Source organism: Streptomyces sp. NPDC002156 (assembly GCF_053593675.1).
In genome coordinates this window covers 113,706-170,150 of record NZ_JBSFDA010000004.1, presented here as the reverse complement: position 1 = coordinate 170,150, position 56,445 = coordinate 113,706, and the positions used below count along the sequence as shown (strand labels likewise).

At 69.7% G+C, this 56,445-nt stretch carries 51 protein-coding genes, 1 tRNA gene and 1 pseudogene (2 of these 53 running past the window's edge); 17 read left to right on the top strand and 36 right to left on the bottom strand.

Translation table 11 applies throughout. From position 1 onward, the window contains the following. Window positions 1-123, bottom strand: the start of a protein-coding gene (locus tag ACWCRB_RS03835) for a hypothetical protein (RefSeq protein WP_235478307.1). Its footprint begins 234 nt before the window's first position; 123 of the gene's 357 nt are visible here — the first part of the coding sequence; it begins with the start codon at window positions 121-123; its stop codon lies beyond the left edge, outside the window. A gap of 121 nt (window positions 124-244) precedes the next feature. After that, on the bottom strand, window positions 245-2,590 hold the full coding sequence (locus ACWCRB_RS03830) for an immune inhibitor A domain-containing protein (RefSeq protein WP_450994469.1): 2,346 nt from the start codon (window positions 2,588-2,590) through the stop codon (window positions 245-247). 424 nt (window positions 2,591-3,014) lie between these two features. On the opposite strand from ACWCRB_RS03830, the gene ACWCRB_RS03825 reads away from it, so the two are divergent. Next, the gene (locus ACWCRB_RS03825; protein ID WP_450994468.1) at window positions 3,015-3,317 is read left to right on the top strand and encodes a hypothetical protein; all 303 of its coding nucleotides are present in this window, start codon (window positions 3,015-3,017) and stop codon (window positions 3,315-3,317) included. Window positions 3,318-3,398: 81 nt separating this feature from the next. Here the strand turns inward: ACWCRB_RS03825 and ACWCRB_RS03820 are convergent, their stop codons facing one another. Both ACWCRB_RS03820 and ACWCRB_RS03815 read right to left on the bottom strand, forming a co-directional pair. After that, the gene (locus tag ACWCRB_RS03820; RefSeq protein ID WP_450994467.1) at window positions 3,399-4,061 is read right to left on the bottom strand and encodes an RDD family protein; all 663 of its coding nucleotides are present in this window, start codon (window positions 4,059-4,061) and stop codon (window positions 3,399-3,401) included. 110 nt (window positions 4,062-4,171) lie between these two features. Beyond that, window positions 4,172-5,629, bottom strand: a complete 1,458-nt coding sequence (locus tag ACWCRB_RS03815) for an RDD family protein (protein WP_450994466.1) — start codon at window positions 5,627-5,629, stop codon at window positions 4,172-4,174. Between the two features lie 299 nt (window positions 5,630-5,928). On the opposite strand from ACWCRB_RS03815, the gene ACWCRB_RS03810 reads away from it, so the two are divergent. Beyond that, window positions 5,929-6,402 carry an SsgA family sporulation/cell division regulator gene (locus ACWCRB_RS03810; RefSeq protein WP_105974374.1) on the top strand — a complete coding sequence of 158 codons (474 nt, stop codon included), beginning with the start codon at window positions 5,929-5,931 and terminating at the stop codon, window positions 6,400-6,402. Between the two features lie 17 nt (window positions 6,403-6,419). Here ACWCRB_RS03810 and ACWCRB_RS03805 read toward each other — a convergent pair whose 3' ends face one another. After that, window positions 6,420-7,826, bottom strand: a complete 1,407-nt coding sequence (locus ACWCRB_RS03805; protein ID WP_450994465.1) for an FAD-binding oxidoreductase — start codon at window positions 7,824-7,826, stop codon at window positions 6,420-6,422. 92 nt (window positions 7,827-7,918) lie between these two features. Between ACWCRB_RS03805 and ACWCRB_RS03800 the strand changes: the two genes are divergently transcribed. Then, entirely contained in the window at window positions 7,919-9,316 is a 1,398-nt protein-coding gene (locus ACWCRB_RS03800) for a tetratricopeptide repeat protein (RefSeq protein ID WP_450994464.1), read from the top strand. A gap of 31 nt (window positions 9,317-9,347) precedes the next feature. On the opposite strand, the gene hppD is transcribed toward ACWCRB_RS03800, so the two are convergent. Continuing rightward, window positions 9,348-10,493, bottom strand: coding sequence for a 4-hydroxyphenylpyruvate dioxygenase (gene hppD / locus ACWCRB_RS03795; protein ID WP_450994463.1), 1,146 nt, complete (start codon window positions 10,491-10,493; stop codon window positions 9,348-9,350). A 137-nt stretch (window positions 10,494-10,630) separates the two neighbouring features. Between hppD and ACWCRB_RS03790 the strand changes: the two genes are divergently transcribed. From ACWCRB_RS03790 to ACWCRB_RS03760, 7 genes are all read left to right on the top strand, one after another. Continuing rightward, entirely contained in the window at window positions 10,631-11,107 is a 477-nt protein-coding gene (locus ACWCRB_RS03790) for an Lrp/AsnC family transcriptional regulator (RefSeq protein ID WP_450994462.1), read from the top strand. A gap of 27 nt (window positions 11,108-11,134) precedes the next feature. Further along, complete coding sequence (locus ACWCRB_RS03785; protein WP_450994461.1) at window positions 11,135-11,782, top strand: ABC transporter permease; 648 nt, start codon at window positions 11,135-11,137, stop codon at window positions 11,780-11,782. Beyond that, on the top strand, window positions 11,775-13,022 hold the full coding sequence (locus ACWCRB_RS03780; RefSeq protein WP_450994460.1) for a betaine/proline/choline family ABC transporter ATP-binding protein: 1,248 nt from the start codon (window positions 11,775-11,777) through the stop codon (window positions 13,020-13,022). Before ACWCRB_RS03785 ends, ACWCRB_RS03780 begins: the two co-directional genes overlap by 8 nt. Continuing rightward, entirely contained in the window at window positions 13,019-13,900 is an 882-nt protein-coding gene (locus tag ACWCRB_RS03775; protein WP_450994459.1) for an ABC transporter permease, read from the top strand. The genes ACWCRB_RS03780 and ACWCRB_RS03775 overlap by 4 nt, the downstream gene beginning before the upstream one ends. A gap of 89 nt (window positions 13,901-13,989) precedes the next feature. Continuing rightward, the gene (locus ACWCRB_RS03770; RefSeq protein WP_450994473.1) at window positions 13,990-14,871 is read left to right on the top strand and encodes a glycine betaine ABC transporter substrate-binding protein; all 882 of its coding nucleotides are present in this window, start codon (window positions 13,990-13,992) and stop codon (window positions 14,869-14,871) included. A gap of 105 nt (window positions 14,872-14,976) precedes the next feature. Further along, a complete protein-coding gene (locus ACWCRB_RS03765; protein WP_450994458.1) occupies window positions 14,977-15,588 on the top strand; it encodes an ArsR/SmtB family transcription factor in 612 nt (203 codons plus the stop codon). 13 nt (window positions 15,589-15,601) lie between these two features. Then, window positions 15,602-15,793, top strand: a complete 192-nt coding sequence (locus ACWCRB_RS03760; protein WP_450994457.1) for a hypothetical protein — start codon at window positions 15,602-15,604, stop codon at window positions 15,791-15,793. Window positions 15,794-16,102: 309 nt separating this feature from the next. Here the strand turns inward: ACWCRB_RS03760 and ACWCRB_RS03755 are convergent, their stop codons facing one another. Beyond that, window positions 16,103-17,146, bottom strand: coding sequence for a LacI family DNA-binding transcriptional regulator (locus ACWCRB_RS03755; RefSeq protein ID WP_450994456.1), 1,044 nt, complete (start codon window positions 17,144-17,146; stop codon window positions 16,103-16,105). Between the two features lie 258 nt (window positions 17,147-17,404). Here ACWCRB_RS03755 and ACWCRB_RS03750 point away from each other — a divergent pair, with 258 nt between their 5' ends. After that, on the top strand, window positions 17,405-19,144 hold the full coding sequence (locus tag ACWCRB_RS03750) for an RICIN domain-containing protein (RefSeq protein WP_450994455.1): 1,740 nt from the start codon (window positions 17,405-17,407) through the stop codon (window positions 19,142-19,144). Between the two features lie 123 nt (window positions 19,145-19,267). Here the strand turns inward: ACWCRB_RS03750 and ACWCRB_RS03745 are convergent, their stop codons facing one another. From ACWCRB_RS03745 to ACWCRB_RS03720, 6 genes are all read right to left on the bottom strand, one after another. Continuing rightward, entirely contained in the window at window positions 19,268-20,059 is a 792-nt protein-coding gene (locus tag ACWCRB_RS03745) for a S16 family serine protease (RefSeq protein WP_450994454.1), read from the bottom strand. 92 nt (window positions 20,060-20,151) lie between these two features. After that, entirely contained in the window at window positions 20,152-20,793 is a 642-nt protein-coding gene (locus ACWCRB_RS03740) for an IclR family transcriptional regulator (protein ID WP_105974336.1), read from the bottom strand. A gap of 327 nt (window positions 20,794-21,120) precedes the next feature. After that, on the bottom strand, window positions 21,121-22,932 hold the full coding sequence (locus ACWCRB_RS03735; RefSeq protein WP_450994453.1) for a DEAD/DEAH box helicase: 1,812 nt from the start codon (window positions 22,930-22,932) through the stop codon (window positions 21,121-21,123). 181 nt (window positions 22,933-23,113) lie between these two features. After that, entirely contained in the window at window positions 23,114-23,482 is a 369-nt protein-coding gene (locus ACWCRB_RS03730; protein ID WP_450994452.1) for a type II toxin-antitoxin system death-on-curing family toxin, read from the bottom strand. Continuing rightward, a complete protein-coding gene (locus ACWCRB_RS03725) occupies window positions 23,482-23,679 on the bottom strand; it encodes a hypothetical protein (RefSeq protein WP_450994451.1) in 198 nt (65 codons plus the stop codon). Before ACWCRB_RS03725 ends, ACWCRB_RS03730 begins: the two co-directional genes overlap by 1 nt. A gap of 32 nt (window positions 23,680-23,711) precedes the next feature. Next, window positions 23,712-25,178, bottom strand: a complete 1,467-nt coding sequence (locus ACWCRB_RS03720) for an MFS transporter (RefSeq protein WP_450994450.1) — start codon at window positions 25,176-25,178, stop codon at window positions 23,712-23,714. Between the two features lie 237 nt (window positions 25,179-25,415). Here ACWCRB_RS03720 and ACWCRB_RS03715 point away from each other — a divergent pair. The 3 genes from ACWCRB_RS03715 (at window position 25,416) to ACWCRB_RS03705 (ending at window position 27,693) form a co-directional block, all read left to right on the top strand. Beyond that, window positions 25,416-25,490: transfer RNA gene (locus tag ACWCRB_RS03715), tRNA-Cys, on the top strand. A gap of 257 nt (window positions 25,491-25,747) precedes the next feature. Next, a complete protein-coding gene (locus tag ACWCRB_RS03710) occupies window positions 25,748-26,392 on the top strand; it encodes a helix-turn-helix domain-containing protein (RefSeq protein WP_450994449.1) in 645 nt (214 codons plus the stop codon). Further along, the gene (locus ACWCRB_RS03705) at window positions 26,389-27,693 is read left to right on the top strand and encodes an MFS transporter (RefSeq protein ID WP_450994448.1); all 1,305 of its coding nucleotides are present in this window, start codon (window positions 26,389-26,391) and stop codon (window positions 27,691-27,693) included. The genes ACWCRB_RS03710 and ACWCRB_RS03705 overlap by 4 nt, the downstream gene beginning before the upstream one ends. A gap of 95 nt (window positions 27,694-27,788) precedes the next feature. Here ACWCRB_RS03705 and ACWCRB_RS03700 read toward each other — a convergent pair. Next, window positions 27,789-28,178: pseudogene (locus tag ACWCRB_RS03700) on the bottom strand (XRE family transcriptional regulator); the annotation flags it as partial. A 152-nt stretch (window positions 28,179-28,330) separates the two neighbouring features. Here ACWCRB_RS03700 and ACWCRB_RS03695 point away from each other — a divergent pair. Next, on the top strand, window positions 28,331-28,864 hold the full coding sequence (locus tag ACWCRB_RS03695; protein WP_450994447.1) for a VOC family protein: 534 nt from the start codon (window positions 28,331-28,333) through the stop codon (window positions 28,862-28,864). Between the two features lie 48 nt (window positions 28,865-28,912). Here ACWCRB_RS03695 and ACWCRB_RS03690 read toward each other — a convergent pair whose 3' ends face one another. The 11 genes from ACWCRB_RS03690 to ACWCRB_RS03640 form a co-directional block, all read right to left on the bottom strand. Beyond that, window positions 28,913-29,797: an SUKH-4 family immunity protein gene (locus ACWCRB_RS03690; RefSeq protein ID WP_450994446.1), complete on the bottom strand. Its 885-nt coding sequence runs from the start codon at window positions 29,795-29,797 to the stop codon at window positions 28,913-28,915. A 148-nt stretch (window positions 29,798-29,945) separates the two neighbouring features. After that, a complete protein-coding gene (locus ACWCRB_RS03685; RefSeq protein ID WP_450994445.1) occupies window positions 29,946-30,077 on the bottom strand; it encodes a hypothetical protein in 132 nt (43 codons plus the stop codon). Further along, window positions 30,074-32,383 (bottom strand): xanthine dehydrogenase family protein molybdopterin-binding subunit, encoded by a 2,310-nt coding sequence (locus ACWCRB_RS03680; protein ID WP_405537167.1) that lies wholly within the window; start codon window positions 32,381-32,383, stop codon window positions 30,074-30,076. Before ACWCRB_RS03680 ends, ACWCRB_RS03685 begins: the two co-directional genes overlap by 4 nt. After that, window positions 32,380-34,071, bottom strand: coding sequence for a 2Fe-2S iron-sulfur cluster-binding protein (locus ACWCRB_RS03675; protein ID WP_450994444.1), 1,692 nt, complete (start codon window positions 34,069-34,071; stop codon window positions 32,380-32,382). The genes ACWCRB_RS03680 and ACWCRB_RS03675 overlap by 4 nt, the downstream gene beginning before the upstream one ends. Further along, on the bottom strand, window positions 34,068-34,961 hold the full coding sequence (locus tag ACWCRB_RS03670) for an FAD binding domain-containing protein (protein WP_235478279.1): 894 nt from the start codon (window positions 34,959-34,961) through the stop codon (window positions 34,068-34,070). Before ACWCRB_RS03670 ends, ACWCRB_RS03675 begins: the two co-directional genes overlap by 4 nt. A 264-nt stretch (window positions 34,962-35,225) precedes the next feature. Then, window positions 35,226-36,836 carry a beta-N-acetylhexosaminidase gene (locus ACWCRB_RS03665; RefSeq protein ID WP_450994443.1) on the bottom strand — a complete coding sequence of 537 codons (1,611 nt, stop codon included), beginning with the start codon at window positions 36,834-36,836 and terminating at the stop codon, window positions 35,226-35,228. Between the two features lie 15 nt (window positions 36,837-36,851). Beyond that, window positions 36,852-37,730, bottom strand: coding sequence for a carbohydrate ABC transporter permease (locus ACWCRB_RS03660; RefSeq protein WP_450994442.1), 879 nt, complete (start codon window positions 37,728-37,730; stop codon window positions 36,852-36,854). Further along, complete coding sequence (locus tag ACWCRB_RS03655) at window positions 37,730-38,647, bottom strand: carbohydrate ABC transporter permease (RefSeq protein ID WP_450994441.1); 918 nt, start codon at window positions 38,645-38,647, stop codon at window positions 37,730-37,732. Before ACWCRB_RS03655 ends, ACWCRB_RS03660 begins: the two co-directional genes overlap by 1 nt. A gap of 38 nt (window positions 38,648-38,685) precedes the next feature. Continuing rightward, window positions 38,686-40,011, bottom strand: coding sequence for an extracellular solute-binding protein (locus ACWCRB_RS03650; RefSeq protein WP_450994440.1), 1,326 nt, complete (start codon window positions 40,009-40,011; stop codon window positions 38,686-38,688). Window positions 40,012-40,306: 295 nt separating this feature from the next. Then, window positions 40,307-40,603 (bottom strand): DUF3039 domain-containing protein, encoded by a 297-nt coding sequence (locus ACWCRB_RS03645; RefSeq protein WP_053741615.1) that lies wholly within the window; start codon window positions 40,601-40,603, stop codon window positions 40,307-40,309. A gap of 30 nt (window positions 40,604-40,633) precedes the next feature. After that, complete coding sequence (locus ACWCRB_RS03640; protein WP_369035592.1) at window positions 40,634-41,209, bottom strand: YqgE/AlgH family protein; 576 nt, start codon at window positions 41,207-41,209, stop codon at window positions 40,634-40,636. A gap of 302 nt (window positions 41,210-41,511) precedes the next feature. Here ACWCRB_RS03640 and murA point away from each other — a divergent pair, with 302 nt between their 5' ends. Then, window positions 41,512-42,858 carry a UDP-N-acetylglucosamine 1-carboxyvinyltransferase gene (gene murA, locus ACWCRB_RS03635; RefSeq protein WP_450994439.1) on the top strand — a complete coding sequence of 449 codons (1,347 nt, stop codon included), beginning with the start codon at window positions 41,512-41,514 and terminating at the stop codon, window positions 42,856-42,858. Between the two features lie 147 nt (window positions 42,859-43,005). On the opposite strand, the gene ACWCRB_RS03630 is transcribed toward murA, so the two are convergent. The 8 genes from ACWCRB_RS03630 to ACWCRB_RS03595 all read right to left on the bottom strand — a co-directional run bounded on the left by ACWCRB_RS03630 (window position 43,006) and on the right by ACWCRB_RS03595 (window position 53,152). After that, window positions 43,006-43,287 carry an HU family DNA-binding protein gene (locus tag ACWCRB_RS03630; protein WP_105974351.1) on the bottom strand — a complete coding sequence of 94 codons (282 nt, stop codon included), beginning with the start codon at window positions 43,285-43,287 and terminating at the stop codon, window positions 43,006-43,008. A 360-nt stretch (window positions 43,288-43,647) separates the two neighbouring features. Beyond that, a complete protein-coding gene (locus ACWCRB_RS03625) occupies window positions 43,648-45,063 on the bottom strand; it encodes a malic enzyme-like NAD(P)-binding protein (RefSeq protein ID WP_450994438.1) in 1,416 nt (471 codons plus the stop codon). Window positions 45,064-45,390: 327 nt separating this feature from the next. Beyond that, a complete protein-coding gene (locus ACWCRB_RS03620) occupies window positions 45,391-47,712 on the bottom strand; it encodes a HelD family protein (RefSeq protein WP_450994437.1) in 2,322 nt (773 codons plus the stop codon). A 148-nt stretch (window positions 47,713-47,860) separates the two neighbouring features. Continuing rightward, window positions 47,861-48,646: an anti-sigma factor family protein gene (locus tag ACWCRB_RS03615; RefSeq protein WP_450994436.1), complete on the bottom strand. Its 786-nt coding sequence runs from the start codon at window positions 48,644-48,646 to the stop codon at window positions 47,861-47,863. Window positions 48,647-48,693: 47 nt separating this feature from the next. Continuing rightward, complete coding sequence (locus tag ACWCRB_RS03610; protein ID WP_044471680.1) at window positions 48,694-49,215, bottom strand: sigma-70 family RNA polymerase sigma factor; 522 nt, start codon at window positions 49,213-49,215, stop codon at window positions 48,694-48,696. A gap of 370 nt (window positions 49,216-49,585) precedes the next feature. After that, window positions 49,586-50,161 carry a CGNR zinc finger domain-containing protein gene (locus tag ACWCRB_RS03605; RefSeq protein ID WP_450994435.1) on the bottom strand — a complete coding sequence of 192 codons (576 nt, stop codon included), beginning with the start codon at window positions 50,159-50,161 and terminating at the stop codon, window positions 49,586-49,588. 315 nt (window positions 50,162-50,476) lie between these two features. Continuing rightward, on the bottom strand, window positions 50,477-51,646 hold the full coding sequence (locus tag ACWCRB_RS03600; RefSeq protein WP_450994434.1) for a uroporphyrinogen-III synthase: 1,170 nt from the start codon (window positions 51,644-51,646) through the stop codon (window positions 50,477-50,479). A gap of 123 nt (window positions 51,647-51,769) precedes the next feature. Continuing rightward, window positions 51,770-53,152 carry a nitrate/nitrite transporter gene (locus ACWCRB_RS03595; protein WP_450994433.1) on the bottom strand — a complete coding sequence of 461 codons (1,383 nt, stop codon included), beginning with the start codon at window positions 53,150-53,152 and terminating at the stop codon, window positions 51,770-51,772. 256 nt (window positions 53,153-53,408) lie between these two features. On the opposite strand from ACWCRB_RS03595, the gene ACWCRB_RS03590 reads away from it, so the two are divergent. Continuing rightward, on the top strand, window positions 53,409-53,960 hold the full coding sequence (locus ACWCRB_RS03590; protein ID WP_450994432.1) for a hypothetical protein: 552 nt from the start codon (window positions 53,409-53,411) through the stop codon (window positions 53,958-53,960). Here the strand turns inward: ACWCRB_RS03590 and ACWCRB_RS03585 are convergent. The 3 genes in view from ACWCRB_RS03585 to ACWCRB_RS03575 are tightly spaced (at most 55 nt apart) and all read right to left on the bottom strand, a layout consistent with a single transcriptional unit that may run on beyond the window. Beyond that, window positions 53,943-54,716 (bottom strand): hypothetical protein, encoded by a 774-nt coding sequence (locus ACWCRB_RS03585; protein WP_450994431.1) that lies wholly within the window; start codon window positions 54,714-54,716, stop codon window positions 53,943-53,945. The genes ACWCRB_RS03590 and ACWCRB_RS03585 overlap by 18 nt on opposite strands. An 8-nt stretch (window positions 54,717-54,724) precedes the next feature. Next, window positions 54,725-55,357 carry a hypothetical protein gene (locus ACWCRB_RS03580; protein ID WP_450994430.1) on the bottom strand — a complete coding sequence of 211 codons (633 nt, stop codon included), beginning with the start codon at window positions 55,355-55,357 and terminating at the stop codon, window positions 54,725-54,727. Between the two features lie 55 nt (window positions 55,358-55,412). After that, window positions 55,413-56,445, bottom strand: the 3' portion of a protein-coding gene (locus ACWCRB_RS03575; RefSeq protein ID WP_450994429.1) for an acyltransferase family protein. The gene runs 209 nt beyond the window's last position; the window shows 1,033 of its 1,242 coding nt (coding positions 210-1,242); its start codon lies off the right edge, out of view; the stop codon is at window positions 55,413-55,415.

The window sequence follows — 56,445 nt, the reverse complement described above, 5'->3', positions numbered from 1 at the left end:
GGCCAGGACCAGGACGCGTACGCCGGGCGGGCCGACCGCCGTGGTCGGGGCGGTGGGGCTGGGCAGGTTCAGCGCCACCACCACGCTGCCACTGGGCAGCTTGCAGAAACCTCCTGCGGCCATGCGGTCAACCCCCCGTGGGACTCGGTGTCAATAAGAAAGCCACAGGAGGCACCTAAACACGATCGGCCGCGACCCGCCAGGGGGTCACGGCCGATCATGGTTTGACCTGCGGTTATGTGGATTACTTCACTGCGGGGCCCACCTGGACCGAGATCGTGGAGCCGTCGGAGGCCTCCTTGACGATCTTGATCTTGGTGTTGGTGTCAGTGACGTTCACACCCGCGAGCGGGGTCGCCGCGTCGTAGTACGTGGAGGTGTGGTCGTTGAAGGTCGACACGCCCTTCTGGGAGGCGACCTTCGTGAGCACGTCCGCCTTGTGGAGCTTGAGGGCGTCCGTGCGGGACAGGCTGAACGGGGAGTCGTAGGACTGGATGCGGCTGCGCATCAGCGTGCCGTCAGCCCACTTCAGCGGGGTCGGGTGCGCGTCCACCGGGAGGACCAGGCCGACACCCGGGTGCTGGGTGACGTTGTTGTCCTTCTGGGAGGTGTCCCACTTCCAGATCAGCAGACCGTTCTGGTACGGGAAGTGCTCGACCCACGACGGACGGGTCGTCGAGAAGCCGAAGTTGTACGGGCCGACCTTGAGGGTCTTGTCGTACGACACGTACTGGCGGTTCTCGGCGATGTAGTACTGCGGGTAGTCGTCCGTGATGCCCGCGCCGATGCGCGAGAAGCCCTTCGTCGTCCAGGCCGCGTCCGCGCTCTCCGCGTCGTCGGAGAAGACCGTCGCGCCGTCCGCGGTGACCGTGATCTCGTCGGCCGTGAAGCCCTTCTGGGAGACACCGCCGTCCGAGGTGTAGCGGAAGCGCAGGGTGAACTCCTGGCCCGCGTAGGCGTCCAGGGGGTACGACAGCTTCTTGTACGCGTCGACCGTGCCCGTGAGCGCCGGCTTGCCGCTGCCGTCGCGCGGGATGGCAGCGCCGTCGACCGTGCCGTCGAGGGGCGTGAAGGTGGCGCCGCCGTCGGTGGAGACCTCGGTGTAGAGGTAGTCGTAGTCGGCCTCGATGTCGTACCAGCCGTCCAGGGTCAGGGTGGCCGAGGACTTGCCGGTGAGGTCGACCGAACGGGTCAGCGTGTTGGAGAGGTTGTTGTCGCTGCCGCTCCACCACTGGGTCGCGCCCTGCGCCGGGGTGACGACCTCGGTGGTGACCGTCTTGTTCGGCAGCTCGACGATCAGCGCCTGCGCGTTCTTGGTGTTGTACTCGGCGACGCCCAGCTTGTGGCTGGACTTCGTCGCGGCCTTCGCCGTGTCGTAGTCGAGCCAGCCCAGCTGGAGCTTGTCCCAGGCGGTCATGTCACCGGGCAGGTTGCCGATGTTGTCGCCGCCGGTGCCGAGCCACGAACCGGACGACATCAGCGTCCAGAACCCGGTCGAGTTCTCACCGGTGTTGGTGGTGTCGTAGTGGTCCGGCAGACCGAGGTCGTGGCCGAACTCGTGGGCGAAGACGCCGAGTCCGCCGTTCTCCGGCTGGATCGTGTAGTCGCCGACCCAGATGCCGGTGTCGCCGATCTGCGCGCCGCCGAGCAGGTTGCCCGAGGGGCCGGTCGAACCGGCGTCGGTGCCGAACGCGTACCAGCGGTGCGCCCAGATGGCGTCCTCGCCCTGTGCGCCGCCGCCCGCGGACTCGTCCTCACCGGCGTGCACGATCTGGAAGTGGTCGATGTAGCCGTCGGACTCGTTGAAGTCGCCGTCACCGTCGAAGTCGTAACGGTCCCACTGGTCGTACTCGGCCAGCTGCGCCTTGATCTCCGCGTCGGTCGCGCCTGCCGCCTCCTGCGCCGCGACCCATGCGGTGACACCGTCCTGAACGGCGTACCAGGCACCGTCGTTGGCCAGGTTGGAGCCGTAACGGGCCTCGTTGTAGGGGACCTTGACCCAGTCCGAGACCGTGCCCTCGACCGAGTAGCGGCCCGAGGACTGCTTCTCGTAGTACTTCTTCATCGACTCGACGTTCTTGCCGGTGCCGAAGTAAAGCTCCTGGAAGTGCTCGGTGTTGTAGTCCGCCTGCCAGGCCGTGCTGTTGTCCTGCGTGCGGTCCGGCTCGGCTATCTCGTTGTGGAGCGGGCCGACCGTGCCGCCGTAGCGGCTGTCTATCTGGTCGCCGAACTCGACCAGGATGGTGAAGATCTTGTCGGTCTTCTCCCGGCCCAGTTCGACGTACTTGCCCTTGCCCTTGCCGCTCTTGAGCTGCACGACCTGCGAGCCGTCACGGTTCTTGGCCGTGGCCTCGCCGGAGATGACCTGGTTGAGGGCTTCCTCGCGCTGGGCCTCCTGGGTCTTGCTGAGCGGGCCGTCGAGGTCGTGCTCCTGCTCGGCGTGCTGCTGCTCCGCCGGGTCGTGCCGGTTGAGCGCCGCCGCGGCGCCCGAGTCCGCCTGCGCGATGGCGTAGGTGGAGAAGGTGGCGGCGGCTGTGGCGAGTGCCACGCCGACGGCCGCCGTTCTGAACGTCCAGGGTCTGCTGGTCACTTGAGGGTCCTCCCCCGCGTCCGTCCGCGCGGATGGGGGGTTCCCGGTTCGGAATCTGTCCGCGCGCGGTATACGCGTGTAGTCAAGTGACGCAATTTGACTAGAGGTTGAGGAGAAAAGACAGACCTTGACTTGAGCAGGTCAATTGCATTATGCGGAGATGACCTGCGCCTTGTGTTCGCTATACGGACATCAGGGGCACGTCCGATCTGTCGCCCAACCGGCGCGCGGGCGCGTCCAATTGATGGACGCCATGACTCCGTGCGCCCCCTGTGCTCCGGAGCCGTGGGTTAGGTCACGCTTACTGCGCGTTCCACTCGGGCATGCACGCGATTAGAGTCGGTCGGCGGAACGCCGGATGTCCGGTGGAAAACCAGGCCGACACGCTCCCCTCACCCCCGAATCCAACGAGGACTCGATTGCCATGCCTCGTCCGACTCGTCTGACTCGTCCGACCGCGCCGCGTCCGACCGCCGCACAACTCGCCTACGGTTCGTGCACCGTGATCCTCTCGACGCTCGCCATGCTGCTGCTGTCTCAGACGAGTTCGGGCCCGGGGGTCGTACTGATCGCCCTCGTGGGACTCGTCCTGGGGCTGCTCGTCGCCATGACCGTGCCCCGCCCCAAGCAGTCCCGGGCGACCTCACAGGTCGTCGCCTCGTCGGCCGCCCCGGCGGCTCCGCGCGAACGCGTCCCGGTGCAGGCCTCCTCGGTGCACCAGGACTGAACCACCCCGTACGGAAACGGCGGTTGGGCGAGCCTGCGTCATGCAGACCCGCCCAACCGCCGTTTCCGTCCCCGGGGTTGGTCAACCCGTGCTGACCACCACCGTCTTGGCCGCCTTGTCGTGCAGCCCCTGCTTGTACGGCTTGTCGAAGAAGCTCCAACCGCCCGCGATCGCCGTCCAGATGCAGGCGCAGCAGAACGCGAACGGGATCCACAGCACGAGCGACCGGATGAGCAGAGTCTGCACGGAGGGCGTGGAGCCGTTGTCGAGGTTGGCCACCCGGAGCCCGAGCCACTTCTTGCCGAGGGTCTGCCCGGTCCGGGACATCATGATCGTGTCGTACGCGATGTAGAGCACGGCGGCGATGAGCGACTGGCCGAGCGAGCGGCCGTACTCGATCTTGTCGCTGTCGACCTCGTACTCGTTGACGTTGAAGCCCCAGGTGAGCAGCCAGACGACGATCCCGACGAGGATCATGTCGATGATCCGCGCGAGCACGCGCCGCCCGCTGTCGGCGAGGGGCGGCATGCCCGCGAGGGGGTCACCGGCCCCGCCGTACGGATCACCGCCGCCGGCTCCGTACGGCGAACCGGCTCCGCCGCCGTACGGCGAGCCGCCGCCGGCCGGACCTGAGCTGCCGTACGGATCGCCTGCGCCGTACGACGGAGGCGGCTGCTGCTTCCTGAACGGGTCGTCGTCTTCCGGTGGCTGCTGACCGGCGCCGGGGGGCGGTTCGCTGCTCATGGCCCGAGTCGACCGCGAACCGCCGGGCTCCGCATCCGGCGAGCGGCCGTCCGGGGTACCGAATCCGGTGAGTCGTACGCCGTACCCGGCCGCCCTCTATCTGTACGGGCTCAGCCCGCGACGAACGTGTGCGCCGCCTTGTCGTGCCAGCACTGGCGCCACGGGCGGTCGAACAGGCACCACAGGACGCCCACGACGCCGATGCCGAGGAGTCCGGGGACGCCGTAGACGAGCCAGCGGCGCAGGGCCAGGCCGAACGACGGGGGCTCGTGACCCTCGATGTCCCGGACCTCAAGGCCGACCAGCTTCTTGCCGAGGGTGCGGCCCCACTTGGCGGTGGGCCACGCCTCGGACAGGATCCCGGCGAGCAGCAGTACGGCGATCACGATGCCCAGGTACAGCCCGGTCGTGCCGTCCAGCAGCCATACGGTCACGGTCTCACCGGAGAGCTTGGCCGCGTCGATCTTGCCGGTGATGTGGTCGACGGCCATGGTGCCCAGCGGTACGGCGGCCGTGGCGGTGAGGGCGCCGAGGACCAGCGTGTCCACGAGCCGTGCCACGAGCCGCTTGCCGAGGCCCGCCGGACGGGCCGACGCCTGTCTGCGGGCGGCGGCCTGGAACACGTCCTCGACGGGCGGCTTCCAGGGCGCGAGGCGCGGTTCTCCGCCCTCCTCGGGCGCGGCCAGGCGGCCCACCTGCTGGGCCCAGGAGGGCTGGCCGCCGCCGACGCCGGGGGCCATGGGCGCACCGGCGCCGGGACTGTTCTGCTGGGGGACGGCCGGGGTCGCGGGCAGCAGGGCGGGGTTGGCGCCCTGGGCCGCGGCGGCGCGGGCGGCCGCGGCCTTGCCGGCGCCGAAGCCACCGGAACCGGACGCGGGCGCGGGTGCCGTGACCGGGCCCTGCGCGCCCCCCGGCGAGCCCGTGCTCCCCGGCTGCGCGCCGTCGGCCCCGCCCTCGCGCTCCGTGCGCGGGGAGAGCGCACGGAAGGTCATGGTGCTCTCGGAGGGGACGGGGCCACGGGTGCCGGGAACGCCTCCCTCCGCGCCACCGCCTCCGACTGCGGCCGGTCCGGGGGTGGGCCGGCGGAACACGAACGTGCCCGACTCGGGCACGTCACCGGTGTCCGGCTCGGCGGGCGGGATGGTCGCCGTGCCGTCCGTACGGGCAGAGCGCCCGTCCGGCTGGGCCGGGGGCTCGTTCGTCACCCGGGGGTCGGCCGCCGGGGAGCCCCAGGAGACCTGGCGGTCCCGGTTTCCGCCGAAGCCGGACTGGTGGGAGCGGTCGGCGCCCCAGGCGGACGCCGGTTCGGGCCGGCTGCCGTGCTGGGCCTCCGCGGGGGTCGCCCGGCGCGGCTCGGCGGCCTGCGACTGCGGCTCCTCGTCGAAGAAGTGCGGCCCGGTCTCCTCGACCCGCGCCACGGCCGACGCACCGTCGGACGGCGCGGGACGGCTGGTGCCCGGCACCCAGGCGGTGCCGTTCCAGAACCGGACATATCCAGGAATGGAAGGGTCCGGGTAATACCCTTCGCGGGGCCTGTCGTCACCGGGGGCCGGGGTTGGGGCGCTCATGTCCGTCGTCCCGTATCTGCTCGGGGGTCATTTGGGGTGCCCCACATCTATCAGACGGGCGCACTCATCGATGCCCCTCGTGCCCTACCTACCTCGTTCGTGACAGCTTCTGCCATCTGTCGCGACGGGTCCGCCACCGTTGGACACCGTTCGACATCGTTCGCAAGAAACATCTCCGAAAAACTTCCCGGAAACTCGCGTAATGCTGACGCCTCTGCGCCCTCTCTCCTCTTGCGGGCCCGACACGGACCCCGCACGACAGGTTCGACGAGAGAGGAAGTACCGCCATGACGCACGCCATGAACACCGTGGTGGAACGGGAACTGGAGCTGAAACTCATCCTGTCGCCGGAGCGGAGCATCCCCGTCCCGGCGCGGCTGACCTACCGCACCAACGATCCATTCGCCGTCCACATCGCCTTCCACATCAGCTCCGAGAACCCCGTGAACTGGACGTTCGCCCGCGAACTCCTGGTCGAGGGGGTGTTCCGGCCGTGCGGGCACGGTGACGTGCGCGTGTGGCCGACGAAGGTCGACGGGCGCAGCGTCGTCCTGATGGCGCTGAGTTCACCCGACGGAGACGCCCTGTTGGAGGCGCCCGCCGCTCAGGTGTCCGCGTGGCTGGAGCGCACCCTCCGGGCGGTCCCCCCGGGCTCTGAGGCCGAGCAGCTCGGTATCGACGACGGCCTCGCCGAGCTGCTCGCGCCCACCCCGGCCGACGACCTGTGGCTGCGCGACCCGTGGCCGTCGGACGAATCCCAGGACGGCGAGTGACGCGTACCGCACAGGCCTCAGAACAGCTTGCCCGGGTTGAGGATGCCCAGCGGGTCGAAGGTCGCCTTGACCGCCCGCTGCATCTCCATGCCCACGGGGCCCAGTTCGCGTGCCAGCCACTCCTTCTTGAGGATGCCGACGCCGTGCTCCCCGGTGATCGTGCCGCCGAGTTCCAGGCCGAGGGCCATGATCTCGTCGAAGGACTCGCGGGCCCGCCGGGACTCGTCGGCATCCTGGGCGTCGAAGCAGACCGTGGGGTGCGTGTTGCCGTCGCCCGCGTGGGCGCAGACCCCGATGGTCAGCTTGTACTTCTCGGCAATGCGCTCGACGCCCTCCAGCAGCTCACCGAGGCGCGACCGGGGTACGCACACGTCGTCGATCATCGTCGTGCCCTTGACCGCTTCGAGCGCGACCAGGCACAACCGCCGCGCCTGGAGGAGCAGTTCGGACTCGGCGGCGTCGTCGGCGGGGACCACCTGGGTGGCCCCGGCCGCCTCGCAGAGCGCGCCGACGGCGGCCAGGTCGGCCGCGGGGTCGAGGGTGTCGAAGGCGCAGAGCAGCAGGGCCTCGGTGGTCTCCGGCAGTCCCATGTTCGCCAGGTCGTTGACGGCCTTGACGGTCGTACGGTCCATCAGTTCGAGGAGGGACGGAACGTGACCGCCCTCCATGATCCGGCACACGGCGTCGCAGGCGGCGGACGCCGACGCGAACTCGGCGGCGAGCACCAGCTGTTGGGGCGGCTGCGGCTTCAGGGCAAGGACCGCCCGTACGACGATGCCGAGCGAGCCCTCAGAGCCGACGAACAGCCGGGTGAGGTCGTACCCGGCGACACCCTTCGCGGTCCGCCGCCCGGTGGACATGAGCCGCCCGTCGGCCAACACCACGTCCAGCCCGAGGACGTACTCGGCCGTGACCCCGTACTTCACACAGCACAGTCCGCCCGACGCGGTGCCGATGTTGCCGCCGATCGTGCACATCTCCCAGCTGGAGGGATCCGGGGGGTAGTACAGGCCGTGTTCGTTGACGGCGCGGGAGAGCGTGGCGTTGATGACGCCGGGCTCGACGACGGCGATGCGGTCGACCGGGCTGATCTCCAGGATCCGGTCCATCTTCACCAGCGACAGCACGATGCAGCCCTCGGAGGCGTTGGCCGCGCCGGACAGTCCGGTACGGGCGCCCTGCGGGACGACCGGGACGCGCAGTTCGGTGGCGACGCGCATGACGTGCTGGACCTGTTCGACCGTGCGCGGCAGTACGACCACGGCCGGGGTCCCGGCCTCGCAGAAGCTCGCCATGTCGTTCGCGTAGGCGGACGTGACGTCCGGATCGGTGAGCACCGCCTCGGCCGGCAGCTCCGCGAGCAGCCGGTCCGTGAGGTTGCCCTGGGCTTCGTCGGGTGCGGCTTGGATACGGCTCATGATCACAGCGTCGCACCCGGGGCCATCGGTGTGAACCCCGTCTGCGAGGCGCTTTCGGTACGGGAATCCGGTCGTCGTACTGACGCAGAGTGAGCGCCATGGAGATGGAGAGAGCCCGCGTTCGTGTCCTCCCGCGCCCGCTGATCGCCGCACTCGCGGGGTGTGCGGTACTCGGCGGCGCCCTGATGCTGCTGCCCCTGGACCGGCCCGACTCACCACCGGCGCCGGGTCCGGCGGCCCGCGCTGAACGGGCGGTGACCGCCGGGGCGCCCGCCGCGCTGCCCGACCTGGCGGCGCTCATCGGCGACCGTGAGGCGTTCGTACGCACCCATCCGCGTGACGGACAGGCCTGGGCGCAGCTCGGCTCGGCGTACGTGGAGCGCGGTCGGCGGACGGCGGACGCCACCGACTTCCCCAGGGCGGAACGGGCGCTGCGTACGTCGGTCAAGGTGCGCCCGGGCGGGAACGCGGAGGCGTTCGGCGGGCTGGCCGCGCTCGCGAACACCCGCCGTGACTTCCCGGCCGCCCGGAAGTGGGGCGAGGCGGCGCTGCGCGAGGCGCCGGGGCGCTGGACGTCGTACCCACCGCTGCTCGACGCGTACACCGGCCTCGGCGACTACAAGGCGGTGCAGCGAACGCTGGAGCGGCTGCAGGGGCTGCGTTCCGGAGCGGCCGTGCCGGCGGTGATGGCGGAGGCGGCGGGCGTGTACCGGGACCAGGGGCGACGCGAGGACGCACAGGCGGCGCTCGCGGACGCGGCGGCACGGGCCACGACCCCGGCCGAGGAGGCCGAATGGCAGTACCGGGCGGGCGAGTTGGCCTGGGAGCGCGGCGAACCGACCGCCGCCCTGGACCACTTCGAGGCCGCCCTGCGCCTCGACCCCGGCCTGGGCTCCGCACGGGCGGGCGAGGGACGGGCGTTGGCGGCCCTGGGACGGCCGACGGAGGCGGTGACCGCCTACCGCACGGCCCTCGGCGAGCAGCCGTCTCCCCAATACGCGCTGGAGCTGGGCGAGTTGTACGAGTCCCTGGGGCAACAGGAAGAAGCACGTGCGCAGTACGGCGTACTGCGGGCCCGGGTCGCGAAGGAGCAAGCCGCCGGTGTGGACGGTGAGTTGCTGCTCGGGCGGTTCGAGGCGGACCACGGGGACGCGGAGTCGGCCGTACGGCGGCTGCGGGCGGAGTGGGCACGGCAGCCGGGCCTCGATGTCGCGGACGCGCTGGGCTGGGCGTTGCACCGGGCGGGGAAGGGCGAGTTGGCGCTCGGCTGGGCGAAGCGGGCCACCGACAAGGAGCACGGCGGCGAGGTGCGCAGCGCGCTGTACTCGTACCACCGGGGCATGATCGAGCGGGAGTTGGGGCTGGCGGGGCCCGCGCGCAGGCATCTGGAGGAGGCGCTGCGGATCAACCCGTACTTCTCGCCGGCGGGGGTGCCGGCGGCGAGGGAGGCGTTGGCGGCGCTGGGCGAGCCCGTGGCATCGGGCCCGCCCAACTGACCACCGGTATCCGCTGGTTGGAGGTTGCCGATTACAGGTTGCCGCGCTTGTCCTGCTCCCGTTCGATCGCCTCGAAGAGGGCCTTGAAGTTGCCCTTGCCGAAGCCCATCGAGCCGTGCCGTTCGATGATCTCGAAGAAGACCGTCGGGCGGTCCTGGACCGGCTTGGTGAAGATCTGGAGCAGATAGCCGTCCTCGTCGCGGTCGGCGAGGATCTTCAGCTCGCGGAGGGTGTCGACGGGGACGCGGGTGTCGCCGACCCACTCCCCCAGGGTGTCGTAGTACGAGTCGGGCGTGTCCAGGAACTGGACCCCGGCCGCCCGCATGGTCCGTACGGTCTCGACGATGTCGCCCGAGTTGAGGGCGATGTGCTGGACGCCCGCGCCGCCGTAGAACTCCAGGTACTCGTCGATCTGGGACTTCTTCTTGGCGATGGCGGGCTCGTTGATCGGGAACTTGACCTTCAGGGTGCCGTCGGCGACGACCTTCGACATCAGCGCGCTGTACTCGGTGGCGATGTCGTCGCCCACGAACTCCTTCATGTTCGTGAAGCCCATGACCTTGTTGTAGAAGCCGACCCATTCGTTCATGTGGCCGAGTTCGACGTTGCCCACGCAGTGGTCGATCGCCTGGAAGGTGCGCCGGGCGGGCGGTTCGACGAGGGGGGCCGCGGCGGCGAACCCCGGGAGGTACGGGCCGTCGTACCCCGTGCGCTCGACGAGGGTGTGGCGGGTCTGGCCGTACGTGGCGATGGCGGCGAGTACGACGGTGCCGTGCTCGTCCTTCAGCTCGTACGGCTCGGCCAGCGAGCGGGCCCCGTGGCCGACGGCGTACTCGTACGCGGCACGGGCGTCCGGGACCTCGATGGCGAGGTCGACGACGCCGTCGCCGTGCTCGGCCACATGTCCGGCCAGGAAGTGGCCCCAGGGGGTGGCGGGCTTGACGACCGAGGTGAAGACGAACCGGGCGGAGCCGTTCTCCAGGACGTACGACGCCGTCTCGCGGCTGCCCGTCTCCGGTCCGGAGTAGGCGACGAGCCGCATGCCGAAGGCCGTGGAGTAGTAGTGCGCGGCCTGTTTGGCGTTGCCCACGGCGAAGACGACCGCGTCCATTCCCTTGACCGGGAAGGGGTCTGCCTGCCGGGCGGTGTCGGGAGTGTGGTGTGTGGTCTGCGTCATAGGTGAAGCGTCGCCCCGGGCTCGCAAGATGCGCAACAGTTTGCACTGTGGCTGGACATTCTGCTCAGCTGTGGGCCCGTACATCCGGGCTTTCTGTACAGGATGACCATCCGCTCGAAGGACTTCGGGAGGCCGCTGTGACGATCGACGAACTCGACGGGCGGATCATCGTGCTGCTCGCGCGGGAGCCGCGGATCGGTGTGCTGGAGATGTCCCGGCGGCTGGGAGTGGCGCGGGGGACGGCGCAGGCGCGGCTCGACCGGCTTCAGTCGAATGGCGTCATCCGGGGGTTCGGGCCGCAGGTGGACCCGGCGGCCCTCGGCTACCCGGTCACCGCCTTCGCGACGCTCCAGATCCGGCAGGGGCAAGGGCCGGACGTACGGGCCCACTTGGCGTCCGTGCCGGAGGTGCTGGAGCTGCACACGACCACCGGCAGCGGGGACATGCTGTGCCGACTCGTGGCCCGCTCGAACGCCGATCTCCAGCGGGTGATCGACCGGGTCGTCGGTTTTGATGGCATCGACCGGGCCGCCACGGCGATCGTCATGGAGAACCCCGTTCCGCTGCGGATCATCCCGCTGGTGGAGCAGGCGGCCCTGGAGGACAGCGACTGAACCGGGACCGGCTGAAGGGTGATGGCGGTGAACTTCTGGGAGTACCTCGGAAACCGCCATCAGCAGCTGCTCACCGACGCGTTCCAGCACGCCAGCGCCGTCTTCCAGTGCATGGTCGTGGCGACGGTCATCGGGATCACGCTCGGTGTCGTCACCTACCGCAGCGAGTGGGCGGGCAACCTCGCGACCACGGCGACGTCGACGATCCTGACGATCCCGTCCCTCGCGATGATCGGCCTGCTGATCCCCATCGTGGGCCTGGGGGTGCCGCCGACGGTCATCGCGCTCACCCTCTACGGCCTCCTCCCGATCGTGCGCAACGCGATCGTGGGCCTGCGCGGGGTCGACCCGTCGCTCGTCGACGCGGCGAGGGGCATCGGGATGTCCCGGGTGGCGCAGCTGGCCCGGGTGGAACTGCCACTGGCCTGGCCGCCGATCCTGACCGGTATCCGGGTCTCGACGCAGATGCTGATGGGCATCGCGGCCATCGCCGCATACGCGTCCGGACCGGGGCTCGGCAACGAGATCTTCCGGGGCATCGCCTCGCTGGGCAGCAAGAACGCCCTGAACCAGGTGCTCGCCGGCACGCTGGGGATCATCGTGCTCGCGCTGCTGTTCGACGCGGCGTACGTGCTCGTCGGGCGGCTGACGATTCCTAGGGGGATCCGTGTCTGAGACCAGTTCCCATGGGGCCACCATCGAGCTGGAGGGTCTGACCAAGCGCTATCCGGGCAGTGACCGGCCCGCCGTGGACAACGTCTCGATGGAGATCAAGGCAGGCGAGACCGTGATCTTCGTGGGCCCGTCGGGCTGCGGGAAGTCGACGACACTCAAGATGATCAACCGGCTGATCGAGCCGAGCGGCGGCCGGATCCGCATCGGCGGCGAGGACGTCACCGACATGGACCCGGTGAAGCTACGCCGCAGGATCGGGTACGCGATCCAGTCGTCCGGGCTCTTCCCGCACATGACGGTCGCCCAGAACATCGCGCTCGTCCCGAGGATGACGGGCTGGCCGACGGGACGGATCAAGTCGCGGGTGGAGGAGATGCTCGACCTGGTCGGCCTGGACCCCGGCGAGTTCCACGACCGCTATCCGCGTCAGCTGTCCGGCGGTCAGCAGCAACGAGTGGGCGTGGCAAGGGCGTTGGCGGCCGATCCGCCGGTCCTGCTGATGGACGAGCCGTTCGGTGCCGTCGACCCGATCACCCGGGACCACCTCCAGGACGAGCTGATCCGGCTCCAGCACGAACTGCACAAGACGATCGTCTTCGTGACGCACGACTTCGACGAGGCGATCAAGCTGGGCGACCGGATCGCGGTCCTGCGCGAACGCTCGCACATCGCCCAGTTCGACACCCCGGAGGCGATCCTCACCAACCCCGCCGACGACTTCGTGTCCGGGTTCGTGGGCGCGGGGGCGGCCCTGAAACGGCTGAACCTCACCCGCGTACGAAATGTGGAGATCACCGACTACCCGACGGTGGCCGTCGACGACCCGCTCCAGGACATCTTCAACAAGCTCCGGTCCAGCGGTACGAACGAGATCCTGCTGCTCGACAAGCGGCGCCGCCCGTACAAGTGGCTGCGGCGGGGCGACCTGATGCGGGCCAGGGGTTCGCTGGCGCGCGCCGGGACGCTGGTCTCCGACACGGTGACCCGGGACGCGACCCTGCGGGACGCGCTGGAGGCGGTGCTGACGGACAACGCGGGGCGGGTCGCGGTGACCGGGCGGCGCGGTGAGTACGAGGGCGTTGTCGACATGGAGACGCTGATGAACTCCGTGCACGAACTCCTGGATGCCGACCGGCTGGAGGCGGTGGAGGCGCAGCACGACCTGGAGACGGCACGGACGGACCTGACGCATGCCGAGCAGGAAGGGGACGGGGAACGAGGAGGGGTGGTGAAGGCGTGACCACTCCGACGGTGGACCCGGAGACGGAGGAAGAAGGAGCGGGAGGTGAGGGAGGCGAGGTCGGGGGAGAGGAGGCGGTAGCGGGACCGGGTCTCGGCGGGACTCCGGCAGCCACTTCCCCGTCCATCAAGTCCCGTACGGCCAGACCGAGTTGGCAGAAGCTGACGATCCTGCCCGGTGTCCTGGTCCTCGTGCTGCTCGCGACCTGGCTGTGGTTCCGGCAGGCCGACCTGGACCCGATCTCCGAGAACGCGCTGTCCAACGGGCAGGTGTCGAAGGCCCTTTGGCAGCACATCGAACTGACGGCGATCTCCACGTTCTTCGTGCTGGTCATCGCGATCCCGCTGGGCATCCTGCTCACACGGAGGGCGTTCCGGCGGGCGACCCCGGTGGTGATGACGGTCGCCAACATGGGTCAGGCGACCCCGGCGATCGGCCTGTTGGCACTGCTGGTGATCTGGCTGGGCATCGGCCGGAAGTCGGCGCTGATCGGGATCGTGGCGTACGCGGTGCTGCCCGTCCTGTCGAACACCATCGCCGGCCTCAAGGCCAACGACCCGACGCTCCTGGAGGCGGCTCGCGGCATCGGCATGTCGTCGTCGTGGGTGCTGGCCCGGGTCGAACTCCCGCTGGCGGTACCGCTGATCCTCGCGGGCGTGCGGACGGCGCTCGTCCTGAACGTGGGCACGGCGACACTGGCCACGTTCGGCGGGGGCGGTGGACTGGGGGTGCTGATCACGACCGGGATCACCAACCAGCGTATGCCGGTGCTGATGCTGGGCTCGATCCTGACCGTCGTACTGGCGCTGCTGGTGGACTGGCTGGCCTCGCTGGCCGAACTACTGCTGCGGCCACGGGGGTTGGAGGCGGGGACGTGAGGCGGCGCAGGCGGGCTTGGCCGGCTGTGGCCGGCTGCGTGCTCCTCGCGGCACTTGCGCCCGGCTGCGGCCTGACCAGCGGTTCGCCGATGGTCGACGACGTCGAACCGGGCTCGATCGGCAAGGGGAAGCCGTTGAAGGGCGCCCAACTGACGGTGACGTCCAAGTCGTTCACCGAGAACCTGATCCTCGGCGCGATGATGGGCATCGCCTTCGAGGCGGCGGGCGCGGACGTGCTCGACCGTACGGGCATCCAGGGTTCGTTCGGTGCGCGCGAGGCGGTGAAGAAGGGCGACGCGGACGGCATGTACGAGTACACGGGCACCGCGTGGATCACGTACCAGGGCAACAGCGAACCGATCGCCGACCCGCACGAGCAGTGGAAGGCGGTACGGGACGCGGACCTGAAGAACGGACTGACGTGGCTGTCCCCGTCGGCGCTGAACAACACCTACGCGCTGGCGATGAACCAGTCGAATTTCAAGCAGTTCGGCACGAAGACACTGTCGGCGGTGGCCGAGCTGGCGGCGACCCGCCCGAAGGCGGTGACGCTGTGCGTGGAGGGCGAGTTCGCCAACCGCGCGGACGGACTGCCGGGCATGGAGAAGGCGTACGGCATGAGCCTGCCCGCAGGGAACATCACGCAGATGGACACCGGGATCATCTACACGCAGGCGGCGAAGGGGAGTTGCGTGTACGGGGAGGTCTTCACGACGGACGGCCGCATCAAGTCGATGGGCTTGGCGGTGATGGCGGACGACCGGAAGTTCTTCCCCAACTACAACGCGGCCCCCGAGATCAACTCGAAGACCCTGAAGAAGTGGCCGGCGATCACGAAGATCCTCGACCCGGTGACGGCGAAACTGACGAACGCGGTGGCACAGGAGCTGAACGCCAAGGTGGATGTGGAGGGGGAGGATCCGCATCAGGTGGCGTTGGACTGGATGCGGGCGGAGGGGTTTGTGAAGTAGGCCTGTGGAGTAGGCCCACTCTCCACAAAGGAGTGGTTGCAATACAAAGGAGTGGTTGCAAAGAAACCCTTGCAACCACTCCTTTGCAAGGCTACCTTTGTAAGCATGCCGGAGCAGCCCGAAGACCCGATCCCCCCGACTCCCCCGACCCCCCAGGTAGTCGAACTCGACGCCCGCTCGCTGCGTGGTCTCGCCCATCCGCTGCGGATGCAGTTGCTGACCACGCTGCGGCGCAGCGGACCCGCCACCGCGTCCCAACTGGCCGCGAAACTGGGCGAGTCGAGCGGCGCGACCAGCTACCACCTGAGGCAGCTCGCCGCGCACGGCTTCATCGAGGACGCGCCCGAGCACGGCAAGGGCCGGGAACGCTGGTGGCGGGCGGCGCACGAGGGCGTGCGGTTCAACGACGCCCTGCACAGGGACCCCGACCCGGCCGTCCGTGGCGCCGCCGACCTGTTCATCCACGAGGTCGCGAACGCCCACACCCAGGAGATCTCGACCTGGCTGGGCAACCCGAACGACTGGTCCGAGGCATGGCGGAGTTCGTCGGACCTGAGCGACATGACGCTACGGCTGACACCCGAGACCGCCCTGGACCTGATCCACCGTATGCACGAACTCGTCGACAGCTACCGCGCCCAGGCCCCGGCCGAGGGCACCCCGGAAGCGGAGACGGTACGCGTCCACACCCACGTCTTCCCGACCCACACGACCTGAGAGGCCGCGCCCGATGAACCCCGCCGAGCCCTACCTCGCCCTCCACCACCTCCGAGCCGCCGACCTCCGAGCCGAGGCCGACGCCCACCGCCTCGCCGCCACGGCCAAGCCCCCTACGCGGGACCTGCGCACGAGGGTCGGCTGGACCCTCGTAGAAATCGGCCTGCGCCTGGCCTCGTCACCGCCGAAGCCGCAGCTCGCGTAAGCAGGCGCGGCCCCAGTTCGCCAGCGCCCCCGATGGGGCCGCAGGCCCCTCCAGGGGCGCGAGGAACTGCGCAACCAGCCCCCACCGGCCCGCAGCAAACCACCAACCCCTCACCGCACTCCCCGACGGGGCCGCAGGCCCCTCCAGGGGCGCGAGGAACTGCGCCACCAGCCACGACGGCGCCGCAGCAAACCACCAACCCCTCACCGGACTCCCCGATGGGGCCGCAGGCCCCTCCAGGGGCGCGGGGAACTGCGCGACCGGCCCCCACCGGCCCGCAGCAAACCGACAACCCCCTCCACGGCACCCTCAGCCCACCCGAGGCCGCCCACTCGACTCCCGCACCACCAACGGCGGATCCACCTCACGCAGAACCCGCTCCGCTGACCCCGGGTTCGCAATCTCCTCCACCAGCAACCCAACCCCCTCCGTCGCCACCGCGTCGAAGTCCTGCGCCACCGTAGTCAGCGCGGGCTGCTGGAAACGGGCGGCCGGAATGTCGTCCATCCCCACGACGCTCACCTCGTCCGGAACCCGCCGCCCCCGCTCGTGCAACGCCCTGACCAGGCCGATCGCCATATCGTCGTTCGCGACGAACACGGCGGTCATCGCCGAGTCATCCGCCAGCCGCAGCCCCGCCTCGTACCCGCTCGCGCACGACCAGTCCCCCGCGACGGGCTCGGCCACGGGCAGGCCGGCCTCGGTCAGCGCCGAGCGCCAGCCGTCCGCGCGGTCGCGGGACGCCCACCACTGGGCCGGCCCCGAGACATGCCGGATCTCGGTGTGCCCGAGGTCGATGAGGTGCCGCGTCGCCACGTACCCGCTGCGGTCCGACTTCTCCGCCGAGCGGATGCGCCGCGCCGCGACGAGCCCCGGAAAGCGCCCGATGGTGAGGATGGGCACGTCCAGCCAGACCTTGACCGGGCTGCCCTCGTCGATCGCCTCCGACAGCACGATGCCGTCGACGCCCTGTTCGAGGAGGCTGTCGATGGCCTCGGCGGTGCTGTGTTCGTCGTCCTCGGTGGTGTGGGCGACGCTGACCGAGTAGCCGAGCCGGCGCGCCGAGCGCTCTATGGCGACGAGCATGGTCGTGGGTCCGTAGAGGCGGGCGCCCAGGGAGATGACCCCCAGCCGCCGACTGCGGCCCGAAGTCAGGCTGCGCGCCGCGCCGTTGGGGCGGTACCCGAGCTGCTGCGCCGCCCGCAGGACACGCGTGCGCAGCTCCTCACGGACGTACGGCTCGTTGTTCATGACCCGCGAGACCGTCTTCTGGGAGACACCGGCGAGGCGCGCGACATCGGAACTCGTCGCCGGGGCCCGCGAGATGCCGTCACGACCTTGAGTACCGGCCACTGAAGCCCCTTCCTCACCGGATGCGTCACCGTATGCGTCGTCGGACTGCGCTGTCAGAGAAACGTCGAAATCAGTGTACGACTATTGACGCTACCTGGATCGGAGCCACAGACTCCGGCCTGACTACGCAGTCACAAATGGACTCGGTACAGAGCGACCGGAGGGGCAATGCGGAGCAGGCAGAGAACGCAGAGTAGACGAAAGCCGACCAAGGCGCTGGGGAGTCTCGTCGCGGCGGCCGCGCTGCTGGCGGTACCCATGGCGAGTGCGCAGGCCTACAACCCGACGGGCGGGATCCTCTACCAGCTCGGGAACGAGCCGTGCCTGAAGGACCGCGGCAACTGCGCGATCTACCCGAAGTCGGCGCAGCTGCCGAGCGGGCGGCTGGTCGCGGCGTTCGAGAAGGCCACCGTCGTGACGGCGACCGGCAGCGCCGACCGGGAGACCCTCCCGGTCTACAAGAGCGACGACCACGGAACGTCGTGGCAGCCCCTGTCGGAGGTCAAGGCACCGGCGTACCTCTCCAGCGACCCCCAGTACGCCAAATACAAGAGCAACTGGACGAACCCCTACCTGTACGCCCTCCCCCAGGACGTCGGCGACCTCAAGGCGGGCACGCTGCTCCTCGCGAGTGTCGTGTCGGGCGACGACGCCTACTACAAGGAGCACAAGGCGGCCGACCCGAACTGGACGCCGTCCAACGACGGCGACCGCAGCGACATCGCGATCGCCCTGTACTCCAGCGTGGACGACGGAGTGACCTGGAAGGTCGAGAACGTCGTCGCAACAGGCGGCTGGCAGGGCGGCAGCGCGGGCGCGGTCGGCCAGAACATCGCCGCCGCGAACACGAACCGGCAGGTGGACCCCCTCTGGGAGCCGTACCTGATGGTCCACAAGGGCAAGCTCGTCTGCTACTACTCGGACGAGAACGACTACACCGGCTTCAACGCGAGCACCGGCGTCCCGACGCTGGACCCCGCCAACGACACCGCCACGGACTCGCACGGCCAGATCCTCGCCCACAAGACGTGGAACGGCCGCGCTGCGACGCCGTGGAGCGCTCCCGTCGTCGACGTGGCGGGACTGACCGACAACATGGGCGGCGGCAAGACGGAGATCGGCGGCGGGCGGCCGGGCATGGCGAACGTCGTGCGGACGACGGACGGCAAGTGGATGCTCCCGTTCGAGTACTGGGGCGGCGGAGCCAACACCCGGTACGTGATCGCCGACAACCCGCTGGAGTTCTACAAGGGCTCCGCCACCGGCACCGACGTCGGCTCTCTGCCGGTCGACACCGGCTCCCGTCCGCTCACAAGGAACGGCAGCCCGGTCATCATCCAGCTTCCTGGTGGGCGGCTGGTCTACAACGCGGCCGGCAGCGGCAGCGTCTGGGTCAACGAGAGCGGGCGCAGCGACGGCCGCTGGAAGGAGTACCAGACGACGTCGCCGGGTGCGTACAGCCGCAACCTGCAGTACGTGGAGGGCACCGGCCGCGTCGCGATCCTCAACAACCAGGGCACCTCGACACTGGCGTTCGCGGAGGTCGACCTGGGGCAGTCGGCGGGCGCCTACTACCAGTTGGTCAACCGCAGGACCGACCAGGTGATCGGCACGGGCAACCACACGAACGACGCGAACCTCGGCAACGGCGACGTGCCCGACGTGGCACTGGAGGCGCCGGGCTCAGCGGCCGACCCGGACACCCAGTACTGGCACGTGGTGACCGAACCGAACGGCGGCACGACACTCCTGAACAAGTCCGGCGGCCGCGCGGCAGCCATCTGGACCGGCAACGCGACGGCCGGCCAGCGGATCGGCCAGTGGGTCGACAACAGCGCCACGGGCACCTGGAACCTCATCAAGACGGACGACGGCTTCTACAAACTGCAGTCGGTGAAGAACCCGAACCTGTACCTGACGGGAGCGACCGCCGGATCCCCGTTGACGCTGCAGAACGCGACAACGGACGGCTCGCAGGACTGGGAGCTGGTGAGGTAGAGGGGAGATGGGGCTGGGGGCCTGTCCGAACAGAACTGGCGAACGCGGGTTGCGGTGATCCCCTCAGGGGCGCGGGGAACTGCGCGACAAGCCCCCACCGGCCCGCAGCCGAAAAGCCGACCGCTAACAACTCGGCACAGACCCCCGCCCCGTCTCCAACGCCACCAACGCCCCAACCGCCCCCTTGAGCGTAGTAACCGGAATCAGCCGAAGCCCCTTGGGCAACTCCGACTCCGCATCCGAACACTCCGCCTCAGGCACCAGAAAAACAGTCGCCCCATCCCGCCGAGCAGCCTGCGTCTTCAACGCGACACCCCCCACCGCGCCAACAGTCCCATCCGCGTCAATGGTCCCCGTACCCGCGATGGACCGCCCCCCAGTCAGGTCACCCCCCGCACCGTCACCGTCCAGCTTGTCCACGATCCCCAGCGAAAACAGCAACCCCGCACTGGGCCCACCGACATCGGAAAGCTTGAGCGAGACCTTGACCTTGCCGGAGTCCACGTCCAGATACTTCAGCGCCGCCTCGGCCGCAGCGTCCTGCGACTCCTTCATCTCGGCCGCGTTGTGCTCCTCGATCTCCTTGGTGCTGTCACCGCTCGGATAGACCGAGTCGCGCGGCATCACGGCCTGATCGGTGGAGAACCAACCATCAAGTACGTCACCGAGGCTCACGTGGGTGTCAGGACCGGTCGCCTCGATGGTCGTCATCCGCAGCTCACCGCGCGTCTCGCGGACCGTCGCGCCGGTGATGGTGATGACCGGGTCGCCGTCGTTGTCGCCGAGAACGTTCGCCGTCATCCCGGGCTGCGCCAAGGCGAACGGCAACGGCGCGAACGCGGCCGTCGCGAGCAGGGCCACGACGGGCAGGGCACAGACGGCGACGGCCCGGGGGCGCGTGAGGCGAGAGAGCACGGGGTCAATCTAACGTGGGGCCGAGTTCAGGCCAGGGGCGGCCGTCCTACCGCGGTCCCCCGACGGGACCTGCCGATCCCCCGGCGGGACCCTCAGCGCAGGGCCTCGGACACTTCCCGAGCCGCGTCCATGACCCGGGGCCCCACCCGCTCGGGCACCGCGTCGGCGAGCATGACGACCCCCACGCTCCCCTCGACGCCCGTCACGCCGATCAGCGGAGCCGCCGCCCCGCTCGCGCCGGCCTCCAGCTCGCCGTGGGTGAGGGTGTACCCGGGGTCGGTGGCGGGCTGCTGCCGGGCGGAGAGGATGGCCTTGCCAGCCGCGCCGCGCTCCAGGGGGTGGCGGAACCCGGCCCGGTACGCCACGTGGTAGTCGGTCCAGGTCGGCTCGACGACGGCCACGGCGAGCGCCTCCGTCCCGTCGACGAGGGTCAGATGGGCGGTGGCGCCTATGTCCTCGGCCAGCGACCTGAGCGCGGGCAGCGCGGCTTCCCGTACGAGGGGATGCACCTGACGCCCCAGCCTCAGCACTCCCAGCCCCACCCTCGCCCGGCCGCCCAGGTCACGGCGTACGAGGGCGTGCTGTTCCAGGGTGGCCAGCAGCCGGTACACGACGGTCCGGTTGACGCCGAGCCGGGTCGACAGTTCGGTGACGGTCAGACCGTGGTCGGTGTCGGCGAGCAGCTTGAGGACGCGCAGTCCCCGGTCGAGCGTCTGGGAGGTCTCCGCGGTCACGACGCCCACTCCTTCACGTGGTGAGGTCGGCAGCCTCCTGACGACGGGTGCGTCGCCGGTCCCGTGGGCGACGCGTGTCAGAGGCGGCCGATCGGCGCGGCCCGGGCTCTCCCGGACACGGTCGCTTCACGACTGCGCTCCGCGGCGGCGCTGCCACGGGGCGTGTGCGTGTCGGGGACATTAGCGAAGGCGGTTCGCTCAGCGGAAGGCTACGTCCAGAATCCGGTCACTCCGCGATACGGACTACTGCGCTTCCTCCCGATATGCACAGCGTGTGTACGACCGCACACGCCCCCTCACCGGACGCGCCGGGCAGCGGTGAGGTGATCACCGCATCCGCGTGGCCCACTCCTGCACTTTGGCGATGCGCTGTCGCAACTGTCCCGCGGTGGCCTCCGCACTCGGCGGCCCACCGCAGACGCGCCGCAGCTCGGTGTGGATCACCCCGTGCGGTTTGCCGCTCTGATGCACATACGCGCCGACCATGGTGTTGAGCTGCTTACGCAGTTCGAGCATCTCCTTGTGAGAGACCACAGGCCGCCGCTCAGCGGGCAACTCCAGAAGATCGGCCTCGTCGTCCGGCTTCTTACGGCTGTGCGCGATCTGCCGAGCCTGCCGCTTCTGGAGGAGAAGCTGCACCTGATCGGGTTCGAGCAGCCCCGGGATCCCGAGGTAGTCCTGCTCCTCCTCGCTCCCCGGGTGGGCCTGCATCCCGAACTCGGCGCCGTCGTACAGCACCCGGTCGAAGACGGCGTCGGACTCCAGCGCCTCGAAGGAGAACTGCTCCTGCTCCCCGGTGTCCTCGTCCTCCTCCCGGTTCGCCTCCTCCATCTCCTTCTCGGATTCGGCGTACGGGTCCTCCTCGCCCTCCTTCTTGGGCTTGTCGAGGGCGTGGTCGCGCTCGACCTCCATCTCGTTGGCGAAGGTGAGGAGGTCGGGGACGGTCGGCAGGAACACGGACGCGGTCTCGCCACGCCGCCGGGACCGCACGAAACGCCCGACGGCCTGGGCGAAGAAGAGGGGGGTGGAGATGGTGGTGGCGTAAACCCCAACAGCCAGCCGAGGCACGTCGACGCCTTCCGACACCATCCGTACGGCGACCATCCAGCGGGAGTCGTTGTTGGCGAACTCGTCGATACGGTCGGAGGCGCCGGAGTCGTCGGAGAGGACGACGGTGGCCCTGGTCCCGGTGATGTCGCGAATCAACTTGGCGTAGGCGCGGGCGGACTCCTGATCGGAGGCGATGACGAGGGCCCCGGCGTCCGGGATGCCCTTCCGTACCTCGGTCAGCCGCTTGTCGGCGGCGCGCAGCACGCTCGGCATCCACTCACCGCGCGGATCGAGCGCGGTACGCCAGGCCTGCGAGATGGCGTCCTTGGTCATCGGCTCACCGAGCCGGGCGGCGATTTCATCCCCCGCCTTGGTCCGCCACCGCATCTGCCCGCTGTAGGAGAGGAAGATGACGGGCCGGACGACATGGTCGGCGAGCGCGTTCCCGTACCCGTAGGTGTAGTCGGCGGAGGACCGCCGAATCCCGTCGTTCCCTTCCTCGTACGTGACAAAGGGAATGGGATTGGTGTCGGACCGGAAGGGCGTACCGGTGAGCGCGAGCCGCCGGGTGGCGGGCTCGAAGGCTTCGAGGCAGGCCTCACCCCAGGACTTGGAGTCACCGGCGTGGTGGATCTCGTCGAGAATGACAAGGGTCTTCCGCTGCTCGCAGCGATTGCGGTGCAGCATGGGCCGCACGCCAACCCCCGCGTACGTCACGGCGACGCCCTGATACTCCTTGCTGAGCGGCCCGGCGCTGTACTCGGGATCGAGCTTGATCCCTATCCGCGCCGCCGCCTCGGCCCACTGCTTCTTCAGATGCTCGGTGGGCGCGACCACGGTCACCTGCTGCACGACATGGTGGTGCAGCAGCCAGGAGGCGAGCGTCAGCGCGAACGTCGTCTTGCCGGCGCCGGGTGTGGCGACGGCGAGAAAGTCACGCGGCTGCTCGTGGAGATATCTCTCCATCGCCCCCTGCTGCCAGGCACGCAGCTTGCTGGCGGTACCCCAGGGGGCACGGCCCGGGAAGGCGGGCGAGAGGTGATGGTTCGAGGCGGTGGCGGTGGCAGCGCTGGCGGCGGTGGTAGTCACGGTCTCCGGGGGTGGTGGGTCGGGCGGCTCGGCGGCGGTTGCAGCTACGGCTACAGCGGGAAGGCTGGGGCTGGAGCTACGTATGACAACCGGGCCACCCTACCGGCGGCCCGGTGCTGTCAACGTGCGTACGACGCGGGGTCACCCCGGGATGGGACTCAGCTCACAACGTCCGTAAGGGTCAGCGCGCGAAGCGCGGCAACTGGGTTGCGATCGTCGGCACGTCCAGGGCGCCTTGGCAGACATCGAGGACGAACGCCTCGGCCTTGTCCACGTCGAACTCCGGGTTCAGTGGGTGGCCGTTCATGTGCAGGAAGACCCAGGTCGCGTACCAGGCGATGCGCTTGTTCCCGTCGATGAGGGCGTGGTTGCGGGCGAGGGACTCCATCAGCGCCGCGGCCTTCTGCCAGACGTCCGGATAGGCGTCCTGCCCGAACACGCTCGACTGAGGGCGCGCGAGGGCCGAGTCCAGGAGCCCGAAATCGCGCACGTCATCAGCCCCAAGCCGCTTCGCGAGGTTCAGCAACTCGGGCAACGTGAGGTAGTGCATCAGGCGAGCCTCCGGTTCAGCTCGGCGCTGGCCTTCAGTACGTGGTCGGCGGCCTCGTTGAACAGTCTCGAATGCTCATTTATGGCCTCGATCACGGCGTCGTGCGCGAACGCCTGCATGCTGCGCCCCTCCGCTGCCGCACGTTCGCGCAGCGCGTCGAGCTCATCGTCCGTAAACCGCAGATTCAGTCCAGCCATGCCACAACGGTACTACGCGGTACCAGATGGTGTCACCGCGATTCTGCGCGCACCCGCGTAGTCACCCAGGCCCCCACCAACGCCACCCCCGCCATAGGCAGAAACACGACGGCGAAGGCGGCCGGATGGGAACCCCCGGCCGAGGCGTCGGAGGCATGAGCCACCGTCCCCCCACCCAGCGCGGCGAAAGCCGCACCCCCACCAGCCAGCAACAAGACATTGGACAGCCCGTCGGAGATCTGCAGAGAAGCGGAGTTGGCGCCGGCCTCCTCGGGAGCGGAGAGATGAAGCAACAAAACACTGGTACTGGCGATGACGAGCCCCATCCCGAAGCACCCGAAGGCCCACACCACCGCAAGGGTCCACACCGGCACGGCATCAATAAGCACGGCGGGCGCCCCGGCGATCGACGCGGCGACGAGAACCATCCCGAACGTCATCAGCCGCTCCCGATACGGCTCCATCCGCGCCCGAGCCTGCACGGACGACCCCAACGCCCACGTAACACCCCCCGCGGCGAGCGAGAACCCGGCGAACGTCGGCGACAGCCCCCGCTGGGTGACGAGCATCAACGGAATGAAGGACTCGGCGGCGATGAAGGACCCCGCGGCCACCCCACGCAACAACACAACGGACGGCAACCCGCGAGCGGCCCGATAGGTCCCGCGAGGAAGCAGCCCAAGCACGGCGGGCACGAGCAACGAGACGCCCAGAAGCCCCGGAAGAAGGGAGACCCACCGCAAATCCTGGGCGGCGTACTGAAGCAGCCCGGCACCGAGCGAAATCCCGCAGGCAAGCCGAATCCGCCGCCGGTCCCCCGCCTCGTCCCGCTTCCCCTCCTTCACAGCCCCACCAGCAAGCCGCCGTATCTGAGGCAGAGCAAGAGCGAGCGGAAACACAACAAGCACAGGAATCCCGACGAACACCCACCGCCACCCGAGCTGCTCGGTGACGGCACCGGCAGCAAGAGGCCCGACAACGGACGGCACAACCCAACTGGCGGCAAAGGCAGCCATGATCGAGGCCCGCAACCGCTCCGGATAAGCCCGCCCGACAACCACATACAGGGAAACGATCACCAGCCCACCCCCGAGCCCCTGCACGGCCCGCCCGGCGATGAACAGCCACATGACCCCGGCGGTCCCGGACAACAACAACCCGGCGGCAAAGGCGGCGATACCCGTGGTGAGCGCCCCCAGCGGCCCCTTCCGATCCGACCACTGCCCGGCAAGCACCATCCCGAACAGACTGGTCGTGAAGTACCCGGAGAAGGCGAACGCGTACAGCGACACCCCGTCCAGCTCCCGAGCCGCGACGGGCATGGCGGTCCCCACGGCAGTCGCCTCAAAGGCGATCAGCAGCACGACGGAGACAATCCCAACACTGAGCGCCCGATAGGAACGCCCGAGCACCCCCTCACCAGGTAGGGCAGCCAAGGGAGCATCCGCGTCGACGCTGTCGGTGGCGACGCCGGTGTCGCCCGATTCCAGTGAGGTCATGCAGGCCAGCGTAAGGGCCATCCCCGGCCTTGACCCCTGTCGGAGGTAGGGCCCGACCCGAGACCTTGGACGTACGCCCCCGGTCCGCCGACCCCCGGTTCATGAACGGCGTATGGCAGTCCCATTGCGGCCCGCCCGACTCCCTTGCCCCTCCCCGCACCCCACCTCTACGGTCGAGTAACGAAGTTCGGAACGGACCGGAACGCAGACACACTGCGCCCACTCCGCTCCCAGCCCGGCCGTGTGCCCGAGTGGTTTAGGGACTCGCCTGCAAAGCGAGTTACGCGGGTTCGATTCCCGCCACGGCCTCCAAGACAGGGTCTGACCAGGATGTTCCTCGGCCAGACAGACTCCCCCCAGGGCTGTGACACCCAGTCCGAACAGGGCTACGTAAGTCGCTTGGTCCACTCGGGCTCACCTAGCCCCGTCCAGGCGTTCCTGCGGCGCTTCACCCCCGAAGCCCCCACACACACCCGGAAGGCCACCCTCCGGCCGGCTTGCCGGCCAATCCCAAAATAAATTCTGCAAAAATACTTTTGGAAAGCCTCCGAGGGTTCTAGCCTCCCGTCATGGTCAGCGAAGAACAGAGGCGCGTACTCGACCCTGAGCAGGACGCGGCAGCCTTGAAGGCCCTTACGCACCCGTTGCGGATCCGGCTGCTTGGGCTGCTGCGGCAGGACGGCCCGGCCACCGCGAGCGAACTCGCGGTCAGGACCGGGGAGTCGTCCGCTTCCACCAGCTACCACCTGCGAGTCCTGGCGAAGTACGCGTTCGTCAACGAGGCCGAGCACCGTGACGGGCGCGAGCGCCGCTGGCAGGCGGTGCACTCCGTGACCTCCTGGAGCAACAAGGCCATGGAAGCCTCACCGGGCAGCCGTGCCTGGCTCAGCTTGTCGCGCAGAGCGCAGATCGAGCACCTGGAGGGTTCCCTCGTCCAGCACGAGGCCGATATCGCCGACGGGCGGCTGGCACAGGAGTGGGTGGAACCTTCCGGGATCAGCGACCTGATGCCCCGTCTGACCCCCGAGTCGCTCACCGAACTCTGGGAGGTGCTCGACCGGAAACTGGAGGAACTGATCGCCCGCGATGCAGGGGATCCGCGCGCGGCGCAGGTCGTCCTCCTCACCGCCGGGCTGCCTCTGGCACCGCGCGCCTCCGGGGCGGAGCCGGACGCCCCCGCCCCCGCCGAGGCGGATGCCGAGAACACATCATGACCAGGCCGCTGGACATACCCGCCGCCCGCCGCCGCTACGTCATGGTCTGCGTGCTCTTCTGGCTGCCCCTGGGGCTGAGCATCGCCCCGCTGATCCTGCTGTTCACCGAGCGCGGCATGACCATGGCGACCATCGCGGGTTTCTTCGCCGCGCACTCCCTCACCGCCGCAGCGCTGGAACTGCCCACCGGAGGACTGTCCGACGTGGTGGGACGCCGCACTGTCCTGGCCGCCGCCGGCCTGCTGAACCTGGCCGCCTTGACCCTCGAGGGCCTGGGCACTACTCCCTGGCTGCTCGGCCTGGGCATGGTGCTGATGGGTACGGGCCGCGCCCTGTCCAGCGGACCGGCCGAAGCCTGGTACGTCGACACCGTCCACGCCCACTCCGGCCCCGGCGCCGAACTGCGCACCGGCCTGGCCCGCGGCTCCTCCGCGACATCCGCGGCGCTCGCCGCGGGCACCCTGTTCGGCGGTGCCCTGCCCTGGCTGCTCGGACTCGGCCCCGACCTCGGCGCCCGGCTGAGCGAAGCCACTTCCGGGCTGGTGCTACCCCTTTCCGTCCCGTTGCTGCTGGGCGCGGCGGTCGAGGTCGCCTTCGTGCTGTACGTCCTGACCGCTCTGCCCGAACCGCCCCGGCCGGCAGCCACCCTGCGCAACGTACTCCGAGGCATCCCGGTCACCGTCGCGGGCGGACTGCGCCTGGGTGGCCGTGATGCGCTGGTCCGCCGGGTGTTCCTCAGCGCAGGAGCTGCCGGCAGCACCCTGGCCGCGATCGAACTGCTCACGCCGGGCCGTGCCGCGGCCCTCACGGGCGCATCGGAGTCGGGGGCGGTGCTCTTCGCCGCACTCGCCTGCGCCGGATTCATCTGCTCGGGTCTCGGCAGCCACCTCGCACCGCTGATCGCCCGGCTCGCGGGCAGCGGCGAGCGCGCGGTCATGGTGAGCCTCGGCACCGGCGCGAGCGGCCTGCTACTGCTCGGCGCCACCGCGGTATCCACAGGGGCGGCGTCCATGGTCCTCGCGGCTACCGGCTACGGCCTGGTCTACCTCGGCCTCGGCGCCGCGGGACCCAGCGAGAACGACATCCTGCACCGCCGTGTCACCAGCGCGGGCCGGGCCACCGCACTGTCCGTCCAGTCCCTCGCCCTGCAACTGGTAGCAGCCCTCACCGGTTTGATCGTTGGCGTCCTTCCACCAGGCCCGCTTCCCTGGCTGCTGGGAGGCACCGCGCTCCTGACAGGAGCGCTCCTATGGGCCCACCGCAGCGAGCCCACACCCCCCCACTCCGGTGGCAACACCTGAGCCACACGCCGTGCCCTCTCCCCCGAGCACCGTCGGCTCCGACCCCCATCAATCAGATGCTGGTTAGTAGCACCCTCCTGGCCCATCTGGTGTCTTCAGTCTTTCGGCCTGACGTTCCACTTCTCCAGGGACGCCTTGTTGGTGGAAGCATCCTTGAACTCCAGTACCCACGGGCCCGTGTTCACGCCGAATTCCTTGCCGAACCCGATCCACTTGCCCTGCATCCGGCGCCCCGTGGGTTCAATGAGCATCTGAATCGCACCGTGATACCGCGCTCCCGCGTAGTACCCCTCAGCTGCCGTCTCCTCCACCCACGTGCCCGTGACCACATTTCCGTCAACGGTCAGATCCATGGAGAGCGGCGAATTGGGGTTCAGCGAGCCGTTCGGCAGCGAGCGACCCGTGAGCTTGTTGCCATGCTGCAAGACCACGACGTAGTGGAGCCCAGTGAAGCTGCTGTCGCGTCCGCTTGAGAAGAACTCGTAGGGAAAGGGAGCCTGACCTGGACCGGGGAGACGTAGCCGCGATGTGGCTGTGAACGACTGCGTGCCCCAAGTCCGCCACGTCTAGGACAGAAGCAGACCTACATCTCGCCTAGCGTCGTTGTCAGCATCCGGCATCGGCGAAAGGGACCGCGATGTCCAAACAGGGCAACACCGCGCCAGCGGGCTACACCACCGTCGCGCCCTGGGTCGTCACCGACGACACGGGGGCCTTCCTCGACTTCGTCGCCCAGGCGTTCGGCGGCGAGGAACTCGGGCGGGTGCTGACGGAGGACGGCCTGGTCGGGCACGGGGAGATCCGGGTCGGTGACACCGTCGTGCTGGCCTTCGACCGGCACGCGGACTGGCCTGTCATGCCGAGTCTGCTGCGTGTGTTCGTCGCTGACGCGGATCAGGTGTTCTCGCGAGCCGTCGCGGCCGGCGGCCAGGTCGTCACCGCTGTGGCGAACGACGCCTTCGGGCAGCGCGGAGGGCGTATCAAGGATCCCTTCGGCAATATCTGGTGGGTGGTCAGCCACGTCGAGGACGTCCCTGAGGACGAGATGTGGAAGCGGCTGCAGGACCCCGTATACGCCGAGGTCATGCGTGTGGCTCAGGAGACGCTCGACGCCGAGCTGAGCGGTCGGGAGCACGGGCGTGGCAGTGCTCCCGTCCGGAAACCCGACTGACCCTAGTTACGTGGTGCCAGGCCGCGATCGGCGCAAACTGCCCCTCGCTCAGCGCACCTTGCCCGCCTCCGCCTCGAAGTCCATCGTCCTCGCCCGGTGCAGCAGCCACAGGGTGAAGGCGAGGGTCGAGGCGTCCGTGTTCAGGTGGTGCAGAGTTGCCTCGGGCTCGTTCCAGACGAGGACCGCGCCCGTTCCGCCGTCCAGGACCAGGCTGTTGCCCTCCGTCAGGCGGCCCAGGCGCATCAAGTCGCCCGCGCCCTCCGGGAGTTGAGCTGCCGTGTCCTCGTCCGCGCAGTACTCCGCCAGCGTCGGCAGCGGTATCTCCGTGTCCAGTTGGAAGTGGCCGTCGTCCTCCGGGAGGCCCGTGCCGGTCAGGAAGCGGCGGGTCGGCTCGTGGGTGAGCGGGGCCGGGAAGTCGACGTCCTCGAAGCGTGCCACCCTGCCGTGGCCGAACTCCTGCTCCAGGAGCCTCGCGGGCAGGTCCAGGGCGAGGCCCGACTCCGCGCCGGGGGCGGCGAACCTGGCCAGCGGGCGGATCAGGGCGGCCATCTTCCAGTACGGCAGCACATCACCGTTGGTGCCCTGCGCGAAGACCGTCAGCAGGTGCCGGGACGTCTCCGCCACCGTCCGCGAGCCCAATCGGCCTGTGCCGGAAGCGAATCGGCCTCGCGCGGCCGCCATCTCCTCCGTCGCCGCCGCGAACCGCAGCAGCACCTCCAGCGAGGAGGCCGGCGCGCGCCGGTCCAGTGGGGCGCGCCGGTTGGGCACGCATGATCCCGCGGGTGTCTCCCCCGTCGGGTTCACCATCGTCCGTACGACACCGGTGCGCAGGACACCCGTCCGCAGTGCGCCGAACCTCAACCCGCCCTCGGCACCCGGCAGTCCCACACGCGTCAGCAGTTCGCCCCTGGTCAGAGTGATCGTCGTGCTCATGGTTTCCCCCGCGCATGGTTGTTCGCAGTGCCCTGGGCGCATCACCGTCGAAAATGACCGCCGCCCGGCAGGCCCTCCCACTGACCAGAACACTACGCGGCACCACTGACAACGGGCCCTGAGCTGGGACGAAGCCGGAAAACGCCCCTCAGCCGAAGTACACGCCGCCCGCGACAACCACGACCGCCGCCACCACGAACAGCAGCACCCACACCAGCACCTTGCCCGGCGTCGGGCCGGGTTCGTAGCGCCTCTGTTCCTCGGGACCCGGTGTCGTCATGTCGCCGTCACCACCGCCGCCTGCGGGCGGATCGGCAGGCGGTTCACCGGGCGGCCCGTCGCCGCCCGTACCGCCGAGGCGATGGCCGCCGGGGACGTCACCACCGGTACCGCGCTCGCCGCCTTCGCGCCGAAGGGGGCGACCACGTCACGTTCCTCGACGAGTTTCACGATGCGGATGTCGGGGGCGTCCAGGGCCGTCGGGAGGGCGTAGCCCGTGAGGTCGGGGTGGCGGATCAGCCCGCGCGCGGAGCGCAGGTTTTCGGTCAGGGCGATGCCCACGCCCTGGGTGACGCCCGCCTCGATACGGGCCGCCAGTTGCGCCGGGTTCAGGACCCTGCCCACGTCCTGGGCGAGTGCCACCTCCACCACCCTCACCGAGCCCAGCTCGATGTCGACGTCCACCACCGCGCGGATCGCGCAGAACGCCAACCCCACGAAGGCGTCGCCCTGGCCTGCCTCGTCCAGGGGTTCCGTGGGGTGTGGGCGGCACTGGGCCGTGGCCCAGAGTTCCTTGCCGTCCATCGCCTCCGTCACCGTGGTCGACAGGACACCGTCGTACGACGTGATCTTGCCGTCGGTGATTTGCAGTAGTTCCGTGGACATGCCGAATTTGTGGGCCAGGGGCTGGAGGAGTTGCGTGCGGACCATCTTCGCCGCCCGTTCCACCGCGCCGCCCGACACCCACGTGTGGCGGCCTCGCGCACCCGGGCCGGCTGGGGGCTGGTCGGTGTCGACGGGGGCTACATGAACCTCGTCGATGCCTAGCGTCTCCTGGACGATCTGGCGGGCCAGGGTGGTGAAACCCTGGCCTGTTTCCACCGCCGCGCACAGGACCGTGGCGATGCCGTCGTGGACCTTGACGGTGGCCGTCGAGACCTCGTCCGCACCCTCGGCGCCGAGCATGTGGACCATGCCCAGGCCGTAGCCCACGCCACGGCGGACGGCGCCGGGCTCGCCCGCGCCCTCGGGGCCGCCCGGGAGCAGCCACTCGTCCTCGGGGGTGTCCTTGGGGAGCGCCGGTAGCGGGAAGTCCCGTACCGCTTGGAGCAGTTCGGCCACCGGGGCCGGGCAGGTGACCGATTGGCCGGTCGGGAGGACGTCCCCTGTGGCCATCGCGTTGCGCAGGCGCAGCTCCGCCGGGTCGACGCCGAGCTTCTTCGCGAGCTTGTCCATCTGGGCCTCGTAGGCCGCGCAGACCTGCATCGCGCCCTCACCGCGGACATGGCCCGAGGGGGGGTTGTTGGTGCGGACGGCCCAGCCCTCGATGAAGGCGTTGGGGACGACGTACGGGCCGCAGGCGAAGGAGACGGCCGCCGCGAGGGCCTCCGCGGAGGTGTCCGCGTACGCGCCCGCGTCGAGCAGGATCTGTGCCTCGACCTTGACCAGCTTGCCGTCGGTGTCCGCGTGGTGGCGGTAGCGCAGGAGGGTGGGGTGTCTGTGGACGTGGCCCAGGAAGGATTCCTCGCGGGTCGCCGTCAGCTTCACCGGGCAGCCCGTCTTCAGCGCCAGCAGGCCGAGCGGGAGCTGGAAGCCCTGGTCCTCGCGGTCGGCGGTGGCGCCGGGGACTCCCGTGACGACCACCTTCACGCGCTCCGGTTCCAGGCCGTAGCAGGCGGCAGCGGCATCGCGGTCCCCGTGGGGGTCCGTCGACGCCAGGTACAGCTCCACGCCGCCGTCGGGACGCGGCACCGCGAGGCCCGCCTCCGCGCCGATGGGGGCGGGGTCCTGACGGCCGATCCGGTAGAGGCCCTCGACGACGATCTCGCCGGCCGCGTCCGGGTCGCCGTGGCGCAACGGGATGTGCCGGATCAGGTTGCCGTCGGGGTGCAGCGGTTCGGCCTCGAAGGCCTGCTCGGGGTCGGTCACCGGGTCGAGTACTTCGTACTCGACGATGATCGCCGCGGCGGCCATGCGCGCGGTGTCGGGGTGGTCGGCGGCGACGGCCGCGATGGGCTCCCCGTGGTGGCGTACGACCTCGGAGGCGAACATCGGGCGGTCGGCCCTGCCCCGGCCGTGCAGTTCGGCGCCCGGCACGTCCTCGTGCGTGACGACGGCCCGTACGCCGGGCATGTCCCGCGCGTGGGTGGTGTCGATGGAGAGGATGCGCGCGTGCGGGTGCGGTGAGCGCAGTACGGCGGCCCACAGCAGGCCCTCGGCCCACAGGTCGGCCGCGTAGGGGAACGTGCCCTCGGTCTTCGCGCGCGCGTCGGCGGCCGGCAGCGACACGCCGAGGCCGTGCGGGAGCGCCTCCGCGTCGGGGGCGGCCTCCGCGGCCGTGGTCGCGGTGGCGGCTTCGTTGCTCACGTCTGGCCTCCGTCCTGGCCGTACGTCTGGTCGTGCGGGGCGTGCGAGTCGTGGTTGCGGGCGGGCTCGAAGCCCGGGGCGTCGAACGCGGAGGGGTTGACCCCGCCCGCGCCCGGTCCGGCCTGGTGCGGGATGCGGGCCTCGCCGTCCTCCGCCTCGGCGTCGGCGGCGTGCGCCTCGCGTTCGGCGACGACCTCGCGGACCGCCTCCAGGACACCCCGGTAGCCGGAGCAGCGGCACAGGTTGCCGCAGAGGGCCTGGCGGGTCTCCAGGTCGGTCGGGGCGGGGTTGCCCTCCAGGAGGTCGTGCACGGTCATCGCCATCCCGGGGACGCAGAAACCGCACTGCACCGCGCCGCACTTGGCGAGCGCGCGCTGGACGTCCGAGGGCTGGCCGTCGGTGGCGAGGCCCTCCACGGTGCGTACCTCGCTGCCTGCGGCGGTGACCGCGGGCACCAGGCAGGAGGCGACGAGCCGTCCGTCCACCTGGACGTTGCAGGCACCGCACTCGCCCTGGGAGCAGCCGTCCTTGGCGCCGGCGAGGCCGAGGCGTTCGCGCAGTACGTAGAGCAGCGACTCGCCGATCCAGGCGTCGGTGACGGGCCGGTCGGCGCTGTTGACGCGCAGGACGTAGGAGGCAAGGGGGTGTTCCTCGCCTGGCATCCCGGGGGCGTCGTCGGTCGCGTCCGGGTCGGCGTCGGGCTCCGTGTCGGCCGCCCTGGCACCGGATGCCTCGGTGTCCGCGCCGGGCTCGCCCTCCACGGGCTCCTCAGCGGCCTCCGGCGAGCCTTCCGGCCCGGAGGTCGCGTCGGGGTCCGTGACGGCCTCTGCGGGGCCTTCAGGGCCCTCGGCGGGGTCGTGGGTGATCTCGACGGGGATGCGGTCCTCGTCGGCGACCGGGTGACCGGCTTCGGCAGCGGTGCGACCGGAGCCGTCGGCCGGGTGACCGATCCCGACGGCCGGGCGACCGGCGCCGCCCGTTTCGTGCACGGTTTCGGGCGCGTACGTCGTCTCCGCGCCCGGCGCGGGACCGGGCTCGCGCTCCCGCGTCGACTCGGCTCCGGGCGCCCAGGCCTGTCCTGCGCCCTCCGTCGCCCAGGGCGCGGGCGCGCCGCCGGGGAGCGTGGCCGGCGGCGTGCCGCCCCACTGCTCGACCAACGCGGATGTACTGAACTCGCCCGATTCGTCCGGAAGATCACCACCGGCGACGGGGATCCGCCACTCACCGGTCACCTCGCGGCCCGGCGTACCGGGACCCGCACCCTCCGGCGCGGCGGTGCCTTGCTCGAAGGCCCACTGCCCCGTCGAGCTCTGCTCGTACGTGAACCCGTCGTGCTGGGTCTGCGGGGACTCCCGGGACACGGCGTTCGGGTCCGGCCACTGGACGCCCCCGGGGGGCGCGGGCGGCGCGCCCCAGGAACCGTCCTCGGTCCCGGTGCCCGGTGCTGTCTCTATCTGCGGGGGCACATACCCGTGGCCGGGCGCTGCCAGCGGGCTGTCCACGGAGGCCAGGAGCGCGTCGATGCCCCCCTCGGGGAGCTTCACGAAGGCGGTGGCACCGTCGTCGTAGTCACCCTGGGGCAGCGGGTCCCAGCGGCCCCCGCCCCGGGGCGCGCCCTCTCCCTGCGCCCCTTGTTGATTCCCGCGCCCGTCCCCGTACTGGTCGTCGCTGTACTGGTCGTCGGTCACGAAAGTGCCCTCCCCAGTGCTCGTCGGGCCAGCGCGGCGACGGTGCGCCGCAGATGCAGTACGGCGGGCGGAAGCGACGGCACGGAGCCGTCCGCGTCCGGGACCGGGTCGGGGATGCAGGCCGCGGCGACGTACTCCCCGAAGGCACCCAGTGCCTCCGGGACGATCGTGCGGTTGTTGTCCCAGTCGATCAGCCGGGCGACCCACTGCTCGGCGTCCAGGGGGCGCAGCGGCATCGGCGCTATGGCACCGACAGCGCACCTGACGCCACGCCGGGCGGGGTCGAGGACGAGCGCCACGGACGCGAGGGCGCGCCCGGGGCCGGTCCGTCCGGTGGCCTTCAGGAAGACCTGGGGCGCGTGCAGCAGGGGCACGCGCACGAAGCCGATGAGTTCACCGGCGCGCAGCAGTTCCACGCCGGCCAGCAGGTGCGACACCGGGATCTCCCGGCGGGCGCCGCCGGGGCCCGCGATGATGAGCGTCGCCTCCAGGGCGGCCAGCACGGGAAGCGCGTCCCCCGTGGGGGCGGCCGTGGCGATGTTGCCGCCCAGGGTGCCCGCGTTGCGGATCTGCGGCGGGCCGGCGGCGCGCGCGGAGGCGGCCAGGGCCGGGATGAGGGCGGCGAAGTCGGGACGGCCCATCCGCGCGTGGGTCAGACCGGCGCCGAGCAGGGCGTGGCCGTCCTGGTACTGCCAGCCGCGGATCTCGCTGATCCGGCCGAGGCCGACGAGCGCGGCGGGCCTGAGCTGCCCGGAGTTGACGGTGGCCATGAGGTCGGTGCCGCCCGCCACGGGGACGGCGGCCGGCATGGCGGCGAGCGCCGCGACGGCCTCGTCCAGCGAGGCGGGCAGCGTCACGGCCTGCGCCGCCTGCGGTGCGTGCGTGGTCAAACCGGCTGCCCCTTCCCGCTGCCCCACCTGGTCCCACCTGTGTTGCCGTACGGTACGTGCTGACAGGGCGGACGTGGCAACTCTGGCACATTCTCGCGAGACCCGAACGCAGGGGTCCGCTAGGAGGCATTCGCCCGTCTCACCAGCGGGATGGTCCGTTTTCGTACGAGATCGCCGACTGGTTCCGATTGGAACTGGTCGGCGACTGTTGTGAGCTTTTTCCCATGAAGCCTTGGGGCCTTGGGCCCGTGGGCCCGTGGAACCTCACACGTTGGGGGGCGTCCCCTCGATCGGACGTCCGAGCACTCCCGGCCGCCGCTGCCACGGATGCGGCCCCGCGGGTGGCCGATAGCCGACGCCGAGGGCGTCAAGTCGCCCGTAATGGGCGGTCATCCGACGTTCGAAGTCGGCGAAGTCCCGTTCGGCGGGCGCGGGAAGAGCACTCCAGGCGACCTCGGCGAAGGCGACCAGGCGCGGGAAGGCCTGGTAGTCCACGCGCCCGGTGTCCTCCATCACCTCGGTCCACAGGTTGGCCTGCGCGCCGAGGACGTGCCGCGCCTCCTCGGGGCCCAACTCCGGTGGAACCGGCTCGAAGCGGAAGACATCCTCAAGGGTGCGGACGTACCCGATGGGGACGGGTTCGTCGGCGCCGTCGTGCTGACGGTGGTCCAAGTACACCTGCTGCTCGGGGCACATGACGACGTCGTGGCCCGCGCGCGCGGCCGTGATGCCGCCCGCGTAACCGCGCCAGGAGGAGACCGCGGCCCCCGGTGCGAGACCGCCCTCGAGGATCTCGTCCCAGCCGATGAGCCGCCGCCCGCGCGCGGTCAGCCAGGTGTCGAAGTGCCGGATGAACCAGGACTGGAGCCCGTCCTCGTCGCCGAGCCCGAGTTCCTCGATACGGGCCTGCGCGGTGGGCGACTCCCGCCACTGGTCCTTCGCGCACTCGTCGCCGCCGACATGGACGAACTCCCCGGGGAACAGGTCGAGGAGTTCCTCGAAGACACCCTCGAAGAAGCGCAGGGTGTTGTCAGTGGGGGCGAGTACGTTTTTGTTGATGCCCCAGGTGTCCCAGACGGAGAGGGAGGTCGTGTCGATGACATCGGTGTTGCCGAGTTCCGGATACGCGGCGATCGCGGCCTGCGAGTGCCCCGGTACGTCGATTTCGGGGACGACGGTGATATGCCGCTCGGCGGCGTAGGCGACGATCTCGCGGATGTCGTCCTGGGTGTAGAAGCCCCCGTGCGGCTTCTCCTCCCACAGCGGTGAGGCACGGTGGCCGAATTTCGTCCGGGCCCGCCAGGAGCCGACCTCGGTGAGCTTCGGGTACCGCTTGATCTCGACGCGCCAGCCCTGGTCGTCCGTCAAGTGGAAGTGGAAGACGTTGAGTTTGTGCGCCGCCATCAGGTCGAGGTAGCGCAGGACGCCTTCCTTGGGCATGAAGTGCCGGGCCACGTCGAGCATGAGGCCGCGCCAGGCAAAGCGGGGGGTGTCCAGGATCTCCGTCAGGGGCAGCCGCCACGTACGGCCGGGAAGAGGTGCGCGCCGGAAGGCGTCGGGGCCGAGGAGCTGACGCAGCGTCTGGGCGCCCCAGAAGACACCGGCGGGCGAGCCGCCCTGGATGTGGATGCCGTGGGGGGCGACGGCGAGGCGGTATTCCTCGGCGTCGAGGCCTGGCCTGACGGACAGATGGAGGACGTCGTGCTCGTCCCCCTTCTTGGGCGGCAGCGCGAACCCGGTGGCCGCGCCGAGCGTCGCGCGCAGCCAGCGGGCGGTGTCCTCGGTGCCCGGCCCGGCCTCGATCCCGAAGCCGGCGCCGAGTTCGTGGAAGCCTGTGGCCCGCTCCAGCTGGCGAGGTGCCGGAATGAGATCCATGAATGATCAGACCCTTCAGTCCTTGACGGCGCCGCCGAGCCCGGAGACCAGGCGCCGCTGTACGAGTACGAAGAACACCAGCACCGGAATCGTCATCACGGTCGAGCCCGCCATCACGCCGCCCCAGTCCGGGTCGTCGGGCTTGTAGAAGACCAGGAGGGCCATCGGCAGCGTCGACTGGGAGGTGTCGCTGATGATGAACGACTTGGCGAACAGGAAGTCGTTCCAGGCCGAGATGAAGGAGAACACGCTCGTGGCCACCAACCCCGGGAAGACCAGCGGGAAAAGGATCTGCCACAGGAATCGCGACCGGCTCGCCCCGTCGATGTAGGCGGCCTCCTCCAGCGCCTCCGGAACGGCCTTCACAAAGCCCCGCAGCATCCAGATCGCGAAGGGCAGCGAGAAGGCGATGTGCGGCAGGATCAGGGCGCCCAGCGTGTTCAGCTGCCCGAAGTCCCGCATGAGGAAGAACAGCGGGATGGTGAGCGCCTCCACGGGCACCATCTGGGCCACCAGGAACATGATCAGCAGGGTGGTCCGGAATCGGAACCGGAATCGGGTCACCGCGGTCGCCGCGAGAAACGCGATCAGCGCCGAGACGACGACCACCGAGCAGGCGACCACAAGGCTGTTGAGAAAGTAACGGCCGAATTCCTGCTGTCCGAAGACCCGCCGGAAGGAGTCCAGGGACGGTTCCAGCGTCCAGGGCCGAGGCTCGGTCGACTCGATCTCGCCGGCCGGTTTGAAGGCGCTGAGCACCATCCAGTAGAGGGGGAAGGCGACGACGGCCGCGATCAGCAGCGCCGACACCTCGGCGGCCAGCCGCCAGGGCCGCCGTACGAACCGCTGGACACCTCGCACGCCCCGGACACCTTGGACAACGTTGCCGGACATCACAGTTCCTCCCCCTGCCTGCGCAGCAGCCGCAGATACACGAGCGTCACGGCGAGCAGGATCAGCAGCATCACGATCCCGATCGCCGAGCCGAGGCTGTACTGGGAGGAGGCGAAGGCCTGTTGGTAGGCGTAGACGTTGAGGGTGAGGTTCTGGCCGGCGATACCGCCGCCGTTCGTCATCACATAGATCTGTGTGAAGACCTTGAAGTCCCAGATGACCGACTGGATGGTGACAACCACCAGGATCGGGCGGAGCATCGGCGCCAGCACCGAGCGCCAGATGCGCAGTTGGGACGCGCCGTCCAGGGCGGCCGCCTCCAGCACCTCGGCCGGTACGGCACGGATCCCCGCGTACACAGTGACCATCACGAACGGGAAGGAGCACCACACCACTTCGAGCAGCACCAGGAAGAAGGCGCTCAGCCGGCCGTACGTCCATGAGTGGTCGCCGAGGCCCAGCACCCGGTTGACGGGCCCGAAGTCGGGGTCGAACAGGAACAGCCAGACGGTGGACCCGGTGACCGCGGGCGTCGCCCACGCCCCGAGCGCCGCCAGCATCAACGCGAGGCGGGGCAGCGCACGGACACGAGTCAGCAGCACGGCGAGCGCACACCCGACGGAGAGCGTGGACACCACACAGGCCGCCGCGAAGACCACGGTCGCCAGCAGCACCTGCCAGAACTGGGAGTCAGAAAAGATCTCCCGGTAGTTGGCAAGCCCTTCGAAGGTGGTCGGTTTGCCACCACTCACCTGCGCCTGGGTGTAGTCAAAGAAGGAGATCAACCCAAGCTGATAAATCGGGTAAAGAAGCAGCCCCCCAAGGACGACAAGAGCAGGGGCAAGATAAAGCCAGGGGGCACTGGACCTACCAGAGGGGCGCGGGGAACTGCGCGACAAGCCACGACGGACCGGCACGCGCAAACCCTCCGCACCCCCCACCCGAGTAGGCGCCGTCACCCCACAGACCCAAACGCGTCATCCATCTTCTTCGCCGCGTCGGCAGAGGCAGCCGCAACATCCTTCTTACCGCTGACGATCTCCTGGAACATCGTCGGCAACACCAACGACGAGTCGATCTGCGACCACGCGGGAGAAGCCGGCACGAACTTCGTGCCCGCAGCCAGCGTCTTCACGAACGGCGCGACAAACGGCTCCTTCTTGGCGACCACGGCCCGCGTGTCCGCGAACGTGGGCAGAAAACCCATCGCGTCAAAAAGCTCCGTCTGCGTCTGCTTCGAGGCGAGCTGTTCCATCAGCTGAACCGCGAGCGTGCGATGCGAAGTGCTGTTCAGCACACCGAGGTTGTTCCCGCCCGCGAACGCCGGCGCCACCGAGCCGGCCGTGACGCCCGGCAGCGGTACGACCGCGTACTTGCCCTTCACCTTGCCGGCCTCGACGGCCGTGTGGCTGAAGTCGCCGCCGATCACCATGCCGGCCTTGCCCGCGGCGAAGGCGGTGACGCTGTCGTTGCCACCCATGCCCGCGCACTTGGCGGCGGGACAGTTGTCGTCGCCGAAGAGGGAGGTGTAGGCCTTGATGCCCTTCTGTGCGGCGGTGCTGTCGATGGCGGAGGCGTACGATCCGCCCCGGCCGGTGGCGAGTTCGCCGCCGTTGGCCCAGACGAACGGCATCGCGCCGTAGGTGTAGGCGCCGCCGACCGCGATCCCGTACAGGTCGGGCTTGGCCGCCCGGATCGCGTGGGCGGTCTCGGTCAACTCGGCCAGGGTCTTGGGGACTTCGAGGCCGAGTTCCTTGAAGATGTCGGTGCGGTAGTACAGAGCGCGGACGCCCACGAAGAAGGGAGCGCCATAGACCTTGCCTTCGACGGTGACGGACTGACGGGCCGTCGGGTCGGTGTCCGACGACTCGTCCCAGGCCGCGAACTCCTTGCTGATGTCGAGGAGTCCGCCGTCGGCGACGTAACCGGCGGTGTCCGTGTTGCCGTACTCGATGACGTCGGGGGCGCTCTTCGGGTCGTTGAAGGCGGCCTTGATGCGCTGGGCGCGGGTCTCGACGGGGATGTACTCGATCTTGACCTCGGCGCCCTTGTGGGCCTTCTCGAAGGCGTCGACGACCGAGGTGACGACCTTCTCCTTGGGGGCGTTGCCGACCTCCTGGAAGAGCCACACGCGCAGGGTGCCGGTCTGCTCGTCCTTGCCGGAGGAGGAGTTGTCCGAGGTTTCGGGGGCACAGGCGGTGGCGGTGAGCCCGGCGAGGGCCAGGGCGGCCACGGAGGCGACCAGCCGAGCAGATCGAACAGATCGGACAGAGTGCTTCATCTGGCGTTTCCTCCGGTAAAAGCGTTGCAACATGCGCAATGGATGTTTCGCTCTGCACAACACCACGGAGGTTATGGACTACATGGACATGGCCACAAGAGGTCTTGACCACGTCTCCACCACTCTGTGACCGGCCGAAGCACCCCGTGCAACGACAGACAGCGCAAAGGTCCCCAGGGCACGCAAAACGCACCCTGGGGACCCGAGGGCCTGTCCGGCGGGCCAGCTCGCAGACGCGGGGTCTGGCCCGCCGGACAGGCCCTCGCTCTACTGAACAACCGACCAGCGCGCAGCCCTACTTCTTGCCGTCGCCCTTGCCCTCGTCGCCGCCGGAGCCCATGGACTCGTAGATCTCCTTGCACATGGGACACACCGGGTACTTCTTCGGGTCGCGGCCCGGCACCCACACCTTGCCGCACAGCGCCACGACGGGAGTCCCGTCGAGGGCGCTCGCCATGATCTTGTCCTTCTGGACGTAGTGGGCGAAGCGCTCGTGGTCGCCGTCGCCGTGCGAGGTCTGCGGCGCCGGTTCGACGAGGGTCCCCGTACCAGTCCCGCGCTGGGGCTGGGTCTCAGGCTCAAGAGTGCTCATAACCGCCAAGGGTACTGAAGGTCACAGCCCTCAGTTGAGCGAAGGGTCGTCCGGGTACGTGGCGACCATCGCGAGTTCGCTGCGCTGGCGTCTGAGCACCTCGCGCCACAGGCGTTCCGGGGACGGCGAGGAGACGTCCCCCGGTTCCGACTCGACGACGTACCAGGCCCCGTCCGTCAGCTCGTCCTGCAGCTGGCCCGGTCCCCAGCCCGAGTACCCGGCGAAGATCCGCAGCGAGCCGAGCGCCTTGGCGAGCAGTTCGGGCGGGGCCTCCAGGTCGACGAGGCCGATCGCGCCGTGCACGCGCCGCCAGCCGAGCGGGGTGCGCTCCCCGGACATCCCGCCGCCGGGGATGACCGCGATGCCGAGCGCGGAGTCGAGGGAGACCGGGCCGCCCTGGAAGACGACCCCGGGGGCGCCGGCGAGATCCGCCCAGCCCTCCAGGATGTCGCCCACGTCCACGGGGGTCGGACGGTTGAGGACGACACCGAGGGAGCCCTTCTCGTCGTGGTCGAGAAGGAGCACCACCGCGCGGTCGAAGTTCGGGTCCGCCAGGGCGGGCGTGGCCACGAGCAGCCGCCCTGTGAGCGAGGACACCTCGGTCATGCCTGACATGATCCCGCATCTTCCCCCGGTGCGGGGAGCCAATCGGGGTACCCGGGTGAACGCAGCTCAGGGCGCGGGGAAGCGGGGCGGGCGCATTCCGGCGCCGGTGACCGCATGTGCCCGGCGGCGAACGGTTCGTGTTGTGGCAAAGCTATGACACGGCTGGGCGGCGCTTGGGCTTACAGAAGGGGGGTGTACGGCGATTACCCTGTCTCTTCGGCTCCTGCGCGTGCCTGTACGACCGCGTCCTGCACGACGGGCCCGCCCAACACCCCCGCCCAACTCATCGGAACGCGAGATACATGACGGTCAACGGCACAGACGACGTACTGCTTGTCCACGGCGGCACCCCGCTGGAGGGCGAGATCCGTGTCCGCGGTGCGAAGAACCTCGTACCGAAGGCCATGGTGGCCGCCCTGCTGGGCAGTGCGCCAAGTCGACTGCGCAATGTCCCCGACATCCGTGACGTCCGTGTCGTGCGCGGGCTGCTCCAGCTGCACGGGGTGACGGTCCGGCCGGGCGAGGAGCCCGGCGAGCTGATCATGGACCCGTCGCACGTGGAGAGCGCCAACGTCGCCGACATCGACGCGCACGCGGGTTCGAGCCGTATCCCGATCCTCTTCTGCGGCCCCCTCCTGCACCGGCTCGGACACGCGTTCATCCCGGGCCTCGGCGGCTGCGACATCGGCGGCCGGCCGATCGACTTCCACTTCGAGGTGCTGCGGAAGTTCGGCGCGACGATCGAGAAGCGGGCGGACGGGCAGTATCTGGAGGCCCCGCAGCGGCTGCGCGGTACGAAGATCGCACTGCCGTATCCGTCCGTGGGCGCGACCGAGCAGGTCCTGCTGACGGCGGTGCTGGCGGAGGGCGTCACGGAGCTGTCCAACGCGGCCGTGGAGCCGGAGATCGAGGACCTCATCTGCGTACTGCAGAAGATGGGCGCGATCATCGCCATGGACACCGACCGGACCATCCGTGTCACCGGTGTCGACAAGCTCGGCGGCTACACCCACGCGGCCCTCCCGGACCGTCTGGAGGCCGCGTCGTGGGCGTCGGCGGCGCTGGCGACCGAGGGGAACATCTACGTCCGCGGCGCCCAGCAGCGCTCGATGATGACGTTCCTGAACACCTACCGGAAGGTCGGCGGCGCCTTCGAGATCGACGACGAGGGCATCCGCTTCTGGCACCCGGGCGGCCAGTTGAAGTCCATCGCCCTCGAAACGGACGTACACCCGGGCTTCCAGACGGACTGGCAGCAGCCGCTGGTCGTCGCCCTGACGCAGGCGACGGGCCTGTCCATCGTCCACGAGACGGTGTACGAGTCCCGGCTCGGCTTCACCTCGGCGCTGAACCAGATGGGCGCGCACATCCAGCTCTACCGCGAGTGCCTCGGCGGCTCGCACTGCCGCTTCGGGCAGCGCAACTTCCTCCACTCGGCGGTCGTGTCGGGCCCCACGCGCCTCCAGGGCGCCGACCTGGTCATCCCGGACCTCCGGGGCGGCTTCTCGTACCTCATCGCGGCCCTGGCCGCCCAGGGCACCTCCAGGGTCCACGGCATCGACCTGATCAACCGCGGCTACGAGAACTTCATGGAGAAGCTCGTGGAACTGGGCGCGAAGGTGGAGCTGCCGGGCAAGGCGCTCGGATAGGTACCTTTCAGCCCGGCCTGGGGGTCCCCCCGCTCGAGCGAAGCCGAGAGTGGGGGAGGTTGAGGCCTTGGTGACAGCAACGACGATGGGGCGGCACCCGAAGTCCGGGAGCCGCCCCATTGGCGTTGATACAAGCCCTAGGGCAAGTTACTTGCCCTTCGCCGCTTCCTTCAGCTTGCTGCCCGCGGAGACCTTGACGCTGTAGCCGGCGGGGATGTTGATCGGGTCGCCGGTCTGCGGGTTGCGCGCGGTGCGAGCGGCACGGTGGGTGCGCTCGAAGGTCAGGAAGCCGGGGATGGTGACCTTCTCGTCGCCCTTGGCGACGATCTCACCGACGGTCTCGGCGAACGCGGCCAGCACGGCGTCGGCGTCCTTGCGAGTCACTTCGGCGCGGTCGGCCAGCGCGGCCACCAGCTCACTGCGGTTCATGTCGTTACTCCCGTGTTCTTCTTGCTGTTGAGGCGTGCCCCGCGGCGGAGCCGCACGGTGGGCACAGCGAAGCCGATGTTGCCAGGGTCCTCGGTGGGTCCCCGGACCCGGGTCCGTCGTCGGACCCTCGCGCCCGAAGACGCATCCTGCCCCCACCTGCGGCGGGAAAGCCAATCCGGCACCCCTGGGAGTCACACGAACACCCTTGGGAGTCACCTGGACAGCGTCACCGGCGCGGGGCCGAGCGGGTTGAGTCTGGCCGCCACCCTAGAGGCGCCCGGGGGCGGGGTGCCCCCGACGCGCCGGTACGGGGGCCCGTGGCAACCGTCACATATTGTGCCCGTCTGCCCGTGTGGACGCCTACTCGGCAGCCGCCGCGGCCTTCGCCGCCTCGCGCACCGCACCCGCGACCGCGCCCGCGACCTTGTCGTTGAAGACGCTCGGCACGATGTAGTTCGGGTTCAGCTCGTCCTCGGTGACGACGTTCGCGAGTGCGGTGGCCGCCGCGAGCATCATCTCGGTGTTGACCGTGCGGGACTGCGCGTCCAGGAGGCCGCGGAAGACACCCGGGAAGACCAGCACGTTGTTGATCTGGTTCGGGAAGTCCGAGCGGCCGGTGGCCACGACGGCCGCCGTCTGACGGGCGATCGCCGGGTCGACCTCGGGGTCGGGATTCGCGAGCGCGAACACGATCGCGTCGTCCGCCATCGCGGCCACGTCGTCGCCGTCGATGACGTTCGGGGCGGAGACGCCGATGAAGACGTCGGCGCCGCGCACGGCCTCCTTGAGGGTGCCGGTGAGGCCCTCCAGGTTGGTGTTGTCGGCGATCCAGCGCAGCGGCGAGTCGGGGGCCGCGTTCACCAGGTCCGCGCGGCCCGCGTGGACGACACCCTGGATGTCGGCGACGACCGCCTGCTTGACGCCGGCCGCGATGAGCAGCTTGAGGATGGCCGTACCGGCCGCGCCGGCGCCGGACATGACGACCCGGATGTCGCCGATCGCCTTGCCCGTGACGCGCAGGGCGTTGGTGAGGGCGGCGAGGACGACGATCGCGGTGCCGTGCTGGTCGTCGTGGAAGACGGGGATGTCGAGGGCCTCACGGAGGCGGGCCTCGATCTCGAAGCAGCGCGGGGCCGAGATGTCTTCGAGGTTGATGCCGGCGAAGCCCGGGGCGATGGCCTTGACGATCGTGACGATCTCGTCGGTGTCCTGGGTGTCCAGGCAGATCGGCCAGGCGTCGATGTCGGCGAAGCGCTTGAAGAGGGCCGCCTTGCCCTCCATGACCGGCATGGCGGCCATCGGGCCGATGTTGCCGAGGCCGAGGACCGCGGAGCCGTCGGTGACGACCGCGACGGTGTTGCGCTTGATGGTGAGGCGGCGGGCGTCCTCGGGGTTCTCGGCGATCGCCATGCACACGCGGGCCACGCCCGGGGTGTAGATCATCGAGAGGTCGTCACGGTTGCGGATGGGGTGCTTGGACTGCATCTCGATCTTGCCGCCGAGGTGCATGAGGAACGTACGGTCCGAGACCTTGCCGAGGCTGACGCCCTCGATGCCGCGGAGCTTCTGCACGATCTCGTCGGCGTGCGCGGTCGAGGTGGCCGCGATGGTGACGTCGATCCGGAGCAGTTCGTGGCCGGAGGCGGTGACGTCGAGGCCGGTCACCGAGCCTCCGGAGGACTCCACGGCGGTGGTGATCTGAGAGACCGCGGTTCCGCTCGCGGGCACCTCCAACCGGACCGTGATCGAGTAGGAGACGCTGGGCGCCGTTGCCATGGCCGACTTCCTTCTGCTTTCACCCTGATGCTTGGTTTGCTGTCCGATCGTCGCACCTACCGTTGGGTAGCTGGTAGCGGGGCCTCGATTGCGAACGTTTTGTTCTCAATATGTTCTTGACGCCGAAGAGGTCCACGTCACCAGGTGACGTGGACCTCTTCATGTGCCTTCTGCGTTCAAGTGGCACCGACCCGCCATGCTCGCCTCGCGGCAAGTGGTCGCTCGTAGCGACGAAGGTTGGGCCCGGGGGCTTGGATCGAGCCGGTGCCACGTCAACGGTAACAAACGATCCCCGTAAGGCAATTCCCATCGGCCACAGTCTTGGCATCAGTCACGGAGAAGGTCAGGCACCCCTTGCGCATCGGGCTCGTCGCGGTCCGCCGACACGACCGTGAGCTGCTGTGTTGCCCGGGTCAGGGCGACGTACAGCACGCGCAGGCCGGCCGGGCTCTCGTCGGCGATCTCCGCCGGGGAGACGACCACGGTGGCGTCGTACTCCAGTCCCTTGGCCTCCAGGCTGCCCAGGGCCACCACGCGGTCGCCCAGGCCCGCCAGCCAGCGGGCCGCCTCCTCGCGGCGGTTCATGGCGACCACGACGCCCACTGTCCCGTCCACGAGGTCCAGGAGACGCGCGGCCTCCTCGCGGACCGACTTGGCCAGGGAACCCCGTACGGCTGTGAAACGCGGTTCCACTCCCGTCGAGCGGACCGCCCTCGGGGACTCCGAGCCGGGCATCGCCAGGGCCAGGACCTTCGCCGCCAGGTCGGCGATCTCGGCCGGGTTGCGGTAGTTGACGGTGAGGGTGAAGCGACGGCGGGGGCGGGTGCCGAGGGCCTCGTCCCTCGCCTCGCCCGCCTCGTCGGGGTCGGACCAGGAGGACTGGGCCGGGTCGCCGACGACCGTCCAGGTGGCGTGCCGGCCGCGGCGGCCGACCATGCGCCACTGCATCGGCGTGAGGTCCTGTGCCTCGTCGACGATGACGTGGGCGTACTCGGTGCGCTCCTCGGCGAGCCGCTCGGCGCGTTCGCGTTGCGTCTCCTCCCGTACCGGCATCAGCTCTTCGAGGCCGGTGAGGTGGTCCAGGGGGTCCTGGTCGCGCTTCTTGCGAGGGCGGGCCGGGGTGCCGAGGATCGCGAGGAGTTCGTCGAGCATGGCCACGTCGTGGACCGAGAGGCCGTCGCGCTTGAGGGAGCGGGCGACCCGGCGGACCTCGCCCGGGTTCAGGATGCGGCGGGCCCAGCGGCCGAGGCGGCGTTCGTCGGACATGGCCGTGAGGACGGAGGCAGGGGTCAGTTCCGGCCACCAGGCGTCGAGGAACGCGATGAAGTCGTCCTCGGTCGTGACGTCCTCGTCGAAGGAGGAGCGGAGTTCCGCGGCCAGCTCCGGGTCGGTGTGGCGGCCCTGGGCTCCTGAGCGGGCCCACAGGGCGTCCAGGAGGAGCTTGCGGGCGCGGGGGCGCAGCAGGTTGACGGGAGCCGTGCCGCTGAGCGCCGACTGGCGGATGCGGCCGAGTTCGGCGGCCTCCAGTTCGATACGGCGGCCGAAGGCGACGACCCTCAGACGGGTCGTCACCGTGGGCGTGTCGTACTGCTCCAGGGCGCCGCGCGCGGCCTTCCGCAGCACTTGCAGCATGCGGTACGAGCCCTTGGCGCGGGCCACGGCCGGGGCGTCGTACAGGGTGGCCTCGGCGCCGTCGACGAGGGAGCCGATGGCGCGGATCGCGACCTGGCCCTCCTCGCCGAGGGAGGGCAGGACGCCCTCCGTGTACGCCACGAGCAGGGGCGTGGGCGAGACGATCAGGATGCCGCCCGCGTACCGGCGGCGGTCCTGGTAGAGGAGGTAGGCGGCGCGGTGCAGGGCGACGGCCGTCTTTCCCGTTCCGGGGCCGCCCTCGACGTACGTCACCGAGGCGGCGGGGGCGCGGATCACCAGGTCCTGTTCGGCCTGGATGGACGACACGATGTCCCGCATGGTGTGGCTGCGGGCCTGGCCGAGGGCCGCCATCAGGGCGCCGTCGCCGATCACCGCGAGCTCGTGGCCGTCCAGGGACGCCTTCAGCTCGGGGCGCATCAGGTCGTCCTCGACGCCGAGGACACGCCGGCCCTTGGAGCGGATGACGCGCCGGCGGACCACCCGGCCCGGATCGACCGGGGTCGAGCGGTAGAAGGGCGCGGCGGCCGGGGCGCGCCAGTCGATGACGAGGGGCGCGTACTCCTCGTCGAGGACGCCGATACGGCCGATGTGGAGGGTCTCGGCGATGTCCGCGGTGCTGTCGGGGCGTACGGCCCCCTCAGCGGGCTCCACGGCCGTGTACGCGCCGTCCGGGCCCTTCTTGCCGTCCATGCCCCGCAGCAGGTCGATACGGCCGAAGAGGAAGTCCTCGAACTCGTTGTTCAGCCTGTTGAGGTGGATGCCTGCGCGGAACACCTGGGCGTCCCGTTCGGCGAGCGCGCCAGGGGTGCCGACCTGGCCTCGCTTGGCCGCGTCGTGCATGAGGAACTCGGCCTCGTCGATCTTCTCCTCGAGCCTGCGGTACACCCGGTCCAGGTGTTCCTGTTCGACGCTGATCTCGCGGTCGCGGACGGAGTCCTGTACTGAGGAGTCCTCGACCGGTACGAGCGCCGTTTCCTGCTGAGCCTGTGCGGCCACCGGGCCCCCTTCTGACGTGCTGGGCAGCCGTCAACCGTACGCGAAAGGGAGGCCGTGAGGCTACGCAACCGCCCCAGGACACCGTACGAGTCTTCGTACGAGGCGTCCTGGGGCGGTCGCGGAGCGGTTGACAGAGGTACGGAAGAGGTCAGGCGTCGACCTCGACGAGCTGCTTGCCGGTGGAGGTGACGACCTCGAAGTGATCGATCTCGTCGGCGGTGAAGGCCGTTCCACCGTGGATGTAGAGCGGGTTGCGGGCCTCCGCGTTCGTCGAGTCCTTGATGCCGTAACCCCACTTCGGGACGGACCAGTTGGACATCGTCTCGCGCGAGCCGTCCTTGCCGACGACGATGAGCGAGCACTTCAGCGGACCCTTGACGCCGGCCAGCTCCAGGACCGCGCCGACGCCCCAGGTCTTGTCGTCCATCGCCACGGTCGCGGTGACCTTGGAGGTGGGGTCGGTGGCCGAGACCCGGTCGCTCATGAGAGCGAAGGCTTCCTGGGCGGAACCGGTGGCCTTCGCCACGGACGACGACGGCGCGGGCGCGGCCTCGTTACTGGTGTTGCCGCTGGTCGTCGCGAACACCGTGGCCGGGCCGCCGATGATGAGAGCTGCCGCGGCGGCCACCATGTAGAAGCTGCGGCGACGCTTGGTCGCACGCCGTTCCGCGACCTCGTCGACCAGTCTGGTCGATAGTTGCGGACTCGGGCGGGCGGACAGCGACTCGCCGATGGCCGGGGATCCCTGGGCACCGGGCAGGTCCGCGAGGGCGGCCAGCATCGGTTCCATCCCGGCCAGCTCGTCGAGCTGCTGGGCGCACCACTCGCAGCCGGCGAGGTGTGCCTCGAAGGCCGTGGCCTCCGCGTCGTCGAGGATGCCGAGGGCGTAGGCGCCTACGGTTTCGTGTTCGTTCGGTCCCTGGGAACCCTGCATTCCTCGCATGGAACCAGGACTACCCGCTCCGAACCCCCCGTAAATGCTCATGCCGTCACCCCCCGCTCCTCCAGTGCGAGCTTCATCGAACGCAGGGCATAGAACACCCGTGAGCGCACCGTTCCGCTGGGTATGCCCAGCGTTTCGGCGGCTTCGTTTACGGTACGCCCCTTGAAGTAAGTCTCGACCAGGACCTCCCTGTGGGCAGGGGTCAGGTCGTCCAGCGCGTCCGACAACGTCATCAGCCACAACGCCTTGTCGATCTCGTCCTCCGCGGGGATGACCTCCAGCGGCGACGGGTCCACCTCCTGCGGCCGGGCCTGCCGGCTGCGGTGGCCGTCGATGACGATGCGCCGGGCGACCGTCACCAGCCAGGGGCGTACCGAACCGGTTGCTCGATTGAGCTGACCGGCGTTCTTCCAGGCACGGATAAGTGTCTCCTGCACGACGTCCTCGGCTCGTTGCCGGTCTCCGGCGACCAGCCTGAGGACATATGCCAGGAGAGGCCCTGCGTGCTCTCGGTACAGCGCACGCATCAAGTCCTCGTCGGGTTCCGAGGGCTGGGACATGCGATGTCGGGCCCTCGGTGCTCGTTCATTGGCCACGACGGAATCCTTGCGCACGCCCACCTCCGCTGTCCCGGGTTCCCCCAGTCGGTCGCTCCCCCCGAGGTACGGAAGTGGCGTGCGGGATGTTCAACGTGCGACCACAACTTTCTTTATCTGGACGAGACGTGAGGGACATGGGGGCACATTCCCGCCGCAAGTGCTTTACATTTCCGCCACATTGGCAAGATCACGGCGATGCCCGCGGCACGCCGACTGGAAACTCACGTGTAATCAACATCACTGCAACCTGCGGGAGTTGGTGGGCCCGATTCCGCCCGACAGGCCCGCTATGAGAGAACTGTGAACGGATCGCACCTGACTCACGAAGGGTCTACGCGCGTGCGAGTGCGGCCCGTCGGCGGTGCCTCGCGACCCGCTCCCGGTTGCCGCAGATTTCACTGGAACACCATCTGCGTCGTCTGCCCCGGGAGGTGTCGAGGTAGACGATCGGACAGTTGTCGCCCTCGCACTGCCGCAGACACGCGCGTGCCACGGGGTCGGTGAGCAGCTCCACGGCGTCCCGGGCGACGACGCCGAGCAGGGCCGCGCAGTCGGGCGGCCCGTGCAACTCCCGTACGAGGGTGCCGTCTTCGGCGCGAACCGCGCGGGGCGCCGGGGGCGCGGGGCGGGCGAGTTCGTTGAGGCGGTCGAGGAGGGGCGGGTCGACGGCTGCGGGGCTTCGCACCAACCGGCCGACGAGGTCCCGGAGTTCACGGAAGCGGGCTGCCCAGGAGTCGTCGGCGTGGTGGAGGGGGGTGCCGGGCGGGACGAGCCCGGATGCGGTGATCCAGGCACGGAGCGGCTCGACGGCGCCGAGCCGTTCGTCGGGGTGGGTGGTCGCCAGCAGGTCCAGGCAGATCCGCCCGGCGTCGAAACGCAGCTCGTACGAGGCTGAGGCTGTGGCCACGGTCGTCTCCGATGCGGATGCCAGTGACGGGGGCAGGGGGAACCGTTGCCTCTACAGTGCCTGGCCGGTGCCGTGGCCGGAACCCCCCGTGCGGCTCGCTCCGCGGGATGGGCGGTTCTTCGTCCGCGGCCCGGTGGGGGCTTGTCGCGCAGTTCCCCGCGCCCCTATCGGGCGCGTTGCGCCCGGGGCGTCAGGGGCGCGGGGAACTGCGCGCTCAGCCCCCACCGGCCCGCGGACGAAGAAACCACGCATCGCCCCCCCGATGGGGGCGCGGGGAACTGCGCGACCGGCCCCCACCGGCCCGCGGACGAAGAACTACGCGTCGGAGTACTTCGCGTCGGCCGCCGGGTCCAGGGCCAGGCGGTAGCCGCGCTTGACCACCGTCTGGATCAGTTTGGGGGCGCCCAAAGCCGTGCGGAGGCGGGCCATCGCGGTTTCTACCGCGTGTTCGTCTCGGCCGGCTCCGGGGAGGGCGCGGAGGAGTTCCGCTCGGGCCACGACCCAGCCGGGGCGGCGGGACAGGGCCCGTAGGAGGGACATGCCGGCCGGGGGGACGGGGCGTAGGGCGCCGTCCACCAGGACCGCGTGGCCTCGGATCTCGACGCGGTGGCCCGCGATGGGCAACGCCCTTGCGCGGGCCGGGAGTTCCTGGCAGAGGAGCTGGACCAACGGGCCCAGGCGGAAGCGTTCCGGAGACACCGTGTCCACGCCGTGGGCCTGGAGCGGCAGTGCCGTGACCGGGCCCACGCACGCGGGGAGCACGTCGTGGTGGAGGGCGGCCAGGAGTTCGGGGAGCATCCCCCGGTGCTCCGCCCTGGAGAGGAGCGACGCCGCTGCCGGCGCGCTGGTGAACGTGAGCGCGTCCAGGCCTCGCGAGATCGTGGCGTCGAGGAGCCGGTCGACGGGGCCGATGTCCTCCGGTGGCATCCACCGGTAGACGGGCACGCCGACGACCTCCGCGCCTGCCGCCCGCAGCGACTCCACGAAGCCCGGCAGGGGCTCCCCGTGCAGCTGGATGGCGATACGGCGGCCGTCGACGCCCTCCTCCAGGAGCCGGTCGAGCACCTCGGCCATGGATTCGGAGGACGGCGACCAGTGCTCGGTGAGCCCGGCGGCCCGGACGGAACCCTTGACCTTGGGGCCGCGCGCCAGCAGTTCCACCCCGCCGAGACAGGCGAGCAGGTCCTCGCCGAGCCCCCAGCCGTCGGCGGCCTCGATCCAGCCCCGGAAGCCGATGGCGGTGGTGGCGACGACGATGTCCGGCGCCTGTCCGATCAGCTGCTTGGTCGCCGCGAGGAGTTCGCTGTCGTCGGCGAGCTGCACGATCCGCAGGGCGGGCGCGTGCACGACGGCCGCTCCCCGCCGCTGGAGGAGTGTCCCGAGTTCATCGGCCCGACGCGCGGCCGTGACACCCACGGTGAACCCCGCGAGGGGGCCGTGGTCAGGTTGGGCCGGTCGTTCTGGTCGCTGCTCTTCGTCGTACATGGCTCTCGTCCCGCAGTCGGGTCACATCCGGCACTGGCGTGCCGAACGAGCCTGTCAACGGCGCGTGACAGGCTCGGTTCGGATTTATGTCGCTGGTGTTACTTAAGCCGCTTTGGGCCAGTGTCACACCTCGGCGTAGCTGAGCTGCGTCTTCGCCTCGGAGGCTGTGGTCTCTGTGGCCTGTGCGCCTGCCGGACGGCGAAGGTATACGGCCCAGGTGACCACGAAGCACACACCGTAGAAGGCGAGGAAGGCGACGAAGGCACCGGTGCCGGAGCCGACGCTCAGGAAGGACTGGCGGAAGGCGAGGTTGATGCCGAGGCCGCCGAGCGCGCCCACCGCACCGATGAGCCCCATGGAGGCACCGGACAGGCGACGGCCGTACGCCGCGGCCTCTTCACCGTCCAGCCCCTTGGCGAGGGCCTTGGCGTGGAAGATGCCGGGGATCATCTTGAACGTCGAGCCGTTGCCGAGGCCGGTGAGGACGAACAGGAAGATGAAGGCGGTGGTGAACAGCGGCAGCGACTTCTCCATCGAGGCCATCACGATGACGCCGGTCGCTGCGGCCATGCCGACGAAGTTCCACAGCGTGATCTTCGCGCCGCCGTAGCGGTCGGCCAGCCAGCCGCCCACGGGGCGGATCAGCGAGCCCAGCAGCGGGCCGATGAAGGTGACGTACGCGGACTCGAGCGGCGTACGCCCGAACTGCGTCTGAAGGACGAGGCCGAACGCGAAGCTGTACCCGATGAACGACCCGAACGTCCCGATGTAGAGGAAGGACATGATCCAGGTGTGCGCGTCCTTCGCGGCGTCCTTGGCGGCGCCGGTGTCGTTCTTCACGGACGTGATGTTGTCCATGTAGACGGCTGCGAGGACCGCGGCGATGACGATGAGCGGGATGTAGATCCCGAGGAGTACGCGCGGTCCGCCGCTCGCTCCGATGACCGCGAGGCCGATGAGCTGCACGACCGGGACGCCGATGTTGCCGCCGCCCGCGTTGAGCCCGAGGGCCCAGCCCTTCTTCCTGAGCGGGAAGAAGGCGTTGATGTTGGTCATGCTGGAGGCGAAGTTGCCGCCGCCGATGCCGGCGAGCATGGCGCAGACGAGGAACGTGCCGAAGGACGTGCCCGGCTCCATCACGATGAACGCCGCGATGGTGGGGATGAGCAGGAGCGACGCGGAGACGATGGTCCAGTTCCGGCCACCGAAGATGGCGACGGCGAAGGTGTAGGGGACGCGGACGACGGCTCCGACGGCGGTCGCCATCGACACGATGAAGAACTTGTCGGCCGGGGTGAGCCCGTACTCCGGTCCCATGAACAGCACCATCACGGACCACAGCGTCCAGATGGAGAAGCCGATGTGCTCGGACAGGACGGAGAAGAACAGGTTGCGGCGGGCGACCTTTTCGCCGGTCGCGTTCCAGAAGGCCTCGTTCTCGGGATCCCAGTGCTCGATCCAGCGGCCTCCCCTGCCGGGTGCGGGGGCTGAACTAGGGGCTGTCATGACGCCTCCACGGTGGTCCGGGGCTCGGGTGGTTCTTTTCGGGGTACTGAGCGGTGATGAGTCCCGAAGGTAGGCAGGGCGCGTTTCCGCACTGTGGCTGTGGGTGACCGGAAGGGAACTTTGCTCTCACCCCGCGAGGAGGTGGGATGAGAGGTTACGCAGACGGAGGTCACGGCCAGAGCACGGCGGGCCACTCCTGGGGGTCCCGGTGCCCCGTTATTCTCTAGCGGACCCCACACAGGGAACGGGAGGGTCCATGTCCGCGGAGTCCAGGTCCGACAGGCCCGAGGCGGAGCCTGCGAAGCGCACCTTCGCCGGGAACGTGCTCTTCGCGGTGGCGTGCCTTCTTGTCTTCGCGACGATGATGGGCGGGGCGTTCGGGTGTGTGTTCCTGATGCTGAGGCTGGGGGATTCCGCGCTGTCGTCGGTGGTCCACGAGGACGGGCAGGGTGCTCTGATCATCGGCGGAATCGCTCTCGGGGCGATTCCCGGACTGTTCCTGCCGGTGATGCTGATCGCCATGGTGCGCGGCACCGGGGACGAACCGCGGATGGGGGTGCGCAAGGCGGCCATGACGGTTCTCGGGCTGGTCCTCTTCGACGTCTACGTGTTTGTCCTGGCCATCCTCGTGTCCCTGCTGGGGTGGCTTCTGCCCCAGCAGATCACCACCTTCGTCGCGGTCTGCGTCATCGGCTTCAGCTGGGTTCCGGTGGGGCTGTTCCCCTGGGAGAAGGTCGGCCTGGGCCGCCTGTTCGGAATCCCCCGCCCACAGTCCCGCCGTCCGTCGGTCTCACTCCAGAAGGACTGAATTCGCCAGCTCGTCGGCGGTCTTCTCCAGTTCCTCGCCGAAACCCAGGGTCGACCACAGCAACCGGCACTCCAGCGCCGTGGGATGCGCATGCGGCAGTACGTAGTGGGCCACGCCCTCCACAATCGTGCCGCTGTCGGCGTCCGGCGCCGTCGGCTCCAGCCGGTGGACCCTGAGGGCCGGTCCCAGCGGCAGTTCGACCTGCGTGAGTCCCTGCTCGCCGAAGTACGGACCCTCCGCGCGGGCCGCCTCGGCGCGGAAGGCGGCGACGGAGAGGGACTCCGGCGGGATTCTCAGCTCCCGGACCGTGTACGAGGCGATGACCGCGCTCTCCGGTGGAGCCAGCACCGCCGCGCACAGCGCCCGCTGCCGGACCGCCACCGCCCAGTACCAGAGGACGTCCGTGGCGAACGCGTCGCGCAACTCGACGGGCGCGTCCTCGGCCAGGTGCTCTGCCGCGACCTCACGGGCCCAGGCCTCGGGGTCCTCCGTACGCAGATCCAGTTCCTTGTACGCCTTGGCGGACTCGTGGGCGACGTTCCCGAGGCCCTGGATCTCCTCGATCATCTTCTTGCGGTTGTCGTCCCAGCCGTCCGAGAAGTCCTGCAGCCGCTCGTGGAGCTGCTGGTGCCCGACGGTACGGCGGTCGTACGCGTCCATGAGCTTGTCGAGCCCTTCCAGCTCGGTCGCCACCGTCCGGAGACCTGAGCCGGCCTTCTCCAGGTCGGCCGTGTCGACCCTCAGTCGCTCGCCCATCCCTCTGCTTACTCCCCGTTGTGTTCCGCGTGTTCCACATCGCTGGTCCTCTGCCAGCGCAGAGTCCCGGCCACCGCGTCGAACAGTCCCACCATGGCGTCCGCGATCGGCTCCAGCGGAGTGCTGAACGTCAGCATCAGCACCTCGTCGCGGTCCGGGACCGGGACGAAGTACTCGACGACGGTGTCCTCGAACTCGGAGCCCAGCTTCCGCGACTGCTTGGACCGCTCGCGCCGGACCAGCCGGGCCGCCCGTCCGGCGGGCAGCCTCGTCAGCCCGACCTCGCCCGAACCGGCGAGCGCGGCGACGGCGTCCAGGCCGTCGAACCTCTGGTGGAGGTGGGAGACGAGAAGGGAGGCGGACAGCGGGATGCCGGCGGCCTCCAGGAACGACAGGTACAGCACGACGCCGCCCTGCTCGACGCCCGCCTCGGCCGTGTCGAGCAGCTGTTCCTCTGTCCTGCGGCGCAGGACCGGCTGGTCGTCGACACCGGCGAACTGCCGCTTGACCAGCGCGGTCACGGACGCTTCGAGGCGTTCCCGGGGCTGGAGCGGGATGCGGTACCAGTCCTCGGGCGTGACCAGCCCGAAGACCGGCGCACGCCCGGGGTACGGCTCTGTCGACGTCGGTGCCTTGCTCAACTTCGTTCTCCCGCTCGACAGGACACTCGACAGGACGAGCGGGGCCGTCCCGCTCTCAGCCCTTCCGTCGCCCTCCCCCGCGCTTCGCCCCGTTCGGCCACAGCCGTGGGCTCCGCTTGGCGGCGACGTCCTCGATCCAGCCCAGGGACAGGATCGTCAGGCCGATCAGGGGCCAGACCAGGACGAACATCCACAGGATGTACGTCGTGTCCAGCGCGGACATCATCCCCTCGGTCATGAAAGGGAGTTCGTACAGGCGGTCGAGCAGGGGAACCGTGGCCATGATCAGGAGGTTGTGCCACAGGTAGATCGTGACGGCCCTGTTGTTGGAGAGGGTGACCAGCTTGTCCCACTTCGCCAGGCGGCCCGGGAGTTCCTGCCACGACGGGGAGTACTGGAGCAGGATCACCACGAACCCGAAGGACCAGGTCGCCTGGGCCAGCGGGATGTCGTTGAGGTCCCAGCCGTCGGGTCCCTTGTGGCCCGAGGCCCACCAGATGCCGAAAGCCATGATCAGGGCCGCGCAGGACACGGAGAGATAGCGCGGGATCTTCTTCAGCAGGCCCTCGTGGTGGGCGAAGCCCAGCACCCAGCAGCCGCCGAACATCGCGAAGTCCGTCACCGCGTTGCCGGTTTCCCCGGGGATCTTCACCAGGCCCGTACCGACCACCGCCGTCAGGGCCAGCGGGGCGAGCAGGGTCACCCACGGGAGGCGGCGGAACGCCCACAGCAGGAGCGGCGAGGCGATCACGAACCAGAGGTAGGCCCGCAGGTACCAGAGCGGGCCCGCCGCCTGGACCGCCCAGGTGTCCTCCAGGACGCCCGACTTGGAGCCGATGCTCCAGGGGTAGGGCGGGGCGCCGATCGGGACGATGTAGTTGAGGAGTTCGACCAGGCCCCAGGTGCCGCCGTGGTCGGGATCCTTGGTCGGGTTCCAGCCGCCGATGAACATCAGCGCCAGGGCCACGACGCTGAACGCCCACAGCGGGGGCAGCAGGCGCCTGATCCTGCCCTTGATGACCCCGGCCGCCGGGCGGTTCAGGGAGCGGGCCATCAGCGAGCCCGCCAGCGCGAACATCACGCCCATG

Coding starts and splice junctions, on each gene's coding strand:
- ACWCRB_RS03590 (WP_450994432.1), top strand. CDS start 53,409: ATGTCCGCGGAGTCCAGGTCCGACAGGCCCGAGGCGGAGCCTGCGAAG.
- ACWCRB_RS03810 (WP_105974374.1), top strand. CDS start 5,929: ATGAACACCGTGGTGGAACGGGAACTGGAGCTGAAACTCATCCTGTCG.
- ACWCRB_RS03695 (WP_450994447.1), top strand. CDS start 28,331: ATGTCCAAACAGGGCAACACCGCGCCAGCGGGCTACACCACCGTCGCG.
- ACWCRB_RS03625 (WP_450994438.1), bottom strand. CDS start 45,063: ATGGCAACGGCGCCCAGCGTCTCCTACTCGATCACGGTCCGGTTGGAG.
- ACWCRB_RS03660 (WP_450994442.1), bottom strand. CDS start 37,730: ATGTCCGGCAACGTTGTCCAAGGTGTCCGGGGCGTGCGAGGTGTCCAG.
- ACWCRB_RS03650 (WP_450994440.1), bottom strand. CDS start 40,011: ATGAAGCACTCTGTCCGATCTGTTCGATCTGCTCGGCTGGTCGCCTCC.
- ACWCRB_RS03815 (WP_450994466.1), bottom strand. CDS start 5,629: ATGAGCGCCCCAACCCCGGCCCCCGGTGACGACAGGCCCCGCGAAGGG.
- ACWCRB_RS03610 (WP_044471680.1), bottom strand. CDS start 49,215: ATGTCCCAGCCCTCGGAACCCGACGAGGACTTGATGCGTGCGCTGTAC.
- hppD (WP_450994463.1), bottom strand. CDS start 10,493: ATGACGCAGACCACACACCACACTCCCGACACCGCCCGGCAGGCAGAC.
- ACWCRB_RS03585 (WP_450994431.1), bottom strand. CDS start 54,716: ATGGGCGAGCGACTGAGGGTCGACACGGCCGACCTGGAGAAGGCCGGC.
- ACWCRB_RS03595 (WP_450994433.1), bottom strand. CDS start 53,152: ATGACAGCCCCTAGTTCAGCCCCCGCACCCGGCAGGGGAGGCCGCTGG.
- ACWCRB_RS03800 (WP_450994464.1), top strand. CDS start 7,919: ATGGAGATGGAGAGAGCCCGCGTTCGTGTCCTCCCGCGCCCGCTGATC.
- ACWCRB_RS03690 (WP_450994446.1), bottom strand. CDS start 29,797: ATGAGCACGACGATCACTCTGACCAGGGGCGAACTGCTGACGCGTGTG.
- ACWCRB_RS03825 (WP_450994468.1), top strand. CDS start 3,015: ATGCCTCGTCCGACTCGTCTGACTCGTCCGACCGCGCCGCGTCCGACC.
- ACWCRB_RS03615 (WP_450994436.1), bottom strand. CDS start 48,646: ATGCAGGGTTCCCAGGGACCGAACGAACACGAAACCGTAGGCGCCTAC.
- ACWCRB_RS03710 (WP_450994449.1), top strand. CDS start 25,748: ATGGTCAGCGAAGAACAGAGGCGCGTACTCGACCCTGAGCAGGACGCG.
- ACWCRB_RS03820 (WP_450994467.1), bottom strand. CDS start 4,061: ATGAGCAGCGAACCGCCCCCCGGCGCCGGTCAGCAGCCACCGGAAGAC.
- ACWCRB_RS03705 (WP_450994448.1), top strand. CDS start 26,389: ATGACCAGGCCGCTGGACATACCCGCCGCCCGCCGCCGCTACGTCATG.
- ACWCRB_RS03665 (WP_450994443.1), bottom strand. CDS start 36,836: ATGGATCTCATTCCGGCACCTCGCCAGCTGGAGCGGGCCACAGGCTTC.
- ACWCRB_RS03720 (WP_450994450.1), bottom strand. CDS start 25,178: ATGACCTCACTGGAATCGGGCGACACCGGCGTCGCCACCGACAGCGTC.
- ACWCRB_RS03645 (WP_053741615.1), bottom strand. CDS start 40,603: ATGAGCACTCTTGAGCCTGAGACCCAGCCCCAGCGCGGGACTGGTACG.
- ACWCRB_RS03685 (WP_450994445.1), bottom strand. CDS start 30,077: ATGACGACACCGGGTCCCGAGGAACAGAGGCGCTACGAACCCGGCCCG.
- ACWCRB_RS03765 (WP_450994458.1), top strand. CDS start 14,977: ATGCCGGAGCAGCCCGAAGACCCGATCCCCCCGACTCCCCCGACCCCC.
- ACWCRB_RS03725 (WP_450994451.1), bottom strand. CDS start 23,679: ATGGCTGGACTGAATCTGCGGTTTACGGACGATGAGCTCGACGCGCTG.
- murA (WP_450994439.1), top strand. CDS start 41,512: ATGACGGTCAACGGCACAGACGACGTACTGCTTGTCCACGGCGGCACC.
- ACWCRB_RS03730 (WP_450994452.1), bottom strand. CDS start 23,482: ATGCACTACCTCACGTTGCCCGAGTTGCTGAACCTCGCGAAGCGGCTT.
- ACWCRB_RS03760 (WP_450994457.1), top strand. CDS start 15,602: ATGAACCCCGCCGAGCCCTACCTCGCCCTCCACCACCTCCGAGCCGCC.
- ACWCRB_RS03640 (WP_369035592.1), bottom strand. CDS start 41,209: ATGACCGAGGTGTCCTCGCTCACAGGGCGGCTGCTCGTGGCCACGCCC.
- ACWCRB_RS03770 (WP_450994473.1), top strand. CDS start 13,990: ATGGTCGACGACGTCGAACCGGGCTCGATCGGCAAGGGGAAGCCGTTG.
- ACWCRB_RS03750 (WP_450994455.1), top strand. CDS start 17,405: ATGGCGAGTGCGCAGGCCTACAACCCGACGGGCGGGATCCTCTACCAG.
- ACWCRB_RS03630 (WP_105974351.1), bottom strand. CDS start 43,287: ATGAACCGCAGTGAGCTGGTGGCCGCGCTGGCCGACCGCGCCGAAGTG.
- ACWCRB_RS03600 (WP_450994434.1), bottom strand. CDS start 51,646: ATGTACGACGAAGAGCAGCGACCAGAACGACCGGCCCAACCTGACCAC.